Here is a 56656-nt window from a genome sequence, read left to right as displayed (position 1 = left end):
CGGTCGGAGTCGGTTTTTACCGCGGCTAGGTCGATGCCGAGATCGCGCGCGCGGGCGCGGACTGCGGGGGATGCAAGCGCGTGGGCCTTCTGCTCCGCTTCAGCCGCAGGAACGGCTTGCGCCTTCTGCTCCCTCTCCCCTGCGGGGAGAGCACGTGCTTGCTGCTCCCTCTCCCCGTTGGGGAGAGGGCTGGGGTGAGGGGTTGGGGCAGTTGCCGACGTTGCCGCCTGGGGCTGCCCCTCACCCCGACCCTCTCCCCGGAGGGGAGAGGGAGGTGTCTCAACCACCTCTTCTACGCCCGGGTTCTCTGCTTCGTATTGTTCGGCGGTCTCGGCCTGTGCCGACGTCAGCGGCGCAGCGACGACCTCGTCCGCGGCATCGACCGCGTCCGTTTCGATCACCACCAGCGCGGCGCCGATCGACACCTGGTCGCCGACCTCGCCCGCGAGTTCGACGACGACGCCCGTCACCGGCGATTCCATCTCGACGGTGGCCTTGTCGGTCATCATGTCGGCGATCGGGGAATCCTCCTCGACGCGGTCGCCGATGGCGACGTGCCATGCCACGATCTCGGCCTCGGAGATGCCTTCGCCGATGTCCGGCAGCTTGAAGGTGAAGCGGGCCATTATGCGTCCTTCATGATCTTTTTCAGGGCTTCGCCGATGCGGACCGGCCCCGGGAAATACGCCCATTCGAGGCTGTGCGGGTACGGCGTGTCGAACCCGGTCACGCGCTCGATCGGCGCTTCGAGATGGTAGAAACAGCGTTCCTGGACGATCGCCGACAGCTCCGCGCCGAAGCCACTGGTGCGAGTCGCCTCGTGGACGATCATACAGCGGCCGGTCTTCTTCACCGACGCCTCGATCGTCTCGATGTCGAGCGGCACGAGCGTGCGCAGATCGACGATCTCGGCGTCGATCCCGGCTTCGGCGACCACGGCTGCGCAGACATGGACCATCGTGCCGTAGGCGAGGATCGTGAGCGCTTCGCCCGCACGGACGATCTTCGCCTTGCCGAGCTCGATCTTGTAATAGCCGGTCGGGACTTCGCCGGCCGGATGCTTCGACCAGTTCTGCGACGGGCGGTCCCAATAGCCGTCGAACGGGCCGTTATAGATGCGCTTGGGCTCGAAGAAGAGCGTCGGATCATTGTCCTCGATCGCGGCGATCAGCAGGCCCTTCGCGTCATAGGGCGTCGACGGAATGACCGTCTTGATGCCGGACATGTGGGTGAAGAGCCCCTCGGGCGACTGGCTGTGCGTCTGGCCGCCGAAGATGCCGCCGCCGAACGGCGAGCGGACCGTGATTGGAGAGGTGAACTCGCCGGCCGAGCGGTAGCGCAGGCGTGCGGCTTCGGAGACGAGCTGATCGAGCGCGGGGTAGATGTAATCCGCGAACTGGATCTCGGGGACCGGGCGCAGGCCGTACGCGCCCATGCCGACCGCGACGCCAATGATGCCGCATTCGGTGATCGGGGTGTCGAACACGCGGGTCTTGCCGTGCTTGGCCTGGAGCCCGGCGGTCGCGCGGAAGACGCCGCCGAAATAACCGACATCCTCGCCCATGACGATCACGTCGGGGTCGCGCTCCATCATGATGTCCATGGCGGAGTTGATCGCCTGGATCATGTTCATGCGAGTTGTGGGTTCGGCGTCCGCTGCTTCGGACTCGGTTGCCTCGATCATGTCGCTCATGCCTTGCGATCCCATGGACGGCCGCTGGCCGTTTCCTCGTCAAGCATCTGCTGGCGCTGCTCCTTCAGATGCCACGGCAGTTCCTCGAACACGCCGTCGAACAGCGATTCGAGCGGCTGATGCAGGCCGTGGCCGAGGATGCCGTTCTTCTCGGCTTCCTTCTGCGCAGCCTTGACCTGCTCGGCGAGTTCTTTGTCCTGCGCGGCGTGGCGCTCCTCGTCCCATTCGCCGATCGCGATGAGATGGTCCTTGAGGCGCTTGATCGGGTCGCCGAGCGGCCAGGCGTTGGGTTCGCCTTCGCTGCGATACTGGCCGGGATCGTCGGAGGTCGAATGGCCTTCGGCGCGGTAGGTGAAGTGCTCGATCAGCGTTGGCCCCTGGTTGGTGCGCGCGCGCTCGGCAGCCCATTCGGTCGCGGCATAGACCGCCAGCGCGTCGTTGCCGTCGACCCGAAGCCCGGCGATGCCGTAGCCGACCGCGCGCGCCGCGAACGTCGTCGCCTCCGCGCCGGCGAACCCGGAGAAGCTCGAGATCGCCCACTGGTTGTTGACGACGTTGAAGATCACCGGCGCGCGGTAGACCGCGGCGAAGGTGCAGGCGGAGTGGAAGTCGCCCTCGGCAGTGGAGCCTTCACCGCACCATGTCGCGGCGATCCGCGTGTCGCCCTTGGCGGCGGACGCCATCGCCCAGCCGACCGCTTGCGGATACTGCGTCGTGAGGTTGCCCGAGATCGAGAAGAACCCGGCTTCCTTGACCGAGTACATGATCGGCAACTGCTTGCCGCCGAGCCTATCGGCCGTGTTCGAATAGATCTGGTTCATCATGTCGACGAGGCTCCAGCCCCGTGCGATCAGCAGCCCCTGCTGGCGGTACGAGGGGAAGCACATGTCCTCGTAATCGAGTGCGTAGGCCGCCGCGACTGCGACCGCCTCCTCGCCGAGCGCCTTCATGTAGAAGCTGGTCTTGCCCTGACGCTGGGCACGGAACATGCGCTCGTCGAACGCGCGGAGCAGCGCCATGCTGCGCAGCATGCGGCGCATCACGTCGGGCGAAAGCTTGGGATCCCAGGGGCCGACAGCGTTGCCGTCGTCGTCGAGCACGCGGACCAGCGTATAGGCGAGATCGATGAAGTCGGACGCCTTGTCCGCGGTGTCGGGGCGGCGCGCTTCGCCGGCGGGCGGCACGTCGACTTCGGCAAAGTCCACCGCGTCGCCGGGGCGGAACTTCGGCTCGGGGATATGCAGCGTAAGTGGCTGCAAATTGGCGCGCGGATGCTCGCTTGCCATCGTCATTCCATCTCCATGAGGCCGCTGTGACCGCGGAACACTCTTACCGAGGCTTGTTATTAAATTTCAACGCAGATTGCGAGGGGGAGTTGCGCATTCACGATGTGCCGCGCGGATTTTTTCTCCCCCTCCTTAAAATTCAACCGCCGACGGTCTGCTCGATCACGCCGAAGATCGGATGGCGCTTGTCGTCTTCCGCCCAGATGCGGACGACGTCGCCCTGCTTGAGGAACGGCGTGACGGGCTTGCCACCCTGGATCGTCTCGATCGTCCGGACTTCGGCGAGACAGGAATAGCCGACGCCGCCCTCGGCAACCGACTTGCCGGGCCCACCATCGGGGCCGCGGTTCGAGACGGTGCCGGAGCCGACGATCGTTCCCGCGCCGAGCTTCCGGGTCTTGGCGGCGTGCGCGACCAGCGTACCGAAGTCGAACGTCATGTCCTCGCCAGCCTCGGCGCGACCGAGCGGCTGGCCGTTGAGGTCGACCATCAGCTTGCGGTGGAGCTTGCCGTCCTTCCACCAGTCGCCCAGCGAGTCGGGGGTGACGAAGACGGGCGAAAACGCGCTGGCCGGCTTCGACTGGAAAAAGCCGAAGCCCTTGCCGAGCTCGCCGGGGATCAGGTTGCGCAAGGATACGTCGTTGGTGAGCCCGACGAGCAGGATCGCCGCCAGCGCCTCGTCGCGACTCGCACCGAGCGGCACGTCGCCGGTGACGACGACGACCTCGCCCTCCATGTCGCAGCCCCAAGACTCGTCGGCGAGCGGGATCGGATCGCGCGGGCCCAGAAACCCGTCCGAGCCGCCCTGGTACATCAGCGGATCGTGCCAGAAGCTGTCCGGCATCTCCGCCGCGCGCGCCTGTCGCACGAGCGCAACATGATTCACGTAGGCCGAGCCATCCGCCCATTGATACGCACGCGGCAAGGGCGACTCGGCGTCGTGCTCGTGGAAGCGGCGCATCGGGATCATCTCGTGTTCGAGATCGGTCGACAGGTTCTTGAGATCGATCGAAAGCCGATCCCAGTCGTCGAGCGCGGCCTGCAAAGTCGGCGCGATGTGGCTCGCATCGGCGTACCAGGCGAGGTCGTTGGAGACGACCACAAGCTTGCCATCTCGCCCGCGGGTGGCGTCGGGATGCTTCAGGCTGGCCAGTTTCATGGGGCGGATCCTCTATATGTTTGTACGCATCCTACGCCCGTGACGGAGTTCAAGTCGAGCATCCAGCGTGCAGCAAACCTGATTTTGGTAAGAGCGGAGCCAATGTCGACCTGATAGGTTCGAACTTGCGTAACGGTCGAGGAAGGTGAGCATGCCCAGATACTTCTTCGATATCGACAACCATAAACACGTCAACGACGACGACGGCACGAACCTGGCGGACGACGAGGAAGCACGCGTCCAGGCGGTCATCTTCGCAGGTGATTATCTCAGCGATCACCCGGGGATCGCACGCGACGGCGCTCGGTTCAGCGTCGCCGTACGGAACGAGGCGGGCAGCGTTCTGCTTACGGTCACGGTGACGATCGACGAAACGAGCTAGCCGAGCGGCTGGCCTCGTTTTTCGCCACGGTCCGGCCAATCGGGCGCATAAATGTCATAACATGGGTTTTGTCGGCCCGGTCAATCCTGGGATAAGGTGCGTGTTGTTGCAACGCGCTATTCCAGAGAGGGTGACAGCGAGAAACGAGTGCTCCTGCACTGGATGCGGAGAGTGCACGTGGATATCTCCACCGTGACTGAGAAGGTGTTACGGAAGTTCGAATCGCGGATGGCGATGGGTGCGGACGATCGTGCGCAGATCGCGGCCTTGCCGTTCAAGGTCCGGACGATCGATGCGTCGACCTATATGCTGCGCGAGGGCCAGCGTCCGACGCGCTGCGCGTTCATTCTCGAGGGGCTGGCCTATCGGCAGAAGCTGACGCCGAACGGCGAGCGCGAGATCGTGTCGATCCTGATGCCGGGCGAGTTCGTCGATCTGCAGAACCTGTTCCTTGATGAATCCGATCATGACATCCAGGCGCTTACCCGGCTGACGCTTGCCGAAGTGCCGATCGCGGCGCTGCGTCTTTTCATCGAGGCGTGCCCGGCGGCGGGTCAGGCCTTGTGGATCGACGCGCTGGTCGAGTCGTCGATCCACCGCGAGTGGCTGTTGAATGTCGGGCGGCGCAATGCGCGGAGCCGACTGGCGCATCTGCTGTGTGAATTCTCGGTGCGGTTCCAGAAATCGACGATCGCCGATGCGATGGCGTATGAGTTGCCGATGACACAGGAGCAGTTGGGCGATGCGCTTGGCCTTACCCCCGTACACGTCAATCGCGTGCTGAAATCGCTCGAGACAGACGGCCTGATCGCGCGCAAGAAGCGCCAGGTGAGCGTGATCGACTGGCCCCGCCTGCGCGATGCCGCCGAGTTCAACGAGCGCTATCTGCACTTGGGTCAGATCCGCCGCTGACCCAGCCCTGGGTGCAAAAAGGGGCCGAAGGTTGACTTTTCGACCGTGATACGCCAGATGGCCGCTATCGAGGCGTAATGCAGCGTGATTGGACCCTAGCCGGTCTTAGCTCCGCCTCGGTCGTTTCCAACGGGCTTCCCTTTTCACGCGGGGTGTCAAAACACCACCGCCCCTCGCGCGTCCTTGTGTGGATTCGCGAGCCCGGCATCTATTTGAGAGACTATCCATGTCATTTGCAAACCTCGGCCTTGCCGAGCCGCTCGTCCGTGCGCTCGAAGCCAAGGGCTATACCGAGCCGACGCCGATCCAGGCACAGTCGATCCCGATCCTGCTCGAGGGCGGCGATCTGCTCGGCATCGCGCAGACCGGCACCGGCAAGACCGCGGCGTTCGTGCTGCCGTCGATCCAGCGCCTGACCGAAACCCAGAAGCGCGTCCTGCCGACGCATTGCCGCATGCTGGTGCTTGCGCCGACGCGCGAACTCGCCAGCCAGATCGCCGACAGCGCCCGCGCCTACGGCCAGTTCAGCAAGATGTCGGTGACCACCGTGTTCGGCGGCACAAGCATCAACAAAAACCGCCAGGACCTGAGCCGCGGCGTCGACATCCTCGTCGCCACGCCGGGCCGCCTGATCGATCTGATCGAGCAGGGCTTCTGCAACCTGTCGATGATCGAGATCCTCGTGCTCGACGAAGCCGACCAGATGATGGACTTGGGCTTCATCCACGCGCTGAAGAAGATCGTCCGCATGCTGCCGAAGAAGCGCCAGACGCTGTTCTTCTCGGCGACGATGCCGGTCGCGATCCGCGAGCTGGCCAGCCAGTTCCTGCTCGACCCGAAGACGGTATCGGTAAAGCCGGCCGCGACGACCGCCGAGCGCGTCGACCAGTATGTCACCTTCTGCAACCAGTCGGAGAAGCAGGCGCTGCTGACGATCACGCTGGCCGATCCGGCGATCGACCGTGCGCTCGTGTTCACGCGCACCAAGCATGGCGCCGACCGCGTCGTGAAGCTGCTCGCCGGCAACGGCATCGCGTCGAACGCGATCCACGGCAACAAGAGCCAGGGCCAGCGTGAGCGCGCACTCGGCGAGTTCAAGCAGGGCAAGGTCAAGGTCCTGATCGCGACCGACATCGCCGCACGCGGGATCGACGTCTCGGGCGTCAGCCACGTCATCAACTTCGAGCTGCCGAACGTCGCCGAGCAGTATGTCCACCGCATCGGCCGTACCGCGCGTGCGGGCGCGAGCGGCATCGCCGTCGCGTTCTGCGCGGATGACGAGAAGGCCTACCTGCGCGACATCGAACGGATCACGCGCCAGAAAGTGCAGGTCCGGTCGCTGCCGGAGGATTTCGTCAATCTGTCGAACCAGATCAAGCAGACGCGCGTGAAGACGATGGGGGCGGACCCCGAGGTCCGGATCGACCGTCCGCGCGATCCGGCACGTCCGCGCGCGACGCATTCGCCGCGGGCTACCGGGACGACTGGTCGCAACTATGCGGGTGCTAGCCGTGGTGGCCAGGGTGGCGGCGGTCAGGGCGGCGGCGGCGGTCGTCCCCAGGGCGGTGGTCGTCCCGGCGGTCAGGGCGGCGGTGGTCGTCCGGCTGGTGGCGGCGGCGGTGGCCGTGGTCCGAGCCGCGGCGCGGGGCCGAGCTCGGCACGCTAAGGAGCATTCGTTCGCCTCGCGGGTTTGGTGTAGACCGGTCCCGCGAGGAGAATGCTCATGGACGTTTCCACTACACCTGTCGCCGAACGCGTTGCACGCGTGCTGGCGGGACAGCGGATCAGCGCGAACGCCGGCGGCGATGCCGAGTCGGCGTCGCGGCTGATCGACGCGGCGTGGGCGGATTATCTGCCCGATGCGCTGGCGGTGCTGAAGACGTTGCGCGAGCCGGACAAGGCGATGGCCGCGGCGGGTGACCCTGCGGTCTGGGAGGCTATGATCCTTGCGGGGATCAAGGGCGCCAAGCCGGTTACGGTAGTCCTCTAATTCTTGTTTTCCCGCGAAGGCGGGGATCCAGCTTGGGCACCCGCCTTCGCGGGTGAACAAAATGGGGGCGACGTACCCGGCCCATATACACCACCCCGGCGAAGGCCGGGGCCCAGTTGGCAAGGCCGATGTAACGAAGCGCTTCACTCCGTTACCATCGTTACCCAATTGGCCCCCGGCCTTCGCCGGGGTGATGTTTTGGTTAGCGTCGATGGCTTAAATCAGCTGATCGTCGTCAGCCATTCCGCTTCGTCCGCGCGCTCCGTGCGCAACGCATTGGCAGGTGCCCTCTTGTCCTCGTAGCCGATCGCCATGCCGCAAAAGAGCATGCGGTCTTCGGGCAGATCCAAGACCCTCCCGACCGTTTCCGGATACATCGCCCAGCATTCCTGTGGGCAGGTGGCGAGGCCGGCGTCTACCGCGAGCAGCATCAGGTTTTGCAGGTACATGCCGAGGTCCGACCATTGCGGTGGGCCCATGCGGCGGTCGACCGTGCAGAAATAGGCGGCGGGGGCGCCGAAGAATTCGAAGTTTCGGGCGAACCATTTCTGCCGCGCCGGCTTGTCGTCGCGGGGGATGCCGAGGTGGGCGTACATCGCCTCGCCGACGGCGTAGCGGCGGTCTCGGTAGGGGGCGGTGAGGTCTTTCGGGTAAACGTCGTAGGCTGGGATTTCGGTTGCGCCGGTGGCTAGCTTGTCCGCCATCGTCGCCTTGAGGTGGGCCAGGGGTTCGCCTTGGACGATGGCGATGTGCCAGGGTTGGAGGTTGCCGCCGGTTGCGGCTCGGGACGCTTTTATCGCGAGGTCGCGGAGGAGTGCGGGATCGACCGGGGTGTCGAGGAAGCCGCGGACGGAGCGGCGAGCGGCTATGGCTTCGGTCACGTCCATGGTTTCTCCTAAACACCCCCACTCCGTTCGCCCTGAGCGAAGTCGAAGGGCATGAGACTCAGGGTGCTTCGACTTCGCTCAGCACGAACGGATGGGGAAAGGTTTGCCTTCCCCACTCGTTACAGCACGAACCGGCTCAGGTCGGTGTTGCGGGCGATTTCCTTCAGCTGGCTGTCGACATACGCGCCGTCGATGACGAGGTTTGAGCCGCCGCGGTCCTCCGCGTTGTAGCTTACCTCCTCGAGCAGCTTTTCCATCACCGTTTGAAGCCGCCGCGCGCCGATGTTCTCGATCTCGGAGTTCACCTCCGCGGCGATGCGGGCGATCGCGGCGATGCCGTCCTCGGTGAACTCGATGCCGACGCCTTCGGTGGCGATCAGCGCCTTGTACTGCAGCGGCAGCGAGGCCTTGGTGTCCGAGAGGATCGCGACGAAATCGGCTTCGGTGAGACCCTTCAACTCGACACGGATCGGGAGGCGGCCCTGCAACTCGGGGAGCAGGTCGCTCGGCTTGGCGACGTGGAACGCGCCCGATGCGATGAAAAGGATGTGGTCGGTCTTCATCGGGCCGTACTTGGTCGCGACCGTCGTGCCCTCTATCAGGGGGAGCAGATCGCGCTGGACGCCCTCGCGGCTGATCGAGCCGCCGCGGCCATCCGAGACGGCGATCTTGTCGATCTCGTCGAGGAAGACGATGCCGTTGGCTTCCGCGTCAGCCAGTGCCGCACGGCTGACCTCGTCCTGGTCGAGGCGCTTGTCGGCCTCTTCCTCGACGAGCTTGTCCCACGCCGCGTGGACCGTCAGTTTGCGCCGCTTCAACTGCTGGCCGCCGCCGAACGACTTCATCATCTCGCCGAGATTGATCATCTGCGGCGCACCGCCGGGAATCTCGAAAGGCGTGGTCGGCGCCTGCTCGACCTCGATCTCGACTTCGGCCGAGTTCAGATGGCCGTCGAGGAAGCGCTGCTTGAAGCTCTCGCGCGTCGCTTCACTCGCGTTCTTGCCGGTGAGCGCGTCGAGCAGGCGCGACATCGCAGCCTCTTCCGCCTTGTCCTTGACGGCGACGCGACGCCGTTCCTTTTCGAGGCGGATGGCTTCCTCGACGAGATCACGGGCGATCTGTTCGACGTCGCGACCGACATAGCCGACTTCGGTGAACTTGGTCGCCTCGACCTTCACGAACGGCGCGTCGGCGAGCTTGGCCAGACGGCGGCTGATCTCGGTCTTGCCGCAGCCGGTCGGTCCGATCATCAGGATGTTCTTGGGGGTGACCTCGTCGCGGAGGTCTTCGCTGAGCTGCTGACGGCGCCAGCGGTTGCGCATCGCGACGGCGACCGCGCGTTTCGCGGCGGCCTGACCGATGATGTGGGCGTCGAGCGCGGCGACGATGGCCTTCGGGGTGAGTTGGTCGTTCATTCTGATCTCGCTCCCCGCCCGCTTGCGGGAGGGGTTGGGGGTGGGCTCGCGCTTCCCTCGAAGGTTGGCGCTGGAGGTGAGCGGGCGCCCACCCCCTGCCCCCTCCCGCTTGCGGGAGGGGGAGAAGGAATTACGTCGTGCTGTCCATCGTTTCGACGGTGAGGCGGTCGTTGGTGTAGACGCAGAGTTCGGACGCGATGTGCATCGCCTTGCGGCACAACACTTCGGCGTCGGTCTCGTATTCTACCAGCGCTCGGGCGGCGGCGAGCGCGTAGTTGCCGCCGGAGCCGATCGCGGCGACGCCGTTTTCGGGTTCGAGGACGTCGCCGTTGCCGGTGAGGATCAGCGTCACGTCCTTGTCGGCGACGATCATCATCGCTTCGAGGTTGCGGAGGAACTTGTCGGTGCGCCAGTCCTTGGCAAGCTCGACCGCGGCGCGGAGGAGCTGGCCCTGGTGCGCTTCGAGTTTGCGTTCGAGGCGTTCGAACAAGGTGAAGGCGTCGGCGGTCGCGCCGGCGAACCCGCCGATGACGCTGCCGTCGCCCAGGCGGCGGACCTTGCGCGCGTTGGGTTTCATGACGGTCTGGCCCATCGAGACCTGGCCGTCGCCGATCACGACGACCTTGCCGCCGCGGCGGACCGAGAGGATCGTGGTGCCGTGCCATGTCGGCATGGCGTGGGGGTCGTTGCTCATAGGCGCGATGTAGGGTTTGGTTTTGGGGGTGCAACGCCCTGCCCGAACGCGCGCCGTTCGTGTCGGCCATCCCACTTCCGTTCGTCCCGAGTAGCGATCGAGCTTGTCGAGAGCGCGTATCGAGGGATTGAGGTTGCGCGTGTCACCTGTACCTCGATACGCGCCCTCGATACGCCCAAGGGGGCTACTCGGTCGCTACTCGGCACGAACGGTTGGGGGGCGGTAAGGCGCGCGCGGTTGGGGGGAGTGGCGGTAAGGGGTGCACGTCATCGGCCCTTCCCCCATTCCCGGGCCACCGTGTAGCCGAGATAGCCGGTGCCGAAGAGCGCGTAGAGCGGTTCGGGAATTGCGTTCAGGTACGCCGCCATGCCCGCCGCGATCGCCTGCGCCGTTTGCGGGCGGACCGCGGCGATCAGGCCTGCGGGGATCGCACCGAGCAGCAATGTGTACATCACGTAGAGGAACGTTGGCCGAGCGCGGGTAATCCAGGGGTCTGGTGCTGGATCAAGGGGTTGCGGGGTCATTGGCTGTCTCCGGAAATCTGTAAGTGCACAAAGTTCACACGCTGGGAGCGTTTTCGCAGGGGCCTCAGACGCGGTTCGCGAGCCAACCGTAGAGGAAGGCTTCGTTGGCGGGGCGGGTCTCGGCGAGGGCGACGTAGCGTTCGCCCTGGAGCGCCTCGATCGCTTTCAAGAGCACGGTTTCGCCGCCGGGTTTGCGGCGGGCGAGGAAGGCGTCGAGCGCGGTGAGGGTCGCGGGGCCGATGCGGCCGTCGAGGATCATGTCCGGGTAGTCGGTGGCGCCGCGGTTCAGCGCGTTGAGGGCGCGCTGGAGGAAGGTGGCGGCGACTGCGGGGCCCATGTTGATGCCCGTGTCGAAGAGTTCTTCGGCGATTTTCGGGGCTCGGGGGGCGATCTGGTCGAAGGCCGGGCGGGTCCAGTAGAGGCGGTGGTAGATGGTTTCCGCCTGGTCGCGGGGGAAGTTGCGCATGTCCCCGGGGTAGCCGTTGGTGCGGGCTACGCCTTGCGTGATGCCGTATCTGGTCGGGCCGCCTCGGTCTGCGGGGTGGTTCGAGTAGCCGCCTTCGCGGTCGATGACGGCGTCGATTAGGTGGTCGATGGTCATGGCTGGCTCCCGGTTTTGTTGGGGGCGAGCGAACCATATTGGTTCGCTGTAGGACAGGGGAATTGTTGATCCTCAATCCTCCCCCGCAAGGGGGAGGTGGCTGGCGCTTGCCAGACGGAGGGGGAGGACATGCAACGGAGGTGATCGCTTGCCTCCCCCTCCGTCACCTTCGGTGCCACCTCCCCCTGGCGGGGGAGGATCGCTAGGTCGCGCACCGCCCCGGCGGAGGCCGGGGTCCAATTGGGGGACGGTTGTAACGGAGGACGGCACTTCAGTTATGTCCGACGTTCCAATTGGGCCCCGGCCTTCGCCGGGGTGGTGCTGTGCTGTGATGGTGCTGTGGTGTGAGGTGCCGGGTCGCGGTCGCCCCCGCCCTACCCAAACCGACGCTACGTCCGTGCGGGGTTGGCGGATTGGTGCCCCTAAGGCTATGCGCTCCCTTGAACATTCGCCGCGGGCTCTGTCTGCGCGCTCAACCCGGTCGCCGCCGCGGCCGACAGGTTAGGAAGACCATGGAAGACGATTTCCGCAAAGCCGCGCTCGATTATCACCGCTATCCTAAGCCCGGGAAACTCTCGGTCGAGGCGACCAAGCGGATGGCGACGCAGCGCGATCTCGCGCTCGCCTATTCGCCGGGCGTGGCCGCTGCGTGCGAGGAAATCGCCGCCGATCCCGACAAGGCGCGGGATTACACGGCTCGCGGAAATCTCGTTGCGGTTATCACCAACGGCACCGCGGTGCTCGGGCTCGGCGCGATCGGTGCGCTGGCGTCGAAGCCGGTGATGGAGGGCAAGGCGGTGCTCTTCAAGAAATTCGCCGGGATCGACTGTTTCGATATCGAGATCGACCAGCTCGATCCGCAGGCGTTCATCGAGGCTGTCCGCGTGCTGGAGCCGACGTTCGGCGGGATCAATCTCGAGGACATCAAGGCACCCGAATGTTTCGAGATCGAGACGAAGCTGCGCGAGCTGATGAACATCCCGGTGTTCCACGACGACCAGCACGGCACCGCGATCGTCTGTGCGGCCGCGGTCCGCAACGTGCTCGAACTGCGCGGCAAGCGGCTCGACCAGATGAAGCTGGTGACGTCGGGCGCAGGCGCAGCGGCGCTCGCGACGGTGGATTTGCTCGTGTCGATGGGGCTCAATCCCGAGAACGTCACGCTGACCGATATCGCGGGCGTCGTGCACAAGGATCGCGGCGACGTGATGCCGCCGAACATGGCGCGGTACGCCCGCACGACGAATGCGCGGACCTTGCCGGACGTGCTGGAGGGGGCGGACATTTTCCTCGGGCTGTCGGCGCCGCGCGTGCTGAAGCAGGAATGGCTGCATCTGCTCGCACCCGATCCGCTGATCCTGGCGCTGGCGAACCCTGAGCCGGAGATCCAGCCGGCGCTGGTGCATGCGACGCGACCCGATGCGATCATCGCCACTGGCCGCTCGGATTTTCCGAACCAAGTCAACAACGTACTGTGCTTCCCGTTCATCTTCCGCGGGGCGCTCGACGTCGGTGCGACCGAGATCAACGAGGCGATGAAGGTCGCGGCAGTCGACGCGATCGCGGCGCTTGCACGCGCGACGGCTTCCGATGTGGTGGTCACCGCTTACGGCGGCGCGACGCCGGTGTTCGGGCCGACCTACATCATCCCCAAGCCGTTCGATCCGCGGCTGATCCTGCATGTCGCGCCGGCGGTGGCGAAGGCGGCGATGGATTCCGGCGTGGCGACGCGGCCGATCGAGGATTTCGACGCGTACCTGCGTGACCTCGAAGTGTTCGTGTATCGCTCGGGCCAGCTGATGCGGCCGATCTTCGCGCGCGCCAAGCAGGCAGGGCGCTCGATCGCGTATGGCGAGGGCGAGGACGACCGCACGCTGCGCGCGGTGCAGACGGTGATCGACGAGGGGATCGGGCGGCCGGTGCTGATCGGCCGGCGCGAGGTAATCGCCGAGAAGATCCAGTCGAGCGGGTTGCGGATGGCGATCGGCACCGACGTCGAGGTGCTCGATCCGGGTACGGACCGCGAAGTGTTCGATCCGCTGCTTGCCGGGTACAATGCGCTGGTCGGCCGTCGCGGATCGCCGCCCGACAGTGCCGAGCGCGCGCTGCGGACTCGGCCGAGCGTGGCGGCGGCGATGCTGCTGCGCGAGGGTCGCGTCGATGCGGCCTTGTGTGGCGGGATCGGCGACTGGTGGACGCAGATGACGTACGTCATGCCGCTGATCCCGCGGATGCCGGGCGTCTCGCGGCTGTATGCGATGTCGGCAGTGATCCTGCGCACCGGCAGTCTTTTCTTCTGCGATACGCACGTGACGGTCGATCCGACCGCCCAGCAGATTGCCGAGATGACGCTGCTGGCGGCCGAAGCCGTGCGCGCGTTCGCGATCGAGCCGAAGGCGGCGTTGCTGTCGCATTCGAGCTTCGGTGCGTCGCGGTCGCCCTCGGCGCAGAAGATGCGCGCCGGGCATGCGCTGCTGAAGGAGTTCGCGCCGGAGTTCGAGTTCGACGGCGAGATGCACGGCGATGCGGCGCTGTCGGAGGCGCTGCGGCGGCGGCTGGTCGCGGACAGTCCTTTGACCGGGTCGGCGAATCTGCTGGTGATGCCGAACATCGATGCGGCGAACATCGCGGTGTCGCTGTTGTCGGCGTCGACCGAGTCGCTGCCGCTGGGGCCGATGCTGCTGGGGCTCGCCAAGCCGTTGCAGATGATGGTGCCTAGCGTGACCGCGCGGGGGATCGTGAACCTCAGCGCGGTGGCGGTGGGTCATGCGGCGACGGTGAGCGAGACGGCCTGACCTCTAACGGTTCTCCCGCGAAAGCGGGAGCCCAGGGTTGCGGGCGGCAGCGTTCGTGATCCTGGGCCCCCGCGTTCGCGGGGGAACAAGAAGGTTTGCCAAGACCTGATCGGCTGGCTGTTTTTTCATCGATGTAAGAAAATGGTCGGAGCGACAGGATTCGAACCTGCGACCCCCACACCCCCAGTGTGGTGCGCTACCAGGCTGCGCTACGCTCCGACCGAACGGGCCGCATAGCAGCCCGAGCCGCGCGCTCTACGCAGGGTCGGCGTGCGATGCAAGCCGCAACGCCGCTTGCCGGCAAAGATTACCTCACTCGCCCATCAGCGTGCGCCAGAAGCTGCCGTCATAGGCCTTCACGCTAACCTGCTCGATGGTGTACGCGCGCAGGGCGCGACCGAAGGCCTTCTGGTGTTCGGCCTGGCCGTGCGCGGCGATCGCCTCGGGGCTCGCCCAGCGTTCGGAAATCCGGATCAGGTCGGGATCGACCAGATCGAGCGCGAGATTGTAGAACTCGCAGCCGTCTTCCTCGGCGCAGGCGGCCATGTGCGCGATCAGCGTGTCGGCGATCTTCGCGCCTTCACCTGCGGCCAGCTTGATATGTCCCATCACCAGAATCATCGCATCTCTCCTGTTTCGCGCCGGTTTCGCCGTAACTTCATCGTGGTCTCTACACGAACCGTCCGCGCCTGCGTCAGTTGCACGCGACATCAAGCGATGATAGCGGGCGGACCAATGCGACCGGCCGCGCGGCGCGCGAACCGAGCCACCCTTCACAGATACGGAACTCCATGTTCATCTCACCAGCATACGCCCAGGCCGCAGACGGCGCCGCCACGACGGCGGGAGGCGGGATCGCCTCGTTCCTGAGCCTCGCGCCGCTCTTCCTCGTGTTCGTCGTGTTCTATTTCCTGATGATCCGTCCGCAGCAAAAGCGCATGAAGGCGCTGCAGGCGTCGGTCGCGGCGGTGAAGAAGAACGACAGCGTCGTCACGTCGGGCGGGATCCTGGGCAAGGTGACCAAGGTCGAGGATAATGTCGTCGAGGTCGAGATCGCGCCGAATGTCCGCGTGCGCGTCGTCAAGGCGACGCTGACCGACATCACCAGCCCGAACACGAAGCCGGCGAACGACTGATGCTCGACTTCCCGCGCTGGAAAATCGGGTCGATCATCGGGTTGCTGGCGGCATTGTGCCTGCTGGCGATCCCGAGCTTCCTCCCCGAGAGCACCACGAGCGAATGGGGGCGGATTCCGCATCCGCACATCAACCTCGGGCTCGATCTCGCCGGCGGCAGTTATCTGCTGCTCGAGGCGGATACCGCCGACCTCGCCGCGACGCGGATCGAGGCGATGCGCGACAGCGTCGCGGGGACGATGCGCAACGGCACGCCGCGGATCGAGATCGGCGACATTTCGACGCGGGGCGGTCAGCTGACCTTCCTGCTGCGCGATCCGAGCCAGGTCGACGCGGCCCGTGAGCGCCTGCTGGCGATCACCGGCGGTGGCGCCGGGATGAGCGGCCAGCGCGAATGGGACATCAACGTCGTCGACACGAGCCGGTTCGTGCTCAAGCCGACCCAGGCCGGCCTGACCCAGGCGGTCGACACCGCGATGAAGGACGCGACCGAAGTCGTCCGTCGCCGTATCGACGCGCTCGGCACCAAGGAGCCGACGATCGTTCGCCAGGGCGCGACGCGGATCGTGGTGCAGGTGCCGGGCCTCAAGAACCCGCAGGCGCTGAAGGAGCTGATCGGCAAGACCGCCAAGCTCGAGTTCAAGCTTGTCGACGAGACCGCGAACCCGGCCGATCTGGTCAAGGGGATCGCCCCGGTCGGCAGCCAGGTGCTGCCGTATCCGGGTAATCCGCGCGGCGTGCCGTTCATCGCGGTCAAGCGATCGGTGATCATCTCGGGCGACCAGCTCGCCGATGCCCGCCAGGAGTTCGAGTCGCAGACCAACGCAGCCCAGGTTGCGATCACGTTCGACGCGGTCGGCGGCCGTCGCTTCGCCAAGGTGACGACCGAGAACACGAACAAACCATTCGCGATCATCCTCGACAATTCGGTGATCTCTGCGCCCAACATCAACGAGCCGATCCTGGGCGGTCGTGCGTCGATCTCGGGCAACTTCACCGTCGAGTCGGCGAACGCACTGGCGATCTCGCTGCGGTCGGGCAAGCTGCCGGTCAATCTGAAGACGATCGCCGAGAGCACCGTCAGCCCCGATCTGGGCAAGGATTCGATCCGCGCCGGCGTGCTCGCGTCGATCGTCGCCGCGCTGCTCGTGATCGTGTTCATGTTCGTGACCTATGGCCGGTTCGGGCTGTATGCGAACCTCGCGGTGGTCATCAACATCCTGGTCATCGTCGCCGTCATGGCGATGCTGAACGCGACTCTGACGCTGCCCGGTATCGCCGGGTTCGTGCTGACGATCGGTACCGCGGTGGATGCCAACGTGCTGATCAACGAGCGTATTCGCGAAGAGCGCCGACGCGGGCGTAGCGTCGTCCAGTCGGTCGAGCTCGGCTACAAGGAAGCATCGCGGACGATCTTCGAGGCGAACGTGACGCACGCCATCACCGGCGTGATCATGCTGCTGCTCGGTTCGGGTCCGGTGAAGGGCTTCGCGGTCGTGCTGCTGATCGGGATCTGCACGTCGGTGTTCACCGCCGTCACGTTCACGCGGATGATGGTCGCGCTGTGGCTGCGGAAGAACCGCCCCACCACGATCAATATTTGAGGCGGGAGACAACAATGCGCCTGCTGAAACTCGTTCCCGACAACACGAACCTCAAGTTCGTCTCGCTCCGCAAATGGGCGTTCGGGCTGACCCTGCTGCTGTCGTTGCTGGCGATCGGACTCGTCGTGACGAAGGGCCTCAACATGGGCGTCGACTTCGTCGGCGGCGTCCTGATCGAAGAGAAGTTCGCGACGCCGCCGTCGATCGATGCGGTCCGCACCGAAGTCGACCGGCTCGGCGTCGGCGAGGCCTCGATCCAGTCGTTCAGCGATCCGAAGACGCTGTCGATCCGCCTGCCCGTGCCCGCCGGTGACGAAGGCGCGACCAACCGCCTCGTCAAGAAGGTGTCGGACGACCTCGCCGTGAAGTTCCCCGGCGCGACCTTTTCCAAGTACGACACGATCTCGGGCAAGGTCTCGGACGAGCTGATCAGCAAGGGCCTGCTCGCGGTCGGCCTCGCGATCCTCGGCATCGCGTTGTTCGCGGTGGTGCGGTTCGAGTGGCAGTTCGGCGTGTCGACGGTCGTCGCGATCGTCCACGATCTGCTGATGACGCTCGGCTTCTTCGCGCTGACGCAGTTCGAGTTCGACCTCAACATCGTCGCGGCGGTGCTGACGATCATCTCGTATTCGATCAACGACAAGATCGTGATCGACGACCGTATCCGCGAGAACATGCGCCGGTACCGCAAGATGGACATGCGCGAGATCATCGATCTTTCGGTGAACGAGACGCTGCCGCGGACCGTGATGACGTCGGTGACGATCCTGCTCGCGCTGGTCGCGATGCTGGTGCTCGGCGGCCATGTGCTGCGCGGGTTCACCGCGGCGATGATCCTGGGTATCGTCGTGGGGACGTATTCGTCGATCTACGTGTCGTCTTCGTTGCTGATCACGCTGGGGCTGCGGGCCGATCCTGCACCGCGCAAGGGCGGCGTGCAGGACGGCGCCGAGCGGGTTGGTCCGAAGGTCGAGCGTTGATCACGTCATGAGGATGGACCGCGAGAAGACCGATGGGCCGATGATCTCGGCGATCGGTCGGGCCGGGTTCAAGGTCGACGACGGCTATTATACGGCGCTGCTGATCAGTCCCGAACGTGCGGATGGCTGGGAGCCGCCAGCGTTCGAGGCGCTTGGCGAGGCGGATGTGGCGGCGTTGCTGGCGCTGGATCCGACGCCGGAATTCTTGTTGTTGGGTACCGGTTCCGCGCTTCGTCAGCCGCCGCTCGCTTTCAAGAAGGCGGTCGAGGCGCGGGGGTTCGGGATCGAGGCTATGGATAGCCGTGCTGCCGCTCGGGCTTGGGCTGTGCTGCGCGGCGAGGGTCGCTGGATCGTGGCGGCGCTGTACCCTCTCGAGGGGTGAGCTGAGACTGCTAATCCTCCCCCGCTAGGGGAGGTGACGGAGGGGGCGGATGCCCAACTGACGTTTCCCTTTCCTCCCCCTCCGTCTGGCAAGTGCCAGCCACCTCCCCCTTGCGGGGGAGGATCGTTTAGGATCGGTTTGCGGCCAGCGTTGCGAGGTGCTCGTAGAGCGCGGCGGTGTTGGCTTCCCAGGTGAAGCTGGCGACTGTGGCGCGTGTTGCCTGGGGCGGCGGCGGATCGGCCAGTAGGGCACCGATCGCGGCGGCGAAGGCGAGGGGGTCGCCGATCGTGACGCGGCCTGCTTTTGGCGATGTCACGACGTCAAGCGCGCCGCCGGCGTCGGTGATGACGATCGGGGTACCGCAGGCGAGCGATTCGACCCAGGCGTTGGCGAGGCCTTCGGACTCGGAGGCAAGCGCGCTGACATCGGCAGCGGCGATCAGCTTCGGGATTTCGGCATGCGGCACGGCGCCGAGCAGGCGGACACGGTCTGCTATGCCGAGTCGTGCGATCCGCGCTTCCAGTGTCGATCGCGCGGGGCCCTGCCCTGCGATGAGCAAAGTGACGCCGGGAAGCGCGGCGACCGCGTCGATGACGATGTCGTGGCCCTTGCGCGGGATCAGCGCGCCGACCGAGACGACTAGCGGGCCCGTGACGCCGAGGGCTGCCTTGGCGGCGACCCGGTCGACGGGGTGGAAGCGGTCCTGGTCGACGCCGGTGTGGTGGACGCGGATGCGGTCGGCGGGCAATCCCATCGCGACCATGTCGGCCTTCATCGCGGCGCTGACTGCGAGCATGCCCGCGGTGTTGCGGCCTGCGGCGCGGACCTGCGCGGCGGTGGCGGGTGCGTTGCCCCAGATGTGGATGTCGGACCCGCGCGCCTTGATCGAGACGGGGACGCCGTAGCGCTTGCCGAGTGCGACCGCGGCGGGGCCGTCGGGAAAGAAGAACGAGGCGTCGATGACGTCGAACGCGAAATCTTCGCGGATCGTGTCGAGGACGGGGATGAGCGCGCGCTGCAACGCTGCGGCGTGATGGCGGCCCTGGAGGAACGGGCGGACGGTGAAGCGCGGGCGGTGGAGTTCGATGCCTTTCCAGCGTTCGTGCGTCGGCAGTTTTGCTAGGGTCGCGTAGTGGCCGAGGTGGCGGAGCGGGCCCGGGGGGAGGCCTATCGGTGCTACCGCTTGCAATGAAACGTCGGGATGCGCGGCGAGGCCGAGCGTCTGGCGTTCGACGAAGACGCCGAAATTGGGGCGGGTCGCATCCGGGAACAGGGTGGAGAGGGTCAGGATGCGGAGCATGGTCTGGGGGTTACAGGGGGTGGGTTAATGCGGGGTGAGTTTGGGGGTGTATCCGATGGTTGTCCGCCGCGTGATCGATGAAAACGCCACCCCGGCGGAGGCCGGGGCCCAGTTGGGGGACGTAGCTAACGGAGCGTAGTCCTCCATTATTGCCACCTTTCCAACTGGGCCCCGGCCTTCGCCGGGGTGGTGGTGGTTGGGGTGGCGTTTGCCCTCGATTACATTGTTTCCCCGCGAAGGCGGGGACCCAGACTGGGCTCCCGCCTTCGCGAGAGAACAAGGAGGCGGGAGGTGAAGGTGTTGCTCAGATCCGCTTCGCCAGCGGATACGCGAACAGCACGTCGGCATCCGCACTCGTCGAGACCGTTTCGCTGCCCGTCATCGTCGCGCATTCGCCGGCCTTGAACGCAACGCCTGCGACGTCGCCCGAGCCGGTGATCGGGATCACCCAGCCGGTCGTGCCTTCGGGCAGGTTGACGACGTGGTCGCCGCCCTTCCAGCGCTCGAGCACGAACTTGGGGCCTTCGACCATGATCGTGCGGCCGGTCTCGACTTCGACCGGAGGCGCGACCGGGACGTAGGGCGTGGGGTCGGCGACCTCGATGCCGTCCTTGAGGTGAAGCTCACGGTCGCTGCCGTAATCGTAAAGGCGGTAGGTGGTCTCGGAGTTCTGCTGGACCTCGATCACCGTCAGGCCGCCGCCGATCGCGTGGATCGTGTCCGACGCGCAATACATGAAGTCGCCCGGCTTGACCGGCTTCCAGTCGAGCTTGTCCTCGATCGTGCCGTCGATCGCCGACTGTCGGAGTTCATCCTTCGAGATCGGCTGTTTCGTGCCGACCGCGATCGTCGAGGTCGGCTCGGCGGCGAGAACCGTCCAGCACTCGTCCTTGCCGCGCGGCAGGCCGCGGGCGTGCGCCTGTTCGTCGTTGGGATGGACCTGGACCGACAGCTTCTCGCTGGTGAACAGATATTTGATCAGCAGGTCGGGGGTGGTGTTGCCCGGCTCCTGGAACCAGACTTCGCCGATCGGCGGCGTACCGGGGGCGGCATCCTCGAACCCGGGCCAGAGCGTGTCGCGACCCCAGGGCTTCTCGACGCGGTGGGTATGCAGCAGGGTGGCGGGCATGGGATATCCTCGACTGGAATGACGGGTCGGCAACGCATGACTATTGCCGTGTGATCCGGGCCGCGAAAAGCCCTTCATTGCCCGGCCCATCGACGCCGTGAATTGGGCTTGGAGCGGGGTGGCGAAAGGGATTGTTCGCAAAGCCCCGCATACGCTAAGGACAACGCCGATGCGTATCACCCAGTCTCGTGCCCTCGCGGTCACGCTCATCGCCGCGCTTGCGCTCCCCATTGCCGGTTGTGCGGGTGGCCGCGCCGCCAAGGGCGACCTTCCTTACGTCGCGCGTGACGTGGGGACGCTGTACTCGACCGCCAAGGCACGGCTCGACCAGGGGCGTTACAAGGAGGCGGCACAGCTGTTCGACGAGGTCGAGCGCCAGCATCCCTATTCGATCTGGGCGCGCCGTGCGCAGATCATGTCGGCGTTCAGCTATTACCTCGCCAAGGACTACACCGCGTCGATCAGCTCGGCGCAGCGTTTCCTCGCGGTGCATCCGGGTAACCGCGACGCGCCCTACGCCTATTACCTGATCGCGCTCGGCTATTACGAGCAGATCACCGACGTCACGCGCGACCAGAAGATCACGCGCCAGGCGCTCGATTCGCTCGGCGAGCTGATGCGGCGGTATCCGAACACGCGCTATGCATCGGATGCGCGGCTGAAGATCGATCTGGTCAACGACCATCTCGCCGGCAAGGAGATGGAGATCGGGCGGTTCTACGAGACGCGCGGCCAGTGGCTCGCAGCGAACGGCCGGTTCCGCACCGTGATCGACAAGTTCCAGCAGACCACGCACACGCCCGAGGCGCTGATGCGGCTGACCGAGACGTATCTGCAGCTCGGCGTGCCGATCGAGGCCGAGAAGGCCGCCGCGGTACTGGGTCGCAACTATCCGGGCACCGACTGGTACGATCACGCCTACAAGCTGATGCAGGACCATCCGGTGAAGCCGATCGCACCGTTGGCACCGGGCGAGCCAGTCGTGCCGACGGGAACCGCAGGCACGCCGGGTACCGGGGCGCTGGAGCTTCCCAAAGCGAACGGCAACACCGGTGGTACGGGCGCGGGCAGCGTTTCCAGCCCCGCACCCGTCGGCCCGGGCAGCGCGACGCGGACCGGCCCCGGCAACTGATCGCCGAATACGCCATGAGAACCCGGGCATGAGAACAATGGGGGATCAACTTCGCGTGCGGATCGTCTAAGACGCGCGGGATGCTGACCGATCTTTCCATTCGCGACGTGGTGCTCATCGAGGCGCTGGATCTGGGATTCGGCGAAGGGCTAGGCGTGCTGACCGGCGAGACCGGTGCCGGCAAGTCGATCCTGCTCGACGCGCTGGGGCTAGCGCTGGGTGGCCGCGGCGACAGCGGGCTGGTGCGGCACGGCGCGGCGCAGGCTGTCGTGACCGCGACGTTCGATGCCCCTGCCCCCGAATCGCCGCTCGCGATGTTGTTCGACGAGAACGGGCTGGAGATCGAGCACGGCGAGCCGTTGATCGTGAAGCGGATCGTCAAGGCGGACGGCGGCAGTCGTGGCTTCGTCAACGACCAGCCAGCGTCGGCGGGGCTGCTGCGCGAGATGGCGCCGCATCTGGTCGAGATCCACGGGCAGCATGACGAGCGCGGGCTGCTGAATGCGCGCGGGCATCGGGCGCTGCTCGACATCTTCGGGCGGACCGAGCCGGGGGCTACGGGCAAGGCGTATGCTGGGTTTCGTACAGCGGAGGCTGAACTGGCCGCCGCCCGTGCGGATATCGAGACGGCGGCGCGGGATCGCGAGTGGCTCGAGCATACCGTCGCCGAACTGACTGCGTTGGCACCTGTTGCGGGCGAAGAAGAGACGCTGGCGGATACACGGCGGTCGATGCAGCGCGCGGAGAAGATCGCGGACGATCTGGCGGCGATCGACGATTTCCTCGAGGGCAAGGATGGCGGGATGGCGAAGCTGCGCCAAGCCGCGCGCGTGCTCGAGCGGATCGCGGAGGATCATGTCGCGCTCGGCAATGCGCTGGCGGCGGTCGATCGCGCGGTTATCGAGGCTTCGGTGGCGGAGGAGAGCCTGCGCGATGCGCGGGCGGACATGGCCTATGATCCGCGCGCGCTGGAGGATGACGAGGCGCGGTTGTTCGAGCTTCGGGCGATGGCGCGCAAGCACCGCGTGCAGCCGGATGACTTGGCGGCACTGGCGGATGAGATGCGCGCGCGGCTGGAGCGGCTGGATGCGGGCGAGGGCGGGATCGCGAAGATTGAGGCGCGCGTGGCGGCGGCGCGGAAGGCATTCGATGCGGCGGCCGATGCTTTGACGAAGCGGCGGTTGGCGGCTGCCAAGCGGCTCGACGTGGCGGTGGCGGGTGAGTTGGCGCCGTTGAAGCTGGATGCGGCGCGGTTCCAGACCGTCGTTGCGCCGCTTGGTGAAGAGGGCTGGTCGGCGGCGGGCAAGGACCGCGTCGAGTTCGAGATTTCAACCAATCCCGGTGCGCCGTTCGCGGCGCTCACCAAGATCGCGTCGGGCGGCGAGTTATCGCGCTTCATCCTCGCGCTGAAAGTGGCGCTGGCGGAGGAGGGTGGCGCGTCGACGATGGTGTTCGACGAGATCGACCGCGGCGTCGGCGGGGCGGTGGCGAGCGCGATCGGCGAGCGACTCGCGCGGCTGGCGCTGAGCACGCAGCTGCTGGTGGTGACGCACAGCCCGCAGGTTGCGGCGCGGGGGGCGAAGCATCTGCTGATCGCCAAGAGTAGCGACGGGACGGTCACGCGGACCGGCGTGCGGGCTTTGAGCGAGGAGGAGCGTCGGGAAGAGATCGCGCGGATGCTGTCGGGCGCGCAGATTACGGATGAAGCGCGGGCTCAGGCGGAGCGGTTGTTGGAGCGGGCTTAACGCGCTCAGGTTCAGATGGATTTACCACCGGTATTGTTCCCCCGCGAAGGCGGGGGCCCAGGATACCACCCACAGCGTCCTTGACCCTGGGCTCCCGCGTTCGCGGGAGAACAAGTTCGGGGTTATGGCATCGCCTGCCGCGGGTGACCCAAGTGGATCTTCAGCACTGGCACGACGATGTAATCGCCGCCGACCTTTCGCAGTCCGTGCAGCGCCCGACTACCGAACGCGCCGTCTTCGTGGATCACCGCACGGACCGGTGCCTGTTCGGTGTGGATCATGTCGTCGAGTCCGGCGGCACTCGCGTCGGATCGCGGCCACAGCGACTGCTGGACGCGGTCGTCCGCGGACGAATCGTCGTTCCAGTCATAGCCGATCGCCGGGGCCGGCTTAGGGGAGACGTGAGTTTGCTGGGCGGCGGCGGGGGCGGCTAACACTATGGCGACGATCGTAACTGCTGTCTTCATCGCACCCCCGATTCCACCCCGGCGAAGGCCCGGGCCCCGTTGGCAAAGTTTGGTTGGTGAGCACATTGCTCCCTTACAACGACCTTGCCAACTGGCCCCCGGCCTTCGCCGGGATGATGGGCGAATTCAGGACGCGCCGGTGCCGCCGTTCGCGCCGAAGAAGCTGCCGGTGGTGTAGCTGTCGCTCGGGTCCGCCAGTGCAACGTAGAGACCCGCCAGTTCGGCCGGCTGACCGGCGCGACCGAGTGGCGTATCCTGGCCGAACTCGCCCATCTTGCCCGGCAATTGCCCGCCCGCGACCTGCAACGGCGTCCAGATCGGGCCCGGCCCTACCGCGTTGACGCGGATGCCCTGCTTGGCGAGTTGTTTCGCCAGCGCCTTGGTGAAGATCAGGATCGCGCCCTTGGTCGAGGCATAATCGAGCAACTCCTTTTCCGGGCTGACCGAGTTGACCGAGGCGGTGTTGATGATCGACGCGCCGGGCTTCATCAGCGGGATGGCCGCCTTGCACAGGTGGAACATCGCGTAGACGTTGGTCTTCATGGTGCGATCGAACTGCTCGAAGCTGATCTCGGCGATCGAGTCCTTCGACTGCTGATAGGCCGCGTTGTTAACGAGGATGTCGAGCCCGCCGAGTTCGCGATTGGCACGCGCAATCAGGTCGTTGCAGAATTTCGCATCGGTCAGGTCGCCGGGAATGAGGACGACCTTGCGCCCCTCCGCACGAAGCAGCTTGGCGACGTCCTGCGCATCCGGCTCTTCGGTCGGATAGTAGTTGATCGCGACGTCGGCGCCTTCACGCGAGAACGCTATGACGGCCGCACGACCGATCCCCGAATCGCCGCCGGTGACGAGTGCCTTGCGACCGGCCAAGCGTCCCGAGCCGCGGTAGCTTGCTTCACCGCAATCCGGGACGGGGTGCATGTTGCGCTGGAGCGCGGGCCATTTCTGGCGCTGTTCGGGGAAGGGTTGCGAGGGATATTTGGTCTTCGGATCGGCGAGTGGCGCGGCACCTTGCGCGAAGGCGGGTGCGGCGGCGGCGGCGAGGCCGGTGACGGCGGCGCCCTTGAAGAGGTCTCGACGGCTGGTGTCTGTCATGATCATGTTTCCCTGAAAATGCCTTGGGATGTCAGCGCGCAAGTCGGGCGAATGTTCACGCGATGTTGATCGAGGTCTTGTCGAAAGGTGGCGCCCTCCCCTAACCCGGCGCGATGCCCGACCTTCCCGCGACCGAGACCGAAGCCGCCGCCGAGCTGAAGACGCTCGCCGCGCAAATCGCGTATCATAACGCGCGCTATCACACCGACGACGCGCCCGAGGTCAGCGATGCCGAGTATGACGCGCTGGTGCGGCGCAATGCGGCGGTCGAAGCGGCGTTTCCGGCTGCGGTGCGGAGCGATTCGCCTAGCCGGACGGTGGGTGCGGCGCCCGCGGGGCATCTCGCGAAGGTCACGCATGCCAAGGCGATGATGAGCCTCGACAACGCGTTCGCGGACGAGGAGGTCGAGGAGTTCGTCGCGCGCGTGCGCCGGTTCCTGAAGCTGGCGGACGACGCGCCGGTATCGCTGACCGCCGAGCCGAAGATCGACGGGCTGTCATGTTCGCTGCGGTATGAGGATGGGCGGCTGGTCCAGGCCCTCACGCGTGGCGATGGCCAAGTCGGCGAGGACGTTACCGCCAACGTTCGCACGATCGGCGATATTCCCCAGCAGCTAAAGGGTGAAGCGCCCGCGATCTTCGAGGTTCGCGGAGAGGTGTATATGGCGAAGGACGACTTCGCCGCGCTCAACGCGCGCCTGCTCGCCGAGGCCGAGGAGAGCGGCAAGGACGCGCGGCAGTTCGCCAATCCGCGCAACGCCGCCGCCGGGTCGCTGCGCCAGAAGGACGCGAGCGTCACCGCGAGCCGGACGCTCCGGTTCCTCGCGCATGGCTGGGGCGAGGCGAGCGTCGTGCCGGGCGAGACGCAGGCCGAGGTCGTCAACACATTGCGCGGCTGGGGCTTCCCGATCGCCGAAGGGTTCGCGCGGGTCGAGGGCACCGATGCCGCCCTCGCCGTGTACCGCAAGATCGAAGCCGAGCGCGCCGACCTGCCGTTCGACATCGACGGCGTGGTCTACAAGGTCGACCGGCTCGATTGGCAGGCACGACTCGGCCAGGTCGCGAAGGCACCACGCTGGGCGATCGCGCACAAATTCCCTGCCGAGCGTGCGCAGACATTGCTCGAAAAGATCGACATCCAGGTCGGCCGCACCGGCGCGATGACTCCGGTCGCGCGCCTCTCCCCCGTCACCGTCGGCGGCGTCGTCGTGACCAACGCGACGCTGCACAATGCCGACGAGATCGAGCGACTCGGCGTGCGGCCAGGCGACCGCGTGCTCGTCCAGCGCGCCGGCGACGTAATCCCGCAGATCGTCGAGAACCTGACCCCCGACGCCGAGCGCGAGGCGTATGTCTTCCCGCATGTCTGCCCCGAATGCGGATCCGCCGCCGAGCGCGAGGAAGGCGAGGTCGTCTATCGCTGCACCGGCGGGCTGATCTGCCCGGCGCAGCGCGTCGAGCGGTTGATCCATTTCGCCTCGCGTCACGCGTTCGACATCGGTGGACTGGGCCAGACCTTGATCGAGGCGTTCTTCCGCGATGGGCTGATCGAGTCGCCCGCGGACATCTTCCGCCTAACCGAGGAGCAACTCGCCGCGCGCAAGAAGGACGGGCGCGTGTGGGCGGCCAAGGTCATCGCGGCGATCGAGACCAAACGGACGATCCCGCTCGACCGTTTCCTGTTCTCGCTCGGCATCCGCCACGTCGGCGAGATTACCGCGCGCGACCTCGCGCGACGCTATGTGTCGGCGCGCGCGCTCGGCACGGTGCTCCGCCACGCGGTGTTCCTCCGCAGCCAGATCGAACCGGTGATCGGCGAACCCGAGCGGAAGTTCGTCCTCCGTCGCGACAAGCTCCTCGTCGGCGCGATCGAGACCGCGGGGATCGGCCCCGAGGTCGCCAGCGCGCTCGTCGGCTTCTGCGCCGAGCCGCACAACCGCCGAGTCGTGTTCGACCTGTTGCGCGAAGTGAAGCCCGCGGACGTCGTCCACGAAACCCGCGAGTCGCAGGTGACGGGCCAGATCCTGGTCTTCACCGGCAGCCTCGAAACACTGAGCCGCGACGAGGCGAAGGCGCAGGCGGAAGCGCTCGGCGCCCGCGTGGCCGCGTCGGTGTCGAGCAAGACGGGTCTCGTCATTGCCGGGCCGGGTGCTGGCTCGAAGCTCAAGAAAGCCACCGACCTCGGTATCCGCGTGATCACCGAGGCCGAATGGGCGGAGATCGTCGCCGCGAGCTGAGGCGCGGACCACACTCCCCACATTGGTTCCGGCTGCCCCGAAAGGGTTCGATTGCGTGGCTTTTTTGCAACGCACAATGACCGAGTGTGTCTGTGACACTTCCCGACTCGCCAATGTCACAGAACCGAAATATCCCGCGTGCAGGGGCGCGGCAGGCCGAACGAAAAGTCGCGGATCTCGAGCAGAAGCTCAAAGGGGAACTTCAATGCGTAACAACCTATTCCTGGGAGCGGCAGCGATCGCGCTGATCGCCCCGATGGCCGCTTCCGCCCAGGAAACGACCTCCTCGATCCGCGGCACTGTGACCGCGAATGGCGCGCCGGTTAACGGCGCGACTGTCGAGATCACCAGCCCCTCGACCGGTTCGCGCTCAACCGCGACCACCGATGGTTCGGGCACGTTCAACGTCAACGGTCTCCGTCCCGGCGGCCCCTACACCGTTGCCGTCGCTGCAGCTGGCTATGGCAGCAAGCAGGTCACCGACGTCAACATCACCGTCGCGCAGGCGTTCGATCTGCCGATCGATCTGGCCACCGACGCTGCTGGGGGCGCCGACGAGATCGTCGTGACCGCCGCCAGCCTGCCCAACGCGCGCTCGATCTCGCAAGGGCCGACGACCGTCCTCAACGCGCGCCAGATCGCCAACATCGCTTCGGTCAACCGCGACATCCGCGATCTCGAGCGTCGCGATCCGTTCGCCCGCCTCGACGACAGCCCCTCGGGCGGCCGTTCGGTCTCGTTCGCCGGCCAGAACGCGCGCTATAACCGCTTCACCGTCGACGGCGTGTCGGTCAGCGACAATTTCGGCCTGAACAGCGATGGCCTGCCCAGCCGCCGTTCGCCGATCCCGCTCGATGCGATCGGCCAGTTTCAGGCACAGGTCGCACCGTACGACGTCCGCCAGGGCAACTTCCAGGGCGGCGCGATCAACATCGTGCTGAAGTCGGGCACCAACGACTTCCACGGCACCGGCTTCTACTCGCAGTCGCGCGACGAGTTCGTCGGCAAGCGCACCAAGGACCTGCGCGTCAGCGTCCCCAACTTCAAGACCGAGAACTACGGCGCCGAGCTGTCGGGCCCGATCATCAAGGACAAGCTGTTCTTCATGGTCGCCGGCGAGCGCCTTCGCGGCGGCCGTCCGATCGCCGAGGGTCCGACCGACAACAACGCCGGCACCAGCATTCTGGGCATCAGCCAGGCGCAGGTCGACCAGATCAGCGCGATCGCGAAGTCGGTCTACAATTACGACACCGGCGGCGTGCTGCGTAACCTCGGCGACAAGGACGACCGCGTCGTCGCCAAGATCGACGCGAACATCACCGACAAGCAGCGTCTGTCGCTGACCTACACCTACGCCAACGACGCCATCAACCTGCTGCAGAACACCTTCCCGACCGCACCGACCGGTCTGGGCCTGGCGTCGAACGCCTATATCCAGGGCAACCGCCTGCACACCGGCGTCGCGCAGCTGAACTCGGAATGGTCGGACAGCTTCTCGACCGAAGTCCGCGGCTTCTACAAGAACTACACGCGTATCCAGGATCCGTTGCTCGGCCGTGGTTTCGCGCAGTTCCGTGTTTGCACCAACCCGACGAGCACGGCCGCGACAGCGGGCCTGACCGTCTCGCCGACCGCCTGCGAGAACAACGCCGGCACCGTGTCGTTCGGTCCTGACAGCTCGCGCCAGACCAACGAACTGCGCACCGAGACATGGGGCGGCCTGGTCCAGGCGCGCCTGACCATGAACGACCATGACGTTCGCGTTTTCACGGAAGTATCGAGCGTATCGATCTTCAACTCGTTCCTGCAGAACAGCGCGGGCAGCTATTATTTCGACTCGATCGCGGACCTCCAGAACCGCAATGCGGGGTCGTTTGCGTACGGCAACGCGATCGTGGGCAATAACGGCCTGGCCGCACTCGATCCCAATGCCGCCGCAGCACAGTTCGGCTACCAGAGCTACACGTTCGGCGTGATGGACTCGTGGAAGGTTACGCCAACGCTGAACGTCAGCTTCGGCGCACGCTACGACCTGTATGCGATGGACGACAATCCGCCGCTCAGCGCTGCCTTCGCCAGCCGTTATGCGAACGGTGCGATCGTCAACGGCCAGCGCATCAACATCAACAACAACAGCGCGAACATCTCCGGGTTCGACCTGTTCCAGCCGCGCGCCGGCTTCGACTGGAAGCCATCGCAGCGTATCAGCATCCGCGGCGGCGGCGGCGTCTTCGGCGGCGGCACCCCCGACGTCTATGTGTCGAACAGCTTCTCGAACACCGGCGTGCTGACCAACTCGTTCAACGTCAGCCGCACGGCGACCGGGTTCAACGGCTTCCCGGCCGGCACCCCGGCTGCCACGCAGGCAGCTACCGCCTCGGCCCTTCTGACCGGCGTTACCGGTACGTCGGTTCCAGCCGCGGCCAACACGTTCCTGACGGGTGGTTCGGTTCCGGCCAACTCGACGGTCAATGCGCTCGACCCGAACTTCAAGATCCCGTCGCAGTGGCGCGCCACGCTGACGGGCGAGTATAGTGCAAACCTCGGCCCGCTCGGCGACAACTGGGTATTCGGTGCCGATCTGCTGTACTCGAAGGTTCGCAACCAGGTGTATTTCACCGACATCCGTTCGGTGCCGATCGCCGGTTCGCTCACCCCAGACGGCCGCCAGCGCTACCAGAACCTGATCGATGGCGGTGCGACGAGCACCAACACCAACACCGATATCCTGCTGACCAACACGAACAAGGGCCGCGCCTACATCGCGGTCGCGCGTCTCGACAAGGCATGGGATTCGGGGCTGAGCATCAATGGCAGCTTCACGTACCAGGACGTCAAGGACGCAGCGCCGGCCACGTCGTCGACCGCGGGTTCGAACTATTCGAACGGTGCGTTCGTCGATCCCAACAACGTTGCCTATGGCATCTCGAACGACCAGGTTAAGTACTTCTTCAAGTACGGCGTGAACTACGACCACGCCTTCTTCGGGGACTACAAGACCACGTTCGCGCTGTTCGGCGAATCGCGGATCGGTCATCCGTTCAGTTACACGTTCCAGGATTTCGGCAACAACGGCAGCGGCCGCGCGTCGGTATTCGGTACCACGGGCGTCAGCTCGAACTCGACCACAGGCGGCAACCGTTACCTGATGTACGTGCCGACACTGGACGATGCGAAGGTTTCGTACAGCAGCGCCGCAGTCCGCGATGCGGTCAACGCGTTCATCGACTCGTCGGGTCTCGGCAAGTATCGTGGCAAGACTGCGCCGCGCAACGGCTTCAACTCGAAGTGGTTCACGCGTCTCGACCTTCATGTCGCGCAGGAAATTCCGACCTTCGTCGGCGGCTCGCGCGTCACGCTGTTCGCGGACATCGAGAACTTCACGAACTTCCTCAACAAGAACTGGGGCCAGCAGCGCGAGTACGTGTTCCCGTACAACACGCCGGTTGTCCGCGTGCAGTGCCTGCAGACCGCGGTGCCGACCGGCATCGCGCCAGGTGCGGCCAATCCTGCCGGTGGCACCTATGGCGCCGTGGCGACCAATGCCGGACAGGCTTGCGCACAGTATCGCTACTCGCCAGTCGGCGGCAGCGCGAACTTCACGCCGCAGCCTGACCAGGTGTACGTGAACCAGTCGCTCTACTCGATCCGTATCGGTGCGCGCTTCACGTTCTAAAGCGCGTCCGACCTGATCGGTCGAATTGGCCGCCGCTTCCTTCGGGATGCGGCGGTCTTTTTCGTTTTGCGGCCTAGCGCCCGACCAGACCGTTCGGCTTTTGCGTGTGCCTTGCACGGCGTGTAAGACGGTGGGCCAATGGCTAATTCTTCCGCCCCGCCCCCCGGCTCTTCCGCCTTGAACTCCACTCGGCGCCTGCCCTTTACCGCACGGCCGTTCTTCGAGAACAAGGCGCGGGCGTTCTGGATCCTCCAGGCGGTTGGCTGGAGCGGGTATCTGCTGCTGCGCGGCGTCGTGTCGATCTCGAACGGGCTGTCGCTCGACGGGGTGATCCCGGTGATCGTCGAGGCGATCGTCGGATATTGCATCACGCTGCTGCTCTCGACGATGTACGGCCAGTATCGGCGGATGAACCGGCTGGTCGGGATGTTCCTGACGATCGCGACGCTCGCCGCCGCGACGTTCCTGTATGCGGTGCTCGATGCGTTCACCTTCTCGTTCATCGCGACCGCGACGCCGGGGGTGACCCTCACGCGGCTGCTGGGGTCGGTGTACGTCACCTTCACGGTGCTGTTCGGGTGGTCGGCGCTGTATTTCGGGATCAACTTCTACCTGATCGTCGAGCAGCAGATCGACCAGATGGAGCATCTCGAGAACCAGGCGTCGTCGGCGCAGCTGGCGATGCTGCGCTATCAACTCAATCCGCATTTCCTGTTCAACACGCTGAACTCGATCTCGACGCTGGTGCTGCTCAAGCAGACCGAGCGTGCGAACGCGATGCTGAGCCGGCTGTCGTCGTTCCTGCGCTATACGCTGGCGAACGAGCCGACCGCGCACGTCACCGTCGCGCAGGAGGTGGACCAGCTGAAGCTGTATCTGGAGATTGAGAAGATGCGCTTCGAGGATCGGATGCGGCCGAAGTTCGACATCGATCCGCGTGCCGAACGGGCGCGACTGCCGTCGCTGCTGCTGCAACCGCTGGTCGAAAACGCGATCAAATACGCCGTCACACCGCAGGAGGAAGGCGCCGAAATCTGCGTCGAAGTGCGGCTCGCCGGGGAACGCGTGCAGATCGCCGTATCCGATACCGGTCCGGGCTTGATCGAGGGCCGGATCGGTTCAAGCCAATCCACAGGCGTGGGGCTCGCTAATATTAGAGACAGGTTGGCTCAGGCATATGGGCCCGACCACCGTTTCGAAACCCGCTCCACGCCCGCTGGCGGCTTCTCGGTCGAGATCGAGATTCCGTATCAGCTTGAAGACGTGAACAGAGAGGCCGCATGACCATCCGTACCATTCTCGTCGACGACGAGCCGCTGGCGATCCAGGGGCTGGAACTCCGACTCCAGGCCCATGAAGACGTCGAGATCATCGAAAAATGCTCGAACGGCCGCGAGGCGATTCGCGCGATCAAGACGCACAAGCCCGACCTGGTTTTCCTCGATATCCAGATGCCGGGCTTTGACGGGTTCTCCGTCGTGCAGGGCCTGATGGAGGTCGAGCCACCTCTGTTCGTGTTCGTCACCGCATATTCGGACCATGCGTTGCGCGCGTTCGAGGCGCAGGCGGTCGATTACCTGATGAAGCCGGTCGAGGAATCGCGGCTGGCGGATACGATCGAGCGGGTTCGGCAGCGTCTGTCGGAGAAGCGCGGCGTCGAGGAAGTCGATCGGTTGCGCGAAGTGCTGGCCGATGTCGCGCCGGATGCGGCGGCGGACATGCCGGATGGGGATGCGGTGTCGGCGAACCGGTTCGAGAAGCTCATCAACATCAAGGATCGCGGGCAGATCTTCCGCGTCGATGTGGATACGATCGAGCGGATCGATGCGGCCGGCGATTACATGTGCATCTATACCGGCGATAATACGCTGATCTTGCGCGAGACTATGAAGGATCTGGAGAAGCGGCTGGATCCAAGGCGGTTCCAGCGGGTGCATCGGTCTACGATCGTGAACTTGGATCTGGTGAAGCAGGTTAAGCCGCATACTAACGGGGAATGCTTCCTGGTGCTGAATTCGGGTGCGAGCGTGAAGGTTTCGCGGTCGTATCGTGATGTGGTGGCGCGGTTCGTTCACTGAGTTCGAGCCCGTCGTCCTAGCCGCGTCCCCGTCATCCTGACGAACGTCGGGATCCAGAGCCATTGAGGGCAACGCTTGTTACCCTGGATCCTGACTTTTGTCAGGATGACGGACGCCGGGGGTATGGCCGGGGCGAGCGTTCGGGAGCGCGCTCTTCCACGTCCGTCCCTGCCGATCGAGGTCCCGACTTTCGTCGGGATGACGGGGGTGCGCTCCCTTAGCGGGCGCTTCCCCCGTTTCCCGTTGCCATTAACCAGTCCCTAAACCCCGCGGCCTAGAGCGGGGGGATGAAGACGTCGGGTTACGGCCTTTATCCGCATGCGCTGATCAGCCTGCCCGCTTTGGTGATGGCGACGTCGTGCGTGCCGGCGGATCGGCCGGCGGCGATCGCTCGGGTCCAGCCGGAGCGGAACTCGCGTGCCTTGCTGAGCCGGATGGCGTTGCATGTGCCGGATGATATCTCGGCGAAGATCGCGACGGCCGCGCCTGAGGCACCGTTTGCGGCTGCGGTGCCGTTCGTTGCTCCGCCGTTTCTGACTTCCAACTCTGTCGACGATGCGAGCCGCGCTGCGGAGTGCCTGACGGCGGCGGTGTATTACGAGGCGCGGTCGCAGTCGGAGGATGGCCAGCGCGCAGTGGCGCAGGTGGTGTTGAACCGGGTGCGTGACCGGGCTTTTCCGAACAGCGTTTGCGGGGTCGTGTATCAGGGGGCCGAGCGGCGGACCGGATGCCAGTTCAGCTTTACCTGCGATGGCTCGATGAACCGTGCGCGCGAGCCGGGGGCTTGGGATCGCGCGCGGGCGGTCGCCGCGGCTGCGCTGGACGGGAGCGTGTATGCACCGGTTGGGGCGGCGACGTCGTTTCATACGACGAGCATCCTGCCGTGGTGGGCGTCCAGCCTTGCGCGGATCACGACGGTCGGGGCGCATGTGTTCTATCGCTGGCAGGGGGCGTTGGAGCGGGCTCTGACGTTTCGGCAGGCTTATGCTGGGGTCGAGCCTGGGGTTCGGGGTGTTGGTTTGGCGAGCGGTGGCGTGGCGGCGGTCGCGGCGCAGGTTGCTGGGGTTTCGGTGCATTACGGTAATCGGGACGACGTTGCGGACTCGGGTGCGGAGCCGGGCGATGTGCTGCACGGGGTGACGGTGCACCGGGGGGTGTTGCGTTCTGGCTCGGCGATGGCGGGCGCGGCGGTTGTGCAGACGCGGTTGGTTTCGGGGGTGCGGGTTCACGTTGGTGGGAGCGCAGCGTTACTTGGCGGCGGCGCGAGTTCGGACGCGGTCGTCTCGGACGAGACCTAGCCTCGACGTTGCACCACCCCGGCGGAGGCCGGGGCCCAATTGGAAAGGTGGTCGTAACGGAGCACCGTCCATCGTTACCGACGTTCCCCAATTGGGCCCCGGCCTTCGCCGGGGTGGTAGTACATTGCGCGAACTGCCTCTTCTTATTCCCCTGCGGAGACGGGGGTCCAGGATCTCGGGCGGTGGCGTTTGTGATCCTGGGCCCCCGCCTTCGCGGGGGAACTAGCTCCGCTCGATCGAAGGCTTCGGCTCCCGGAACGCCCAAACCCCTCCCCTCGCAAAACCATGCTGCATCTGCTAACGGGACGCGCATGCTGAACCTGAACAATATCACGGTGCGCCTGGGCGGACGCGTTATCCTCGATGGCGCCACCGCCGCGTTGCCGCCGGGCTCGCGCGTCGGGCTGATCGGGCGCAACGGCGCGGGTAAGTCGACGATGGTGCGCGTGATCGCGGGGCAGTTGGAGCCCGACGACGGCTCGGCCGACATGCCGAAGGGCGCGCGCATCGGCTACCTCGCGCAGGAAGCGCCGCACGGCGTGAAGACCCCGTTCGAGACCGTGCTCGAAGCCGATCTGGAGCGCGCCGCGCTGATGATCGAGAGCGAGACCAGCGAGGATCCCGACCGGCTCGGCGACGTGTACGAGCGGCTGATCGCGATCGACGCCTACACCGCGCCCGCCCGCGCCGCGCAGATCCTGCTCGGGCTCGGGTTCGACGAGGACATGCAGGCGCGCACGCTCGACAGCTTCTCGGGTGGCTGGAAAATGCGCGTCGCGCTCGCTGCGTTGCTGTTCTCGCAGCCGGACCTGCTGCTGCTCGACGAGCCTTCGAACCATCTCGATCTCGAAGCGGTGATGTGGCTCGAGGACTTCCTCAAGGGCTACAAGGCGACGATCGTGGTGGTCAGCCACGAGCGTGATTTCCTCAACAACGTGGTCGATCACATTCTGCATCTGCAGGGCGGCAAGATCACGCTGTATCCCGGCGGCTACGACGCGTTCGAGCGGCAGCGTGCCGAGCGGCTCGCGCAGATCGAGGCGGCGCGCGCCAACCAGGCGGTGCAGCGCGAGAAGCTGCAGGAATATATCGCCAAGAACTCCGCGCGTGCCTCGACCGCGAAGCAGGCGCAGTCGCGGCAGAAGATGCTGTCGAAGATGCAGCCGATCGCCGAGAGCTATAACGATCCGACGCTGTCGTTCGGCTTCCCCAACCCGACCGAACTGCGGCCGCCGTTGATCACGCTCGATATGGCGACGGTGGGCTATGCCGACGTGCCGATCCTGAAGCGGCTCAACATGCGGCTCGATCCCGACGACCGGGTCGCGCTGCTCGGGCGCAACGGCAACGGCAAGACCACGCTCGCGCGGCTGCTGGCGGCGCAGTTGACGCCGATGGACGGCGAGATGTCGTCGTCGGGCAAGATGAAGGTCGGGTATTTTACGCAGTATCAGGTCGAGGAACTCGATCCGACCGATTCGCCGATCGAGCATATGTCGCATCTGATGAAGGGCGCGACTCCGGCTGCGGTACGGGCTCAGTTGGGGCGGTTCGGATTCTCGGGCGACAAGGCGACGACTCGGGTCGGCAAGCTGTCGGGTGGCGAGCGGGCGCGTCTGGCGCTGGCGCTGATCACGCGCGATGCGCCGCACCTGCTGATCCTCGATGAGCCTACCAACCATCTCGACGTCGATGCGCGCGAGGCTTTGGTGCAGGCGCTCAATGCGTATACCGGCGCCGTGGTGCTGGTCAGCCATGACCGGCATATGCTCGAGCTGACCGCGGATCGGCTGGTGCTGGTCGACGATGGGACGGCGAAGGAGTTCGACGGCAGCCTCGACGATTACATCGCGTTCGTCCTGAAGGGCGATGGCGGCAAGGGCGATGCGGCGTCGAAGGCGGACAAGAAGGCCGGCAAGAAGGCTGCGGCCGAGGCGAAGAGCAACGATGCGGCATTGCGTAAGGCTCTGCGCGAGATCGAGGAGCAGACCGCGAAGTTCACCAAGGAGCGGAATGCTCTGGATCGCGCGATGGTCGATCCGGCGAACGCCGAGCCGCGGTTCTCGCGGATGTCGATGGGGGATCTGAGCAAGCGTCGCGCCGAGGTGCATGCGAAGCTCGAGGCTAGCGAGGCGAAGTGGCTCGAGGCTAGCGAGGCTTTGGAGGGCGTGGAGGCTTAACCTTCTCCTTACGCCCCTCCCTGGAAGGGAGGGGTTGGGGGTGGGTTGGGTTCCGCGTGTTCAGGCGGTTGCGGCTCAAGCTGGCCTACCCACTCCCGACCCCTCCCTTTCAGGGAGGGGGGAAGATCGGGTCAGCCTTCGTCTTCGGCCGTCGCTGCCGGACGCTCGAACCAAGCCTCCACAGGCCCGACCAGCTTCAGTGTCAGAGCGTTGCCGTTGCGGTCGACCTTCTTGCCGAGCGCGACTCGGATCCAGCCTTCCGAGATGCAATATTCCTCGACGTCGTGGCGCACCTTGTCCTTGAAGCGGATGCCGATGCCGCGCTCGAGCAGCTCCTGCTGGAAGAACGGGCTGCGCTGGTTGATCGACAGGCGATCGGGGGGCGTGTCGCCGGTTGCGGCCGGGGTGGCGGCGGCTTCGGTCTCGGGGGTGTTTGGCGTGTCGGTCATGGTCGCGCGTCTAGCGGCAAGCACCGGGGGCGCGCCAGAAAAAAGGCACCGGACGCAAAAGAGGCGCCGGGATTGCTCCCGACGCCTCCGTGCGATCGTCTGATCGGGTCAGCTGCAAACCTGCACCGAGACCCGGTCGCCATAATAGGGATCGACGCGCCACTCGTTCCAGCACCGCGGGCGGTAATCCTCGCGGTAGTAGGTGCGGACCGGCGGGCTGTAATACGCCACCGGTGGCTGCGCGTAATAGCCGCCATTGTAGTAACCGCGGTCGTAGTACCGATTGCGGTTGTTGCTGCTGGCGATCGCCGCGCCGACACCTAGCCCGAGGATGCCGCCGAGCACTGCCGCACCGGCCGCGTTGCCGCCGCGATGATGATAGCCGCCGTAGCCGCGCCCATAGCCGCCGCGGCCCCAACGCTGCGCGTCGGCTGGTGCTGCCGCTGTCAGAGCCGTTGCGGCGAGTGCTACGCCGAGGCCTGCCTTCTTGAAAAATCCGTTCATCTCTTCCGAACTCCGTTACTAGTTACGCCCGGTCCGCTTGGGACAAACGCATAAGTGTCCGACCGTGTTTCAGCATTTAGGCGATTCGGTCTGAACTGGTTCGGAACGGCTTGTTAACCCACGGTATAGCTGGCGGAGACGGTCCCGTGCGGGGACACGGCGGGCGGTGCGCTTGCTGGGCAATTTACGAATATCGGATAAGGTGCGGCGATGCGCAGGATGATGACGATGCGAGCGATCGCCTTTGCCGTGCTCGGCGGGAGTGCGGTGCTGATCGGTGGGCTGGCCTTGTCCGGGTCGCCGGTGAAGGTTCGGGCGGTCGAGGCGCCTGCTCGAGTGGCTAGGGCTCCGGTGGCGCCGCTGATTGCGAAGGCGGCGCCGAAGCCGGTTGCGGTCGCTGCGGAGGACCCGGCCGATGCGTATGTCGTGAAGCGAGTGCTGAACGTGCCGGAGCCTTTGCGGCATGGGGCATATTATTGGGATACCGAGGGCGTACCCGAGGGGCCGATCGTGATCACGGTCGACCTGGTGGCGCAGACCTTGTCGATCTTTCGCAGCGGGTACGAGATCGGGACGGCGGCCGTGATCTATGGTGCGGACGAGAAGCCGACGCCGCTTGGCGTGTTCAAGATCACGCAGAAGGACGCGCATCATGTGTCGAACCTGTACGGGGCGCCTATGCCGTACATGATGCGGCTGACTAATGATGGGGTTTCAATTCATGGCAGTGCGCTGATGGATGGGAAGTACGCTACGCATGGGTGCGTTGGCGTGCCGACTGCTTTTGCGAAGCTGATCTTCGAGCAGGTTAAGCTGGGGGATCGGGTGATCGTTACGAGTGGGGAGATGTTGTCGCGGGGTGGGCGGATTACTGCTGCTTGAGGGTGGGGCGGTTTTGAGTTCGGCCCACGTGCCTTCACCTTCGCCGCCTTGGCGTTTCTTCCTCTCCCGGTGGGAGAGGAACCTTTAGTTTCCTGGACTAGATTTGGTTCGCCACGTCGCCGTAGAGGCCGCCGCTCCCCCCTCCCTGGAAGGGAGGGGTTGGGGGTGGGTCGGCCAGCTTTTGCCGCAGCCGTGCCATGATGCGGAAACCGACCCACCCCCGGCCCCTCCCTTCCAGGGAGGGGGGAAGAATTAGGTTGGCCATGCCTTTTGCGCACAAACAGAAAAAAGCCGGAGGTTTCCCCCCGGCCCTTCTTCATTTCCCGCCCAGCGCGACACGGCAAAGCCGCGTCGTCGGACCTCGCTTGAGCGAGGCCGGCCGAGCTCCTGAGGCTCAGCCGGCTTCGCCTTTGCTGGCCTCAGGCGCTCTGCTTAGCCCGGCTTGCCCGCTTGCGCTCGTTGGCATCCAGGAAGCGCTTGCGCAGGCGGATCGACTTTGGCGTGACTTCGACCATCTCGTCGTCGTCGATGTACGCGATCGCCTGCTCCAGCGTCGCGCGCTTCGGTGGCGACAGGCGGACCTGGTCGTCCTTGCCGCCGCTCGCGCGGAAGTTGGTCAGCGCCTTGGTCTTCATCGGGTTGACCTCGAGGTCGTCCGGCTTGGCGTTCTCGCCGACGATCATGCCCTCATAGAGAGCCTCGCCGTGGCCCACGAACAGGATGCCGCGCTCTTCGAGCGGACCCAGTGCGTAGTTGTTCGCCTCGCCCGAACCGTTCGAGATCAGCACGCCGTTCTTGCGGCCTTCGATCGCGCCCTTGTGCGGACCGTACTTCTCGAACAGCCGGTTCATGATGCCCGTGCCGCGCGTGTCGGACAGGAATTCGCCATGATAGCCGATCATCCCGCGCGACGGCGCCGAGAAGGTGATGCGGGTCTTGCCGCCGGTCGACGGACGCATGTCGGTCAGTTCGGCCTTACGCGTGTTCATCTTCTCGACGACGGTACCCGAATGCTCCTCGTCGACGTCGATGATGACGGTCTCGTACGGCTCGGTCTTCTTGCCGTTCTCGTCCTCGCCGAACAGCACGCGCGGACGCGAGATGCCCAGCTCGAAGCCCTCGCGGCGCATCGTCTCGATCAGCACGCCCAGCTGAAGCTCGCCGCGGCCCGCGACTTCGAAGCTGTCCTTGTCGGCCGCCTCGGTCACCTTCACGGCGACGTTCGACTCGGCTTCGCGGAACAGACGCTCGCGGATCATGCGGCTCGTCACCTTGGAGCCCTCGCGGCCCGCCATCGGCGAGTCGTTCACGGCAAAACGCATCGACAGCGTGGGGGGATCGATCGGCTGCGCGTGCAGCGGCTCGGTCACCGTGATGTCGGCGATCGTGTCGGCAACCGTGGCGACCGAGAGACCTGCCAGCGAGATGATGTCGCCGGCCTTGGCTTCGTCGACGGGAACACGCTCGAGACCACGGAACGACATGATCTTGGACGCACGGCCGGTCTCGATGATCTTGCCATCGTTATCGAGCGCGTGGATCGCCTGGTTGGTCTTCACGGTACCCGAATTGACGCGACCCGTGAGGACGCGGCCGAGGAACGGATCGCGGTCGAGCAGCGTGACGAGGAAGGTGAACGGCACGCCGGCGACTTCCACGGCGGGCGGCGGCACGTGCTTCACGATCGTCTCGAACATCGGGATCAGCGTGCCTTCGCGCGCGTCCATGTCGGTCGAGGCATAGCCGTTGCGACCCGATGCGTAGAGCACGGGGAAATCGAGCTGGTCGTCGTTCGCGTCGAGCGACACGAACAGATCGAACACTTCGTCGAGCACTTCCTGGATGCGCGCGTCGTTACGATCGACCTTGTTGACGACGACGATCGGCTTCAGGCCGAGTGCCAGCGCCTTGCCGGTGACGAACTTGGTCTGCGGCATCGCGCCTTCCGACGAATCGACCAGCAGGACGACGCCGTCGACCATCGACAGGATGCGCTCGACTTCGCCGCCGAAATCGGCGTGACCGGGCGTGTCGACGATGTTGATGCGGATGCTCTCGGACTCGCCGGGAGGAGTCCAGTCGACCGAGGTCGGCTTGGCGAGAATGGTGATGCCACGCTCTTTTTCGAGGTCGTTCGAATCCATTGCGCGCTCTTCGACGCGCTGGTTGTCGCGGAAGGTGCCGGACTGGCGGAAGAGCTGGTCGACCAGCGTCGTCTTGCCGTGATCGACGTGCGCAATGATCGCCACGTTGCGGAGGCTCATGAATGTATTCTCTTGAAACGAGGAACGGGGTTGGCGCGCGCCATAGCGTAATTGTTGCGCCGCGGGAAGACGCAGCGGGATTTCGTCGCCTTTAGAGGGAACCTCCGCGGCGCTTGTATGTTCCGGCGGCGAGAATAGCACGGGGATCGCGGACCGCCAGCATTGCCCTCAACGCGGCGCGTTTGTCGGGGGCGGCGGCATAGTAACGCTGCCAGATCCGCAGCCCCATCCAATAGCCGAGTTCGGGCGGCCAGCCGGCGGGCGGCGTGGAGTAGTTGCCGATCCAGCGGGCATAGGCCTTGGCTTCGGGCGAGCCTTCCTCGGGGTCGTCCTTGTCGGTGAGCTTGCGGGTGAGCGCGATGTCGGCCTGCATCTGGCGCCAGAGTTCGGCCTCGCGCGGGGTGGCCCAGGCGGCGCGGGCGGCGTCGGGCTCCTCGCCGGTGACGAGTTGCGCGATGAAGTCGGCGGCGCCCTCGACCAGGATCGCGGTGAGCAGGGGATCGCGGGCTAGAGTCATGCCAGCGTCCTGCTGGAAGGAATGCACGGTCTCGTGTGCGAAGAAATGGCGGAGCGTCTGGCGCAGTTTCTCGGGCGTCGGCGACATGCGGCACAGCACCTCGAGCCCTAGCACCTGCGCGCCGGGCTTGGCGGTGCCGCCGGAGGTGTTCGCGCCGAAGACTATATAGACTTGCGGGAGCTTCACGTCGGGGAGTGCGCCGTGGAGACCGAGATAGATCGCGCGGAGATCGGCGGTGGCGGCCTTGGCGGCGGGGAGGCAGGTCTTGATCGCCTGAGCATAGCGGGTGGGGTTGGCGGCAATGGCATGCGCGAGCGTGTCCGCGTCGACGATCCGGCCGGGGGCGAAGACGCCGATCCCAAAACTGCCCTTGTCGAGATACTCGCGCTTGAGTTGCGCGGTGGTCGGCTTGCCCTTGGTCTTGGCGAAGAGCGCGGCGAAGCGGTCGGCGTCTTCGGTGTGGATCGTGGCGGTGAGTGGATCGGCTGGCGGGGGGCGATTCGTGGCCGCCGTGGGGAGGAGCGCGAGCGCGAGGATCAGCGGGGGGAGCATGGGGCAGAGTATCGCGTGTTTGCCGTGGCGCCAGAGCGGATATTGCAATCCTCCCCCGCCAGGGGGAGGTGTCGCCGAAGGGGACGGAGGGGGAGGACACGAATCCGGCGTGGTCGCTTGCCGCCCCCTCCGTCAGGCTACGCCTGCCACCTCACCCTGGCGGGGGAGGATCGTGAGGTGGCGGCGACATGCAACGCCCCACCCTCCATTCTATCCACCCCGGCGGGGCCGGGGCCCAGTTGGAAAGGTGGCAATAATGGAGCACCGCCATCCGTTAGCAACGTCCCCCAATTGGGCCCCGGCCTTCGCCGGGGTGGTGGCCTAAGTTAACGGAACGCTTTGGAAAGTCGGAAGGCTCAAAACCCCTCCAGCACGATCTTCCCCTTGGCCGTGTGGCTCTCGATCCGCTCGTGCGCCTTGCGCAGGTTCGCCGCATCGATCTTCCCGAAGTTCTCCGCCAGCGTCGTCCGGATCGTCCCCGCATCCACCAGCCGGGCGACCTCGTCGAGCAACTTGCCCTGCTCGCCCATGTCCGCGGTCTGGAACAGCGAGCGCGTGTACATCAGCTCCCAGTGCACCGAGATCGACTTCTGCTTGAGCGGCACGATGTCGAGCGTCTTGGGATCGTCGATCAGCGCCAGCCGGCCCTGCGGCGCGAGCAGCTCGCCGATCTCGGCGATGTGCTCGTCGGTATGCGTCGTCGAGAACACGAACCCCGGCGCGCCGAGCCCGAGCGCCTCGACCTGCGCGGCGAGCGGCTTGCGGTGGTCGATCACGTGATGCGCGCCGAGATCCTCGACCCAGCCCCGCGTCTCGTCGCGCGACGCGGTGGCGATCACGGTCAGGTCGGTGAGTTGCTGCGCGAGCTGGATCGTGATCGAGCCGACCCCGCCTGCCCCGCCGATGATCAGAATCGCGTTCGCCGCACCGGGAACGGGCTTACGCACATCGAGCCGGTCGAACAGCGTCTCCCACGCGGTGACCGACGTCAGCGGCAGCGCCGCCGCCTGCGCCCAGTCGAGCGACGTCGGCTTGTGCCCGACGATGCGTTCGTCGACGATGTGATACTCCGAATTGGTCCCCGGCCGGTCGATCGCGCCTGCGTAGAACACCTCGTCGCCGGCCTTGAACCCGGTCACGTCCGGACCGACCGCGACGACGACGCCCGATGCGTCCCAGCCCAGCACCTGCGGCTTGCCGTCCGGATCTTCGCGACGCTGGCGGATCTTGGTGTCGACCGGGTTGACCGAAACCGCCTTCACCTCGACCAGCAGGTCGCGGCCAATAGCCTCGGGCTTGGGGAGATCGAGGTCGACGAGCGACTGCGGATCGTCGATCGGGAGCGACTTGGTATAGCCGATGGCGCGCATGCTGGAACTCCTGTGATGTCGCGACCAAGCTGTCCACGCGACCTGCCGGTTTCAAGGAGAGCAGTTGGCAAGCCTCAGTGTATTATCTATATACGCCACTTGAACGCGGGGCGGGTTGCAGCCACGATGCCCCACCGAACGGAGACACGAGCATGGCGACGACCCCGAACACGCTGACGGAAGAGCCGGGCCTGGTGCTGACCCCGCCCGATCCGGTGCCCACGGTTGCGGCTGCGAAGGCGTCCGGGCTCGTGCCCGTCGATGCCGGCGTGAAGTCGCAGCTGGAGGAGCGCGTGTCGGGCTTCGTCACCGACCTCGTCGCGCAGGACGTCAATTCGCCCGAGTTCGGCAAGCGGGTCGACGCGATCACCGCGATGGGCGCGAAGGAAATCCGCGAGGCCGCCGGCCAGTCGAACCGCTTCCTCGATCGCCCGGTCAAGGCGATGGATCAGGAGACTGGCGTCGGCAAGGATCTCGCCGAGCTGCGCCGCGTCGTCGAGGATCTCGATCCGGGCAAGAAGGGCAACCTCACCGCGCCGCAGAAGCTGTTCGGGATCATCCCGTTCGGTGGCAAGATGCGCAATTATTTCGACGGCTATAAGTCCTCGCAGACGCACATCGCGCAGATCCTGAAGAGCCTCGGCTCGGGCAAGGACGAGCTGCTGATGGACAATGCCGCGATCGATACCGAACGCGCGAACCTGTGGGCGGCGATGGGCCGGCTCGAGCAGATGATCCATCTGTCGAAGACGATGGACGCCAAGCTGGAGGACGTCGCCAACGACCTCGACCACAGCGATCCCGCCAAGGCGAAGGCGATCCGCGAGACCGCGCTCTTCTATACGCGCCAGCGCACGCAGGACCTGCTGACGCAGATGGCGGTGACCGTGCAGGGCTATCTCGCGCTCGACCTGGTCAAGAAGAACAATGTCGAGCTGGTGAAGGGCGTCGATCGCGCGTCGACCACGACCGTCTCGGCGCTGCGCACCGCGGTGACGGTGGCGCAGGCGCTGACCAACCAGAAGCTGGTGCTGGAGCAGATCACCGCGCTCAACACGACGACCGCGAACATCATCGATTCGACCGGCAAGCTGCTCAAATCGCAGACCGCACAGATCCATGAGCAGGCGGCGTCCGCGACGATCCCGCTGGAGACGCTGCAACGCGCGTTCCAAAATATCTACGATACGATGGACGCGATCGACGTGTTCAAGCTGAAGGCGCTCGATTCGATGAAGGTGACCGTCGGCGCGCTGTCGAACGAGGTCGACAAGTCGCGTGGCTATATCGCGCGTGCTGAAGGCGCGACGCAAGGCCAGCTAGGCGGACCTTCCGCCAGCCCGTTCAAGCTGGAGGCGATGTAACCCTCGTGAGCGAAGTCGACGACGCCATCGCCAGCGCCCGCGCCTCCTGGTCGCGCATTTCCGACGACCGGACGGGTACCGTCATCGCACGCTCGCCATCGCGGGGGCGGGCAAGGCAGACTCAGGCGATCGGCAAGCGGCTGACCCGGATTGCGATCGCCGACGTGTCGATCTTGATTGCGGCGATGGTGATCGGCTGGATCGTGCCGCTCGGGATCGGCGGCGCGATGCTGGTGATGGCGCTGCTGGTCGCCGCCACGGTGCTGTTCGCAGTCTGGCCGGCAGAACGCGCGCCGACCACCGAGCGCCTCGCCGCGGTCGACATCCGTGCCCTCCCCGCGCAGACCGAACGCTGGCTGGAAGCGCAACGCCCAGCCCTCCCCGCACCGGCGATGACGTTGGTCGACCGGATCGGCCTGCGCCTCGAAACGCTTACGCCGCAACTCGCGACGCTCGACTCCAACACGCAGGAAGCGGTCGACGTACGGAAACTGATCGGCGAGCAGCTCCCCGCCTTCGTCAAGGATTACGAAAAGGTCCCGGCGTCGCTCCGCACCACCCCGCGCAACGGCCGCACGCCCGACGCCGAGTTGGTCGACGGCTTGAAGCTGATCGAACAGGAGATTGGCGAGATGACCGCCCGCCTCGCACAGAGCGACCTCGACAATCTCTCAACCCGCGGCCGCTTCCTGGAGATGAAGTACAAGGATTGAGGGAGTGAAGCGCACCCGGCTCAGCGTCTGCCGCAGGAAGGCGCGCTTCGTCTCCGAAGCGGACGCGCTGATCGTAGCGCAAACCGGACGCGTACCGCTCAGAGCCTATCGGTGCGACCGCTGCCTACAATTCCACCTGACCAGCCGCACGAAGGGCAAGCGCGTGCTCGGGTAGCTGGCAATTCGCCGATCGCGCGGTGTTCAAGGATAAGCGCTCGTCTGGATTAGAGCGACCTCGACAATCTCGCGACGCGCACGTTTCTGAAATAAGATCGAATACGAGAAAGACGGCGCGCAGTAGCGCAAGCGCGTGCCACGAACTGCAATCATACCCGATGAATTTAGACTTTGATCGTTGATCCGAATCATGCACGATGTCGCCTGATAGATCCGGAGGCTGGACCATGATCGGGTTGCTTTTCGTGCTGGCGATGCAGGCTGCTACACCCGACATCATCGTGTCGGGCAAACGTCTGGACGAAGCATACCTGGCCTGCGTCGAACAAGGTTGCCCGCCGCTTCGCGATGCGCAGGTCTCGATCGCGTTTGCCGAACAGCAATTCCGCCAAGGCGCCTATCAGCGGGCCAGGCGGACGCTCGCTGCCGCGGTAGCGCGCAACAAGCAGAATGCCGCGATCGCACCAAAGCCGGTAGCGGCGCTATATGAAGCCTATGCGACGGTGTCGCTGCACGACGGCGAAATGGATGTTTTCAAGAAGGCGGTGGGTGGACAGGTTCGCACGCTGCGCGAGAATTTGCCACCCGACGATCCCGCGGTGACTGCCGCCGCGTTCGCCACCGGCGACATGTGGCTGGCACTGCGCGACGGACGCACGGCCGAGCTTTCCTATCGCGCGGTCGAACGGCAGGCGCTTGCCGACGGCAACGCGACGTTGGCGATGCTGGCGACATTGCGTCGCGCCGAGCTGGCCAACGCGCGGAACGATCCCGCCGGGGCCGCCCGCCTTCTGGCCGAAGCCGAGGCAAGACCCGCCGCGACCGACCCCGCGCTTCGATCGGTGTCGCAGGTGGTCCGCTTGCGACTGGCAGCGCAACGTGCCGATGATGGTCAGGTCGACCGGTTGGTGCGGGAGATCGGCCACGACACGTCGACCCGACCGGTGCTGATCTGGGGCCCTCCCTATGAACCAACGGCAGAGGCGGCGGCACGGGACGCAGCCGCCAAATTCGACCTCAGGAACCCGGTGCCGGCCAGCTCGTCCGATGTCGGCTCGATCCAGTGGGTCGATATCGGGTTCTGGATCACGCCCGATGGCAAGACCGACGATGCCGAGATCCTGCGCGGATCGCGGTCGACGGGGTGGGCGGGGTATCTGGTCAAGCAGGTATCCGCGCGCCGCTATACGGGTACGGACGGAGCGGCGGGCGCGCGGGGCGTCTACAGGGTCGAGCGGTTCTCGCTGCGCGGCACGTATCAAACGCCTACCGGCAGTCTGATCAATAGACGGGCTGGCCCCGGCGAACTGGAGGTGCTCGACCTGACGCTGCCGGATACGACGATAACGGCAAGTCGCTGACCGGCACTAGCCGTTGATCGCGCGGGCTCGATCCGCCAGGCGCGCGACCGCAGCGGCGTGAATGCCGGGAGTCGCGGTCAGCACGCCGAACGCCTGCGGGCGCGGCTTGTTGAATATCAGCGGTGCGCCCAGTGCATCGGTCACCACCGCCCCCGCTTCGCTCGCGACGAGGATTGCGGCGGCGATGTCCCATTCGTTGCCCCAGCGCAGCGTGGCGACGAGGTCGGCTTCGTCGGCGGCAACCATGGCTATGCGTAGCGCGATCGAATTGGGTTTGTGGACCATGACGAGGTCTCGGTCGGCTTTGGGGAGGGCGTCGACGGGCGTGCGGCTACCGGGGAAGTCGGTTCGGTTTCCGGCCTTTAACGGCACGCCGTTGCGGGTTGCGCCCTGCCCCGCCACCGCGTGCCAGCGCTCGTCGCGGGAGGGGGCTTCGAGGATGCCGATCACCGGCTTGCCGCGGTCGACCAGCGCGACCGAGACGCACCAGCCGGGCCTGGCGCGGATATAGTCCCGCGTTCCGTCGATCGGGTCGACGACCCAGAGCAGGTCGTGGGCGAGGCGGTCGGCGTTGTCGGCGGTTTCCTCGGACAGCCAGCCGGCTTCCGGGAGAAGGGTCGACAGCCGCGCCTTGAGCATCCGGTCGATCGCGATGTCGAGTTCGCAGACCGGACTGCCGGGAGTCTTTTCCCAGCGCTGGAAATCGGTGTCGAAGCGGTCGAGCGCCATCGCGCCGGCCTCTGCGGCGATACTCGCTACCGCGTCCGCCATTGCCCGCAGCCATGTCGGCGACCGCTCCGGGAATCGCCCAGAACTGGGCCGCCGCTCAGCCACTCGCCACCGTCATGCCCTCCACGCGCAGCGTCGGCACGTTGACGCCGTAGCGGAATTCGAGGTCGTTGGCGGGGGTCATCGCGAGGAACATGTCCTTGACGTTGCCGGCGATCGTGAACTCGGCGACCGGCGTGGTGATCTGGCCGTTCTCGATACGGAAACCCGCTGCGCCACGGCTGTAGTCGCCGGTCACGCCGTTCGCGCCGCCGCCCATCAGTTCGGTGACGTAGACGCCCGACTCTATGTCGGCGATCAGCGTTTCGAGGGGTACGTGGCCCGGCTCCATGAACACGTTGCTGGTGGAAACGCCGGGCCCGCCGCCGACACCGCGCGCAGCATGGCCGGTCGGTTCGAGGCCGAGTTGCCGCGCCGAGGCGGAATCGAGCAGCCAGCGTTCGAGCATGCCGTCCTCGATGATGTCGCTCGGCGAGACGGGCAGGCCTTCGCCATCGAACGGGCGCGAGCGCAGGCCGTGCGGGCGGTGCGGATCGTCGCGGATGGTGATGCCGTGCGCGAACACTTGGCTGCCGAGCGAGTCGAGCAAGAAGCTGGTCTTTCGCGTAATCGCCTGGCCGGAGATCGCGCCGAGCATGTGGCCGACGAGCGATCCGCCGACGCGGCGGTCGTAGACGATCGTCGTCGGCCCGCTGACGAGGCGGCCGGGATTGAGCCGCGCGACCGCCTGTTCGCCGGCGCGGCGGCCGATCGCTTCGGGCGATTCGAGATGCGCGCGGAGGCGGGCGCTGCTGTGCGCGTAATCGCGCTGCATGTTGCCGCCTTCGCCTGCGAGGACGCTGGCTGATACGCCGTAGCCGGTCGCGGCATAGGCGCCGGCGAAACCGTGGCTGGTGGCGAGTGCCCAGACGCTGCGCGAGGCGCTGGCGCCACCGCCTTCGCTGTTCGAGACGCCGGGGACGGCGCGCGCGGCGTCCTCGGCCTCAAGCGCGGCGTCGCGGAGTTGCTCGGGGCTGGCTTCGCCACCATCGTCGAGGCCGAGCATGGGCGTGATACCGTGGAGGAGGCGGTCGGCGGGGGCTAGGCCGGCCCAGGGATCTTCCGGTGCTTCACGCGCCATCGCCACCGCGCGTTCGACCAGCGCATCCATCGCGGCGGTCGATAGGTCGGAGGTGGAGACGCTGGCGGAACGCTGGCCGACGAACACGCGCAGGCCGAGGTCTTCGCTTTCGGAGCGGCCGATGTCCTCGAGCTTACCGAGGCGGATCGACACGTCGAGCGCGGCGTCGGCGGCGAAGACCGCGTCGGCGGCGTCGGCGCCCGCCGCCCTCGCGCGCTGGACGATGTCGTGGGCGCGGTCGCGGGCTTGGTCTGGGGTCAGCATATCAGCGAGTTAGGGATGCAGGCTCGTGCCGACAACCACGCAGGCGAGGAACATGAGCAGTCCGGCGAAACGGTTCGCGCGGAAGCGGGCGAGCGCGGCGGTGCCGGCGCCTTCGTGCGTGTCGGGTTTGAGCGTGACGACCTGCCATGCGAGGTGGAGCGCGACGGGGACGAGCGCGGCGATCGCGAGCGGGTCGGGGCGGACTTGCCAGAACGCTGCGGCCCATAGAGCGACGGCGGCGACGTAGAAGATGCCGACGCCGGCTTTGACGTGACTGCCCATGCGGAGCGCGGAAGAGCGGACGCCGATCATCGCGTCGTCTTCGCGGTCCTGCAGCGCGTAGATCGTGTCGTAGCCGATCACCCACGCGATCGAGCCGGCGTAGAGCAGCCACATCGGCGTATCGAGGCCGCCTGCGATGTCGCTCCAGCCGACCAGGAGCGCCCAGGAGAAGACGATGCCGAGCCATGCCTGCGGCCACCAGGTGATGCGCTTCATGAACGGGTAGGCGGCGACGGGGGCGAGGCTGGCGAGCGCGACGACCGCGGCGAAGAAGGTGAGTTGCAGGAGGACCGCAAAGCCGATCAGGCAGAGCGCGACGAGCCAGATCCAGGCGAGCTTGATCGAGACGAGCCCGCTGGGGATCGGCCGGGCGCGGGTGCGCGCGACCTGCGCGTCGAGGTCTCGGTCGACGATGTCGTTGAACACACAGCCGGCGCCGCGCATCGCGATGCTGCCGAGGAGGAGCCAGAGGATCAGGTCCCATCGTGAGCCTTCGATCCAAGGGGGCGCGCCACCGGCGAGCGCGACGCCCCAGGCGCCGGGCCAGAACAGCAGCCACCAGCCGATCGGGCGGTCGAACCGCGCTAGCAGCGCGAGGCCGCGGAGGGTTGGCGGGAGGCGGCCGACCAACCCTCGGTGTTCGCTGTCGGGGACGATTTCAGCGTGGCTCGGCTTGGTCTGCATGATGGGGGCGTAGGAAGACGGGGTTTGGCGCGCAAGCCTTTGCCGGGTACCGGTGGGGCGTGACGCGTTCGGACCCTCCAGCATGATCGGCCTTTCGGTGGCGGTCGGCCGCTTTGTCGAGGCCTTGTTCTGGGGGATTTTTCGCGTCGCCGGGGCAGTCGCGGGGGTGTTGATCCTTGGGGTTGTGGTGTTGGTTGTGGCTTGGGTGATCGCGCGAAAAATGTGGGCGCGGCGGAAGCGGTGATCTGAGTTTTTGCGTTTACCGGAAGCGCTAATCTTCTCCCCTCCCTGGAAGGGACGGGTCGGGGGTGGGTCGGCTGCTTGGCGGACGTGCCGGCAATTCCGAGCCACCCCACCCCCAGCCCCTCCCTTCCAGGGAGGGGAGCGAGAAGTGCCATCCTCCCCGGCACGGGGAGGGGGACCGTTCGCCATCGGCGAAGGGTGGAGGGGGATCGCCGCGTGCGTGATGCTGGCGGAATGCGCAACACGCGCCGCAACCCTGGTGGAAGACGCTGAACGCTAGCGTGACGCCTGTGGAAGCCCCCCTCCACCAGCTTCGCTGGTCCCCCTCCCCGTGCCGGGGAGGATTTGCTAGGGCGGCGCTTATGCCTGCAACCCCAGCCTGGCCGCCGCAGTCCACGCCGCGCCTGTTCGTCGATACGCCGCTCTCGGCTGGTCCGCTCCATGTCGATGGCCCCGCGGCGCATTATCTCGTCGGAGTAATGCGGATGAAGATCGGCGATCCGGTGAAGCTGTTCGACGATAGGACCGGCGAATGGCTCGGCGTCGCGGCGAGCGTCGGCAAGCGCGATCTGGTGCTCGACATCACCGAGTTGCTGCGGCCGCGCGAGGACGTGCCCGATCTTTGGCTCTGCGCCGCGCCGCTCAAGAAGGGCCGGGTCGACTGGATGGCGGAGAAGGCATGCGAGCTTGGCGTCGCGCGGCTGGTCCCGGTGGTCACCCGGCGGACGATAGTCGACAGGCCCAATACCGAGCGCCTCCGCACGCAGATGATCGAGGCGGCCGAGCAATGCGGGCGCACCGCGCTGCCCGAGGTTGCCGAGCCTGTGAAGCTCGCCGCGTTACTGCGCGACTGGCCTGGGGATCGCGCGCTGTTCTTTGCCGACGAGACCGGCGGCGTGCCGGCGTTGGAAGCGATGCGGGCACGACCGGGACCGGCGGCAATCCTGATCGGGCCCGAAGGCGGCTTCGATGTCGACGAGCGCGAGGCGATTCGCGCGCATCCGAACGCGGTCGGCATCGGGCTGGGGCCGCGGATTCTTCGCGCTGAAACCGCGGCAGGTGCCGCCGTTGCCTTGTGGATGGCGGCAGCGGGAGATTGGCGCGGCGAATGATCGAAACGACATTGCTACCGATTGGTCCGGATACCCTCTAGCACCCTCGTTCATCGGCGCGTAAGGCGCGGCGATGACGACGATTCCCGCTCCGAAAAAGACCAGCCCGACGATCGAGTCGCGCGACCAGTTGATCGCCAGCTTCGCGGGCGGCGAAAAGCCGAAGGATGCGTGGCGGATCGGCACCGAGCACGAGAAGTTCGTCTATGCGAACGGCGACCATCATGCGCCGTCCTATGACGAGCCGAGCGGCATCCGCGCGTTGCTCGGCGAACTGGAGCAATATGGCTGGAAGCCGGTCATGGAGGGCGGAAACGCCATCGCCATGTCGGGTCCCGACGGCAGCATCAGCCTGGAGCCCGCGGGTCAGTTCGAGCTCTCTGGAGCGCCGCTCGACTCGTTGCATGAGACCTGCGCCGAGACCGGGCGTCATCTGGAGCAGGTGAAGGCGGCGGGCGAAAAGCTCGGCATCGGCTTCCTTGGGCTCGGCATGTGGCCGGACAAGACGCGCGCGGAACTGCCGACGATGCCCAAGGGGCGGTACGCGATCATGCTGCGGCACATGCCGCGCGTCGGCAGCATGGGGCTCGACATGATGCTGCGGACCTGCACGATCCAGGTGAACCTGGATTATGCGTCCGAGGCCGACATGGTGAAGAAATTCCGCGTCGGCCTCGCGCTCCAGCCGCTGGCGACCGCGCTGTTCGCGAACTCGCCGTTCACCGAGGGCAAGCCCAACGGCATGCTGTCGTATCGCAGCCATATCTGGTCGGACACCGATCCGCATCGCACCGGCATGCTGCCGTTCGTGTTCGAGGATGGCTTCGGGTACGAGCGCTACGCCGAGTATGCGCTCGATGTGCCGATGTACTTCGTCTACCGCGAAGGGAAATATATCGACGCCGCCGGGCTGTCGTTCCGCGACTTCCTGAAGGGTGAATTGTCGGTGCTGCCGGGCGAGAAGCCCACGCTCGACGACTGGACCGATCACCTGTCGACGGCATTCCCCGAGGTGCGGTTGAAGACGTTCCTCGAGATGCGTGGTGCGGATGGCGGGCCGTGGAACCGGATCTGTGCACTGCCCGCCCTGTGGGTCGGGTTGCTGTACGATCAGGGTGCGCTCGATGCGGCATGGGACCTGGTCAAGGACTGGACGATCGACGAGCGCCAGGCTCTGCGCGATGCGGTGCCGAAGCTGGGTATGAATGCGCCGATCGCCGGCGGCGGCAAGCTGCGCGATATCGCTGGCGAAGTGCTCGACATCGCCGGCGCCGGGCTGTCGGCCCGCGCGCGGTTCAATCGGGCGGGCGACAATGAAAGCGGGTTCCTCGATCCGCTGCGGGAGATCGTGCGGAGCGGCAAGGTGCCCGCCGAAGTGCTGTTGGAGCGCTATCACGGCGCGTGGAACGGCGACGTGTCAAAGGTCTACGACGAAGCCAGCTTCTGACTGCTCCCCTCCCGTTTATGGGAGGGGTCGGGGGAGGGCTTGGCCGCGAGCGATCCGGTCCACGGCATAGGTTAGCCCCTCCCCTAACCCCTCCCGCAAGCGGGAGGGGGATTAGCCGCGCAACCTTGCGAACAACCGCGGCACCAGGCCGTTGCGCGACATCCAGTCGAAATACACGCGATAGTCCGGGTCGAGCTTCAGATGCCGCTCCTCGGTCTTCGCGCGCCAGTAATACACCCCGCTGACCGCCGCCATCAGCAGCGTGGCGCGCGCCGCATCGACCATGCTGCCCAGCGTCAGCACCGGGATCGTCGAGATCCACCAGAACAGGTTCTTCGACAGATACGCCGGGTGGCGCGACACCGCATAGGGACCATGCGTCAGGATTCCCCGATTGGTCAGGTTCGAGAAGCGGAACCCGAATGCCATCGTCGCCCAGGCATAGATCGCGGTCAGTCCGACCAGGATCGCACCGATCAGCGCGAGCAGGATCGGATGCCCCTGGACCCAGTATGCCCAGTCCGACGTGCCCGGATGATAATCGAGCGGGCCGCCCGTCGTCATCAGGATGAACGGCGGATAGCACATGAGCGCCGGCATCCAGGCCGCGGCGAACGGATTGGCGCTGCGGATGTGTGAATCGAGCGGGCGGAACGTGAGCAGATAGCCGACCGTCGCGAATGCCACGTCGATCAGGAACATCAACGTCACCAGCCAGCCCGACAGCGCGACCGGATCACGCAGCACCGACGCGACGTCGCCGCGGACGAAGTTACCGAAGCCCGGCGGGACGATCGCGAGCATGAAGGCGAGGAAGAACGTCTTCACCCCCCAGGCGCGCAGATGGCCGTAGATCGCCTCGCGGTCGACACCCGCCTGCCCGGTCAGCCACGCGCCGAGATGCCATGCGCCATCACGCGGCTCGACGAGATAGCGGTCTATCCAAAGGACATACGGGATCGACGCGACGAACAAGATCGGCGCGGCGTTGGTGAAGCACCACATCGCGAACGCGAAATTGCCTTCCCAATAAAACCGCCCGGCACCGTAGATCACCGCGATCCCTGCCCAGGTCGCCCACAGCCCGGCGAGCTTGGTCAGGCTCAGGTCCAGCGTTTCGCGCCAGAGCTTGGCGGCCGACCAGTCGATCCCGGTACTGGGATTGCGATGAACCTTGTCGACCAGCAAAGACCAGACGATCATCGGCAGTCCGCAGGCGCCGACGTTGACGAGCGCCGAATAGGGCCCGTCCATGCCGTAGTGTCGCGCCAACCCGATCCAGACAAGCACCCCGACGAGTCCCGACAGACCCGCGCCGTGACTGACCGCCGACCGCGGACGAGGGTCGGTCCCGGCCGTACCGGCAAGCTGAGCGTCGTGATCCATGGCGGTGATCCGTAGCGCGGATTGGTAAGCAAGCCATGAAGCATGTTTGGCCGCCAGTCCGAAACAAGGTCATCCCCGTCGATTTGGGATGATCGGCAATGGCAGCATCGGATCCGAAATAACGCAGCGCGGGCCGGGCTGGGTGGGAGGAGAAACTCGCTCGGTGCTGAATAAGAGGGGCAATCTGGGCTCGTCGTTGCCTGTGGATCACGAGCGCGAATGTTCTATTTCGGGACCTGGATGACCGCGAATTTAATCGCGGGCGTCCCGTCGGGCGTTACGTTGCGATCAAGGAGATCGCGATGTTTCAGAGACTTATCGGACGTGCCAAATGCATGATCGGGATACATCGTCGGTCTCGCAGACACACCGTCTTCAAGGGTCGCGGCGCGGATACGAGCATCTGCCGCTATTGCAGGAAATCGATGCGGAGTACGCCGGCAGGCTGGGTCGTCGAACACTCGAGCTGAACCGATCGTCTGAATGCGAGGCGCGGCCAGAGGTTCCTGTGGTACTCGTCGCGCTATCGCCCGTTTGGTGGTGCGATGAACGGACTAAAGCCCGGTCCGGCGGCGTGTCGTGGTCAGTGACGCCACAATTCGTAGATGTTCAGGATGACCTCGAACGCGATCAGCCCGATTACGGCAAGCTCGAGCCGTAACGAGCGCTTGTCCTGCACCAAGTCGAGCAGCCATTCGGCAGCGTCGCCGATGACCTCGAGCTTGCGTTCCATGGCGCGTGCGCGGTCGCCCAGTTCGAACTCCGCTTCGAGACGCCCGTAGAGGCGGTCGAGTTCGGGATGATCCCAGAGCAGGTCCGGCTTCTCGGAGATTTGTGCCCGGCCGACGACGCGGTGCTGCGCGGCGAGAACGTCACCGATGCTCTGCATCACGCGTCGGATCGGCATCACCGCACGACCGTGGATGCGCAGCTCGTTGATGAGCGGCTCCACGCGATCGAATGCTTCGGCAATACGGCCTTCATCCCGCGCGAGGACGACGCTCCGGGCGACGACGGTGGCCGTCAGCAACAAGCGTTCCCGTGACGCCTCCCTCAATCGTATGTGTCCGTCTGCACTGACTGTTTCCTCGCGGTCCGCGGAAATCTCGATCCAAGCGGTTTCGGTTTCGGGCGTGGCCAGCGGATCGATGATGTGCTCGGACAGGGTTTCGATGAACCGACGCTCGGTTTCGACCGCCGCCCCGATCAGCACCAGGACACCGTAGCGAAAGACGAACGCGGCCCCGACCCCCGACAGGTTGAGGGTCTCGGGCTCCGCGAAGTCCTGCAGATTCCGGGTATCGATACGCGTACCCAGCAGAAGCGCTCGCACGTCGCCCCTGGCGGGTTCGCCAGGCAGGGGTGCACCCAGCACCTCCCTGATCCCGACGCTTATCGTTCGCAACGATCCGCCCTCAACCATGTCGCGTCACAACCATGGGACCGGCCTTATCAGTTTCAGACATATCGTCTCGCGACCGATTTAGCGGCTGCCGAGCTACACGTAGCGTCACACGATTGTTGCCAGGCATGCAATCGATGAAAAGGACCGAGGCGACGCCAGTCCATTGCCTGCATCGGCAAAGCCGTGCCAACACCATGCGATGTATCGCGCTTCATCCTTGGCGGTTTTGCCGCTGTTTCTGGTCGCCGCCCCGGCCTGGGCACAGCAACAGGATACGCAGGCGTGGGAGCAGCTGAACGTGGTCGTTCCCATCGCACCTAAATTGCGGGTGACGCTCGAAGAGATTGCGCGGACCAGCGACCGCCAGGACGGGATCTACACCACCGAATTCGGTGCGCTTCTCGGCTGGCAGTTGGCCAAGGGCGTCGAACTCGGATTCGGATACCGCCATGTCGGCTTTCACAGTCGCAACCTCGCGCCGGACGAGGACCGGCTCCGCCAGCAGATCGTGGTCACCAGTGGGCGCTTCGCTGGGCGATTGCGACTCGACGAACGGTTCAACCCCGACGGCAGCGAGATCGGCTTCCGGATCCGGCCGTTGCTGCGGTACAATTTGCCGCTCGGACCCAAGCGTTTGGCCTTGTTCGTCAGCCACGAGAGCTTTTTCCTGCCGAACAGTACGACCTGGGGCCAGCGCGCCGGGTACGAGCGGATGCGCAACATCGTCGGGCTGGCCTTCCCGATCGGCAAGGCGGTGACGGCCGATGTCGGTTATCTCAACCAGTATCGCTTCGCGCGCGGTGGCGCACGTGCCCAGATGGACAATGCGCTGAACCTGCAGCTTACCTTGAACCTGGGGACACTTGGCGTGGCAGGCCTTCACGACTGAAGTCCTCGCGCTGGAATCCGGATCCCGACCTCGAGTTTGCCGCGTCATCGTCGAAAGCTTTGCCTCCGAACGTTCGCTCCTGTGTATCGGGACACCACTTGC

Annotated in this window: 49 protein-coding genes, 1 tRNA gene and 1 pseudogene (1 of these 51 only partly in view); 26 read left to right on the top strand and 25 right to left on the bottom strand. The window is 65.8% G+C overall.

The annotated features are described in order from the left end of the window. The 4 genes from C8J42_RS13515 to C8J42_RS13500 form a co-directional block, all read right to left on the bottom strand. On the bottom strand, positions 1-626 hold the beginning of the coding sequence (locus C8J42_RS13515; RefSeq protein WP_133020425.1) for a dihydrolipoamide acetyltransferase family protein. 775 nt of this gene lie to the left of the window's left edge; 626 of the gene's 1401 nt are visible here — the first part of the coding sequence; its start codon is at positions 624-626; its stop codon lies beyond the left edge, outside the window. Beyond that, positions 626-1633: an alpha-ketoacid dehydrogenase subunit beta gene (locus tag C8J42_RS13510; RefSeq protein ID WP_056053047.1), complete on the bottom strand. Its 1008-nt coding sequence runs from the start codon at positions 1631-1633 to the stop codon at positions 626-628. Before C8J42_RS13510 ends, C8J42_RS13515 begins: the two co-directional genes overlap by 1 nt. A 56-nt stretch (positions 1634-1689) precedes the next feature. Further along, the gene (locus tag C8J42_RS13505; protein WP_056490339.1) at positions 1690-2979 is read right to left on the bottom strand and encodes a thiamine pyrophosphate-dependent enzyme; all 1290 of its coding nucleotides are present in this window, start codon (positions 2977-2979) and stop codon (positions 1690-1692) included. Positions 2980-3118: 139 nt separating this feature from the next. Then, positions 3119-4138 carry a fumarylacetoacetate hydrolase family protein gene (locus C8J42_RS13500; RefSeq protein ID WP_132737422.1) on the bottom strand — a complete coding sequence of 340 codons (1020 nt, stop codon included), beginning with the start codon at positions 4136-4138 and terminating at the stop codon, positions 3119-3121. Between the two features lie 151 nt (positions 4139-4289). Between C8J42_RS13500 and C8J42_RS13495 the strand changes: the two genes are divergently transcribed. From C8J42_RS13495 to C8J42_RS13480, 4 genes are all read left to right on the top strand, one after another. Continuing rightward, positions 4290-4520 (top strand): hypothetical protein, encoded by a 231-nt coding sequence (locus C8J42_RS13495; protein WP_056066769.1) that lies wholly within the window; start codon positions 4290-4292, stop codon positions 4518-4520. Positions 4521-4697: 177 nt separating this feature from the next. Then, entirely contained in the window at positions 4698-5432 is a 735-nt protein-coding gene (locus C8J42_RS13490; RefSeq protein WP_243644380.1) for a Crp/Fnr family transcriptional regulator, read from the top strand. 226 nt (positions 5433-5658) lie between these two features. Beyond that, complete coding sequence (locus tag C8J42_RS13485) at positions 5659-7098, top strand: DEAD/DEAH box helicase (RefSeq protein ID WP_133020424.1); 1440 nt, start codon at positions 5659-5661, stop codon at positions 7096-7098. 57 nt (positions 7099-7155) lie between these two features. Then, positions 7156-7422: a hypothetical protein gene (locus tag C8J42_RS13480; RefSeq protein WP_132896051.1), complete on the top strand. Its 267-nt coding sequence runs from the start codon at positions 7156-7158 to the stop codon at positions 7420-7422. A gap of 221 nt (positions 7423-7643) precedes the next feature. Here C8J42_RS13480 and C8J42_RS13475 read toward each other — a convergent pair whose 3' ends face one another. The 5 genes and pseudogenes from C8J42_RS13475 to C8J42_RS13455 all read right to left on the bottom strand — a co-directional run bounded on the left by C8J42_RS13475 (position 7644) and on the right by C8J42_RS13455 (position 11543). Further along, positions 7644-8309 (bottom strand): nitroreductase, encoded by a 666-nt coding sequence (locus C8J42_RS13475; RefSeq protein ID WP_133020423.1) that lies wholly within the window; start codon positions 8307-8309, stop codon positions 7644-7646. Between the two features lie 119 nt (positions 8310-8428). Continuing rightward, entirely contained in the window at positions 8429-9724 is a 1296-nt protein-coding gene (gene hslU, locus C8J42_RS13470; RefSeq protein WP_133020422.1) for an ATP-dependent protease ATPase subunit HslU, read from the bottom strand. A 130-nt stretch (positions 9725-9854) separates the two neighbouring features. Further along, positions 9855-10397: an ATP-dependent protease subunit HslV gene (hslV, locus tag C8J42_RS13465; protein WP_056053053.1), complete on the bottom strand. Its 543-nt coding sequence runs from the start codon at positions 10395-10397 to the stop codon at positions 9855-9857. Between the two features lie 287 nt (positions 10398-10684). Then, positions 10685-10918, bottom strand: a pseudogene (locus C8J42_RS13460) (3TM-type holin); the annotation flags it as partial. An 88-nt stretch (positions 10919-11006) separates the two neighbouring features. Beyond that, positions 11007-11543 carry a glycosyl hydrolase 108 family protein gene (locus C8J42_RS13455; RefSeq protein ID WP_133020421.1) on the bottom strand — a complete coding sequence of 179 codons (537 nt, stop codon included), beginning with the start codon at positions 11541-11543 and terminating at the stop codon, positions 11007-11009. Positions 11544-12055: 512 nt separating this feature from the next. Between C8J42_RS13455 and C8J42_RS13450 the strand changes: the two genes are divergently transcribed. Further along, entirely contained in the window at positions 12056-14338 is a 2283-nt protein-coding gene (locus tag C8J42_RS13450; protein ID WP_133020420.1) for an NADP-dependent malic enzyme, read from the top strand. A gap of 142 nt (positions 14339-14480) precedes the next feature. On the opposite strand, the gene C8J42_RS13445 is transcribed toward C8J42_RS13450, so the two are convergent. Both C8J42_RS13445 and C8J42_RS13440 read right to left on the bottom strand, forming a co-directional pair. Beyond that, a tRNA-Pro gene (locus tag C8J42_RS13445) sits at positions 14481-14557 on the bottom strand. Between the two features lie 93 nt (positions 14558-14650). Then, positions 14651-14959 carry an antibiotic biosynthesis monooxygenase gene (locus C8J42_RS13440; RefSeq protein WP_133020419.1) on the bottom strand — a complete coding sequence of 103 codons (309 nt, stop codon included), beginning with the start codon at positions 14957-14959 and terminating at the stop codon, positions 14651-14653. Positions 14960-15129: 170 nt separating this feature from the next. On the opposite strand from C8J42_RS13440, the gene yajC reads away from it, so the two are divergent. The 4 genes from yajC to C8J42_RS13420 are packed head-to-tail and all read left to right on the top strand — an operon-like array spanning position 15130 to position 18440. Beyond that, complete coding sequence (gene yajC / locus C8J42_RS13435) at positions 15130-15474, top strand: preprotein translocase subunit YajC (RefSeq protein ID WP_056066746.1); 345 nt, start codon at positions 15130-15132, stop codon at positions 15472-15474. Next, complete coding sequence (secD, locus tag C8J42_RS13430; protein WP_133020418.1) at positions 15474-17078, top strand: protein translocase subunit SecD; 1605 nt, start codon at positions 15474-15476, stop codon at positions 17076-17078. The genes yajC and secD overlap by 1 nt, the downstream gene beginning before the upstream one ends. A 14-nt stretch (positions 17079-17092) precedes the next feature. Further along, the gene (secF, locus tag C8J42_RS13425; RefSeq protein WP_132737393.1) at positions 17093-18058 is read left to right on the top strand and encodes a protein translocase subunit SecF; all 966 of its coding nucleotides are present in this window, start codon (positions 17093-17095) and stop codon (positions 18056-18058) included. A gap of 7 nt (positions 18059-18065) precedes the next feature. After that, a complete protein-coding gene (locus C8J42_RS13420; protein ID WP_133020417.1) occupies positions 18066-18440 on the top strand; it encodes an MTH938/NDUFAF3 family protein in 375 nt (124 codons plus the stop codon). A 127-nt stretch (positions 18441-18567) separates the two neighbouring features. Here C8J42_RS13420 and C8J42_RS13415 read toward each other — a convergent pair whose 3' ends face one another. Together C8J42_RS13415 and C8J42_RS13410 are read right to left on the bottom strand one after the other, a co-directional pair. Continuing rightward, entirely contained in the window at positions 18568-19740 is a 1173-nt protein-coding gene (locus C8J42_RS13415) for a glycosyltransferase (protein WP_133020416.1), read from the bottom strand. Positions 19741-20044: 304 nt separating this feature from the next. Further along, positions 20045-20869 (bottom strand): class I mannose-6-phosphate isomerase, encoded by an 825-nt coding sequence (locus tag C8J42_RS13410; RefSeq protein ID WP_133020415.1) that lies wholly within the window; start codon positions 20867-20869, stop codon positions 20045-20047. A gap of 169 nt (positions 20870-21038) precedes the next feature. Between C8J42_RS13410 and C8J42_RS13405 the strand changes: the two genes are divergently transcribed. Beyond that, on the top strand, positions 21039-22001 hold the full coding sequence (locus C8J42_RS13405; RefSeq protein WP_107954618.1) for an outer membrane protein assembly factor BamD: 963 nt from the start codon (positions 21039-21041) through the stop codon (positions 21999-22001). Between the two features lie 80 nt (positions 22002-22081). Continuing rightward, positions 22082-23746, top strand: coding sequence for a DNA repair protein RecN (gene recN / locus C8J42_RS13400; RefSeq protein ID WP_133020414.1), 1665 nt, complete (start codon positions 22082-22084; stop codon positions 23744-23746). Positions 23747-23868: 122 nt separating this feature from the next. Here the strand turns inward: recN and C8J42_RS13395 are convergent, their stop codons facing one another. Both C8J42_RS13395 and C8J42_RS13390 read right to left on the bottom strand, forming a co-directional pair. Beyond that, positions 23869-24213, bottom strand: coding sequence for a hypothetical protein (locus tag C8J42_RS13395; protein WP_133020413.1), 345 nt, complete (start codon positions 24211-24213; stop codon positions 23869-23871). 126 nt (positions 24214-24339) lie between these two features. Continuing rightward, positions 24340-25311, bottom strand: a complete 972-nt coding sequence (locus C8J42_RS13390; RefSeq protein WP_133020412.1) for an SDR family oxidoreductase — start codon at positions 25309-25311, stop codon at positions 24340-24342. A 113-nt stretch (positions 25312-25424) separates the two neighbouring features. On the opposite strand from C8J42_RS13390, the gene ligA reads away from it, so the two are divergent. From ligA to C8J42_RS13360, 6 genes are all read left to right on the top strand, one after another. Next, positions 25425-27548 carry an NAD-dependent DNA ligase LigA gene (gene ligA, locus C8J42_RS13385; protein WP_133020411.1) on the top strand — a complete coding sequence of 708 codons (2124 nt, stop codon included), beginning with the start codon at positions 25425-25427 and terminating at the stop codon, positions 27546-27548. 205 nt (positions 27549-27753) lie between these two features. Further along, positions 27754-31224, top strand: coding sequence for a TonB-dependent receptor (locus tag C8J42_RS13380; RefSeq protein ID WP_133020410.1), 3471 nt, complete (start codon positions 27754-27756; stop codon positions 31222-31224). Between the two features lie 138 nt (positions 31225-31362). Continuing rightward, a complete protein-coding gene (locus C8J42_RS13375) occupies positions 31363-32508 on the top strand; it encodes a histidine kinase (protein ID WP_133020409.1) in 1146 nt (381 codons plus the stop codon). Further along, positions 32505-33302, top strand: coding sequence for a LytTR family DNA-binding domain-containing protein (locus C8J42_RS13370; RefSeq protein WP_031393111.1), 798 nt, complete (start codon positions 32505-32507; stop codon positions 33300-33302). Before C8J42_RS13375 ends, C8J42_RS13370 begins: the two co-directional genes overlap by 4 nt. Positions 33303-33589: 287 nt before the next feature. After that, positions 33590-34600, top strand: coding sequence for a cell wall hydrolase (locus tag C8J42_RS13365; RefSeq protein ID WP_133020408.1), 1011 nt, complete (start codon positions 33590-33592; stop codon positions 34598-34600). A gap of 311 nt (positions 34601-34911) precedes the next feature. Continuing rightward, the gene (locus tag C8J42_RS13360; RefSeq protein WP_056051982.1) at positions 34912-36780 is read left to right on the top strand and encodes an ABC-F family ATP-binding cassette domain-containing protein; all 1869 of its coding nucleotides are present in this window, start codon (positions 34912-34914) and stop codon (positions 36778-36780) included. A gap of 131 nt (positions 36781-36911) precedes the next feature. On the opposite strand, the gene C8J42_RS13355 is transcribed toward C8J42_RS13360, so the two are convergent. Together C8J42_RS13355 and C8J42_RS13350 are read right to left on the bottom strand one after the other, a co-directional pair. Continuing rightward, positions 36912-37229: a DUF3297 family protein gene (locus C8J42_RS13355; protein ID WP_133020407.1), complete on the bottom strand. Its 318-nt coding sequence runs from the start codon at positions 37227-37229 to the stop codon at positions 36912-36914. 108 nt (positions 37230-37337) lie between these two features. Next, a complete protein-coding gene (locus tag C8J42_RS13350; protein WP_133020406.1) occupies positions 37338-37733 on the bottom strand; it encodes a hypothetical protein in 396 nt (131 codons plus the stop codon). Between the two features lie 228 nt (positions 37734-37961). Between C8J42_RS13350 and C8J42_RS13345 the strand changes: the two genes are divergently transcribed. Beyond that, positions 37962-38615 carry a L,D-transpeptidase family protein gene (locus C8J42_RS13345; protein WP_243644378.1) on the top strand — a complete coding sequence of 218 codons (654 nt, stop codon included), beginning with the start codon at positions 37962-37964 and terminating at the stop codon, positions 38613-38615. A gap of 419 nt (positions 38616-39034) precedes the next feature. On the opposite strand, the gene typA is transcribed toward C8J42_RS13345, so the two are convergent. The 3 genes from typA to C8J42_RS13330 form a co-directional block, all read right to left on the bottom strand. After that, positions 39035-40879 carry a translational GTPase TypA gene (gene typA / locus C8J42_RS13340; RefSeq protein ID WP_056051990.1) on the bottom strand — a complete coding sequence of 615 codons (1845 nt, stop codon included), beginning with the start codon at positions 40877-40879 and terminating at the stop codon, positions 39035-39037. Positions 40880-40970: 91 nt separating this feature from the next. After that, positions 40971-41948 (bottom strand): hypothetical protein, encoded by a 978-nt coding sequence (locus tag C8J42_RS13335; protein WP_133020404.1) that lies wholly within the window; start codon positions 41946-41948, stop codon positions 40971-40973. Between the two features lie 356 nt (positions 41949-42304). Beyond that, the gene (locus C8J42_RS13330; protein WP_133020403.1) at positions 42305-43318 is read right to left on the bottom strand and encodes a zinc-binding alcohol dehydrogenase family protein; all 1014 of its coding nucleotides are present in this window, start codon (positions 43316-43318) and stop codon (positions 42305-42307) included. A gap of 152 nt (positions 43319-43470) precedes the next feature. On the opposite strand from C8J42_RS13330, the gene C8J42_RS13325 reads away from it, so the two are divergent. From C8J42_RS13325 to C8J42_RS13315, 4 genes are all read left to right on the top strand, one after another. After that, the gene (locus C8J42_RS13325; RefSeq protein ID WP_133020402.1) at positions 43471-44682 is read left to right on the top strand and encodes a toxic anion resistance protein; all 1212 of its coding nucleotides are present in this window, start codon (positions 43471-43473) and stop codon (positions 44680-44682) included. 5 nt (positions 44683-44687) lie between these two features. Beyond that, entirely contained in the window at positions 44688-45395 is a 708-nt protein-coding gene (locus C8J42_RS13320; RefSeq protein ID WP_243644376.1) for a hypothetical protein, read from the top strand. Positions 45396-45399: 4 nt separating this feature from the next. Continuing rightward, a complete protein-coding gene (locus C8J42_RS20165) occupies positions 45400-45570 on the top strand; it encodes a hypothetical protein (protein WP_165895496.1) in 171 nt (56 codons plus the stop codon). Between the two features lie 229 nt (positions 45571-45799). After that, on the top strand, positions 45800-46933 hold the full coding sequence (locus tag C8J42_RS13315; RefSeq protein ID WP_243644374.1) for a hypothetical protein: 1134 nt from the start codon (positions 45800-45802) through the stop codon (positions 46931-46933). Between the two features lie 6 nt (positions 46934-46939). Here C8J42_RS13315 and C8J42_RS13310 read toward each other — a convergent pair whose 3' ends face one another. From C8J42_RS13310 to ubiA, 3 genes are read right to left on the bottom strand one after another with little or no spacing between them, the layout of a single operon-like run. Further along, positions 46940-47704 (bottom strand): 3'(2'),5'-bisphosphate nucleotidase CysQ, encoded by a 765-nt coding sequence (locus tag C8J42_RS13310; RefSeq protein WP_133020401.1) that lies wholly within the window; start codon positions 47702-47704, stop codon positions 46940-46942. Between the two features lie 55 nt (positions 47705-47759). After that, positions 47760-49106, bottom strand: coding sequence for a TldD/PmbA family protein (locus tag C8J42_RS13305; RefSeq protein WP_133020400.1), 1347 nt, complete (start codon positions 49104-49106; stop codon positions 47760-47762). 9 nt (positions 49107-49115) lie between these two features. Further along, positions 49116-50072, bottom strand: coding sequence for a 4-hydroxybenzoate octaprenyltransferase (gene ubiA, locus C8J42_RS13300; protein WP_133020399.1), 957 nt, complete (start codon positions 50070-50072; stop codon positions 49116-49118). Between the two features lie 82 nt (positions 50073-50154). Between ubiA and C8J42_RS20160 the strand changes: the two genes are divergently transcribed. From C8J42_RS20160 to C8J42_RS13290, 3 genes are all read left to right on the top strand, one after another. Further along, the gene (locus C8J42_RS20160; protein ID WP_165895495.1) at positions 50155-50316 is read left to right on the top strand and encodes a hypothetical protein; all 162 of its coding nucleotides are present in this window, start codon (positions 50155-50157) and stop codon (positions 50314-50316) included. Positions 50317-50677: 361 nt separating this feature from the next. Then, positions 50678-51427 (top strand): 16S rRNA (uracil(1498)-N(3))-methyltransferase, encoded by a 750-nt coding sequence (locus tag C8J42_RS13295; protein WP_133020398.1) that lies wholly within the window; start codon positions 50678-50680, stop codon positions 51425-51427. Between the two features lie 73 nt (positions 51428-51500). Beyond that, positions 51501-52874: a glutamate--cysteine ligase gene (locus C8J42_RS13290; RefSeq protein WP_133020397.1), complete on the top strand. Its 1374-nt coding sequence runs from the start codon at positions 51501-51503 to the stop codon at positions 52872-52874. 111 nt (positions 52875-52985) lie between these two features. Here C8J42_RS13290 and C8J42_RS13285 read toward each other — a convergent pair whose 3' ends face one another. Both C8J42_RS13285 and C8J42_RS13280 read right to left on the bottom strand, forming a co-directional pair. Then, on the bottom strand, positions 52986-54260 hold the full coding sequence (locus C8J42_RS13285; RefSeq protein ID WP_133020396.1) for a DUF1295 domain-containing protein: 1275 nt from the start codon (positions 54258-54260) through the stop codon (positions 52986-52988). Between the two features lie 583 nt (positions 54261-54843). Further along, a complete protein-coding gene (locus C8J42_RS13280; protein WP_056066659.1) occupies positions 54844-55683 on the bottom strand; it encodes an RMD1 family protein in 840 nt (279 codons plus the stop codon). A 181-nt stretch (positions 55684-55864) separates the two neighbouring features. Here C8J42_RS13280 and C8J42_RS13275 point away from each other — a divergent pair, with 181 nt between their 5' ends. Beyond that, entirely contained in the window at positions 55865-56554 is a 690-nt protein-coding gene (locus C8J42_RS13275; RefSeq protein ID WP_133020395.1) for a DUF2490 domain-containing protein, read from the top strand. Positions 56555-56656 lie beyond the last annotated feature (102 nt).

The organism is Sphingomonas sp. PP-CE-1A-559, from assembly GCF_004340965.1.
Taxonomy (GTDB): domain Bacteria; phylum Pseudomonadota; class Alphaproteobacteria; order Sphingomonadales; family Sphingomonadaceae; genus Sphingomonas.
Note: the sequence above shows the minus strand (reverse complement) of the source record. Positions and strands in the feature narration are given on the sequence as shown.

Excerpts from the sequence above, each read along its gene's own strand:
- C8J42_RS13510 (WP_056053047.1), bottom strand. The coding sequence starts at position 1,633 with ATGAACATGATCCAGGCGATCAACTCCGCCATGGACATCATGATGGAG.
- C8J42_RS13505 (WP_056490339.1), bottom strand. The coding sequence starts at position 2,979 with ATGGCAAGCGAGCATCCGCGCGCCAATTTGCAGCCACTTACGCTGCAT.
- C8J42_RS13500 (WP_132737422.1), bottom strand. The coding sequence starts at position 4,138 with ATGAAACTGGCCAGCCTGAAGCATCCCGACGCCACCCGCGGGCGAGAT.
- C8J42_RS13495 (WP_056066769.1), top strand. The coding sequence starts at position 4,290 with ATGCCCAGATACTTCTTCGATATCGACAACCATAAACACGTCAACGAC.
- C8J42_RS13485 (WP_133020424.1), top strand. The coding sequence starts at position 5,659 with ATGTCATTTGCAAACCTCGGCCTTGCCGAGCCGCTCGTCCGTGCGCTC.
- C8J42_RS13480 (WP_132896051.1), top strand. The coding sequence starts at position 7,156 with ATGGACGTTTCCACTACACCTGTCGCCGAACGCGTTGCACGCGTGCTG.
- C8J42_RS13475 (WP_133020423.1), bottom strand. The coding sequence starts at position 8,309 with ATGGACGTGACCGAAGCCATAGCCGCTCGCCGCTCCGTCCGCGGCTTC.
- hslU (WP_133020422.1), bottom strand. The coding sequence starts at position 9,724 with ATGAACGACCAACTCACCCCGAAGGCCATCGTCGCCGCGCTCGACGCC.
- hslV (WP_056053053.1), bottom strand. The coding sequence starts at position 10,397 with ATGCCGACATGGCACGGCACCACGATCCTCTCGGTCCGCCGCGGCGGC.
- C8J42_RS13455 (WP_133020421.1), bottom strand. The coding sequence starts at position 11,543 with ATGACCATCGACCACCTAATCGACGCCGTCATCGACCGCGAAGGCGGC.
- C8J42_RS13450 (WP_133020420.1), top strand. The coding sequence starts at position 12,056 with ATGGAAGACGATTTCCGCAAAGCCGCGCTCGATTATCACCGCTATCCT.
- C8J42_RS13440 (WP_133020419.1), bottom strand. The coding sequence starts at position 14,959 with ATGATTCTGGTGATGGGACATATCAAGCTGGCCGCAGGTGAAGGCGCG.
- yajC (WP_056066746.1), top strand. The coding sequence starts at position 15,130 with ATGTTCATCTCACCAGCATACGCCCAGGCCGCAGACGGCGCCGCCACG.
- secD (WP_133020418.1), top strand. The coding sequence starts at position 15,474 with ATGCTCGACTTCCCGCGCTGGAAAATCGGGTCGATCATCGGGTTGCTG.
- secF (WP_132737393.1), top strand. The coding sequence starts at position 17,093 with ATGCGCCTGCTGAAACTCGTTCCCGACAACACGAACCTCAAGTTCGTC.
- C8J42_RS13420 (WP_133020417.1), top strand. The coding sequence starts at position 18,066 with ATGAGGATGGACCGCGAGAAGACCGATGGGCCGATGATCTCGGCGATC.
- C8J42_RS13415 (WP_133020416.1), bottom strand. The coding sequence starts at position 19,740 with ATGCTCCGCATCCTGACCCTCTCCACCCTGTTCCCGGATGCGACCCGC.
- C8J42_RS13410 (WP_133020415.1), bottom strand. The coding sequence starts at position 20,869 with ATGCCCGCCACCCTGCTGCATACCCACCGCGTCGAGAAGCCCTGGGGT.
- C8J42_RS13405 (WP_107954618.1), top strand. The coding sequence starts at position 21,039 with ATGCGTATCACCCAGTCTCGTGCCCTCGCGGTCACGCTCATCGCCGCG.
- recN (WP_133020414.1), top strand. The coding sequence starts at position 22,082 with ATGCTGACCGATCTTTCCATTCGCGACGTGGTGCTCATCGAGGCGCTG.
- C8J42_RS13395 (WP_133020413.1), bottom strand. The coding sequence starts at position 24,213 with ATGAAGACAGCAGTTACGATCGTCGCCATAGTGTTAGCCGCCCCCGCC.
- C8J42_RS13390 (WP_133020412.1), bottom strand. The coding sequence starts at position 25,311 with ATGACAGACACCAGCCGTCGAGACCTCTTCAAGGGCGCCGCCGTCACC.
- ligA (WP_133020411.1), top strand. The coding sequence starts at position 25,425 with ATGCCCGACCTTCCCGCGACCGAGACCGAAGCCGCCGCCGAGCTGAAG.
- C8J42_RS13380 (WP_133020410.1), top strand. The coding sequence starts at position 27,754 with ATGCGTAACAACCTATTCCTGGGAGCGGCAGCGATCGCGCTGATCGCC.
- C8J42_RS13375 (WP_133020409.1), top strand. The coding sequence starts at position 31,363 with ATGGCTAATTCTTCCGCCCCGCCCCCCGGCTCTTCCGCCTTGAACTCC.
- C8J42_RS13370 (WP_031393111.1), top strand. The coding sequence starts at position 32,505 with ATGACCATCCGTACCATTCTCGTCGACGACGAGCCGCTGGCGATCCAG.
- C8J42_RS13365 (WP_133020408.1), top strand. The coding sequence starts at position 33,590 with ATGAAGACGTCGGGTTACGGCCTTTATCCGCATGCGCTGATCAGCCTG.
- C8J42_RS13360 (WP_056051982.1), top strand. The coding sequence starts at position 34,912 with ATGCTGAACCTGAACAATATCACGGTGCGCCTGGGCGGACGCGTTATC.
- C8J42_RS13355 (WP_133020407.1), bottom strand. The coding sequence starts at position 37,229 with ATGACCGACACGCCAAACACCCCCGAGACCGAAGCCGCCGCCACCCCG.
- C8J42_RS13350 (WP_133020406.1), bottom strand. The coding sequence starts at position 37,733 with ATGAACGGATTTTTCAAGAAGGCAGGCCTCGGCGTAGCACTCGCCGCA.
- C8J42_RS13345 (WP_243644378.1), top strand. The coding sequence starts at position 37,962 with ATGCGAGCGATCGCCTTTGCCGTGCTCGGCGGGAGTGCGGTGCTGATC.
- typA (WP_056051990.1), bottom strand. The coding sequence starts at position 40,879 with ATGAGCCTCCGCAACGTGGCGATCATTGCGCACGTCGATCACGGCAAG.
- C8J42_RS13335 (WP_133020404.1), bottom strand. The coding sequence starts at position 41,948 with ATGCTCCCCCCGCTGATCCTCGCGCTCGCGCTCCTCCCCACGGCGGCC.
- C8J42_RS13330 (WP_133020403.1), bottom strand. The coding sequence starts at position 43,318 with ATGCGCGCCATCGGCTATACCAAGTCGCTCCCGATCGACGATCCGCAG.
- C8J42_RS13325 (WP_133020402.1), top strand. The coding sequence starts at position 43,471 with ATGGCGACGACCCCGAACACGCTGACGGAAGAGCCGGGCCTGGTGCTG.
- C8J42_RS13315 (WP_243644374.1), top strand. The coding sequence starts at position 45,800 with ATGATCGGGTTGCTTTTCGTGCTGGCGATGCAGGCTGCTACACCCGAC.
- C8J42_RS13310 (WP_133020401.1), bottom strand. The coding sequence starts at position 47,704 with ATGGCGGACGCGGTAGCGAGTATCGCCGCAGAGGCCGGCGCGATGGCG.
- C8J42_RS13305 (WP_133020400.1), bottom strand. The coding sequence starts at position 49,106 with ATGCTGACCCCAGACCAAGCCCGCGACCGCGCCCACGACATCGTCCAG.
- ubiA (WP_133020399.1), bottom strand. The coding sequence starts at position 50,072 with ATGCAGACCAAGCCGAGCCACGCTGAAATCGTCCCCGACAGCGAACAC.
- C8J42_RS20160 (WP_165895495.1), top strand. The coding sequence starts at position 50,155 with ATGATCGGCCTTTCGGTGGCGGTCGGCCGCTTTGTCGAGGCCTTGTTC.
- C8J42_RS13295 (WP_133020398.1), top strand. The coding sequence starts at position 50,678 with ATGCCTGCAACCCCAGCCTGGCCGCCGCAGTCCACGCCGCGCCTGTTC.
- C8J42_RS13290 (WP_133020397.1), top strand. The coding sequence starts at position 51,501 with ATGACGACGATTCCCGCTCCGAAAAAGACCAGCCCGACGATCGAGTCG.
- C8J42_RS13285 (WP_133020396.1), bottom strand. The coding sequence starts at position 54,260 with ATGGATCACGACGCTCAGCTTGCCGGTACGGCCGGGACCGACCCTCGT.
- C8J42_RS13280 (WP_056066659.1), bottom strand. The coding sequence starts at position 55,683 with ATGGTTGAGGGCGGATCGTTGCGAACGATAAGCGTCGGGATCAGGGAG.
- C8J42_RS13275 (WP_133020395.1), top strand. The coding sequence starts at position 55,865 with ATGTATCGCGCTTCATCCTTGGCGGTTTTGCCGCTGTTTCTGGTCGCC.